Source organism: Bradyrhizobium sp. (genome assembly GCF_036735945.1).
Taxonomy (GTDB): Bacteria; Pseudomonadota; Alphaproteobacteria; order Rhizobiales; family Xanthobacteraceae; genus Bradyrhizobium.
This window is the reverse complement of the sequence record NZ_DAINNI010000007.1, coordinates 57,672-105,138: the sequence shown is the minus strand read 5'-3', so window position 1 is coordinate 105,138 and position 47,467 is coordinate 57,672. Positions and strand designations below refer to the sequence as shown.

The window sequence follows — 47,467 nt, the reverse complement described above, 5'->3', positions numbered from 1 at the left end:
GCGCAGAGCGCAAGCTGACCGGCAAGGAGGAGGCCCTGCTGGTGGCGACGGCATGCGCCAAGCCGCCCGCTGGCCGCAAACGCTGGACGCTGACGCTGCTGGCCGACACGATGGTCAAACTCACCGATCACGACAGCCTGTCGGGCGAAACCGTGCGCCGCCGGCTGGCCGAGAACGATCTCAAGCCGTGGCGCAGGGACATGTGGTGCATTCCCCATGTCGATGGCGAATACGTCGCCCGCATGGAGGACGTGCTCGATCTCTACGCCGAAACGCCGGATCCCGACCGGCCGCTGGTCTGCTTCGACGAGACCCCCGTCCAACTGATCGGCGAGGTGCGCCAGCCGATCCCGGCCCGACCGGGACAGCGCGAGCGCTACGATTACGAGTATCGCCGCAACGGCACCGTCAATCTCTTCGTCACCTTCGACCCGCATCGGGGCTGGCGCAACGTCAAGGTTACCGACCGTCGCGCCGCCGTGGACTACGCGCACTGCATGCGGGAACTCGTCGACGTCCATTATCCCGACGCCGCCTGCATCCGTGTCGTGCAGGACAATTTGTCGATCCACAAGCCTGGGGCGCTGTATGAGGCCTTCGCGCCCGCCGAGGCCCGGCGCATCCTGCGCCGCCTCGAATTCCACTTCACCCCGAAGCACGCCAGTTGGCTCAATATGGTCGAGTGCGAGATCAGCGTGCTGCAGCGCCAGTGTCTCGGCCGCCGCATCGACGATCCCAAATGGCTCCGCAACGAGATCGCAGCGTGGCAACGGCAGCGAAATCAAGCGCGAGACCGCATCAAATGGATGTTCACAACCGACAAAGCCCGCGCCAAACTCGGCCGCGCCTATCCAGTTGGCGCCAAAGAGTCAAAATCACGGTGATGAACCACTAGGTTACATTTCCAGGCAGGAAAAGTTCGACCTGCACATGCGTCACCGGAACCAACATCATGCTTGTATCGCGTGTTGCAGCCGAGCGCGAACTGCAACAATCACCGCGGGGCGGCGTCCAGGGTGTTATTGGCTAGCAAGTGACTTCCGGAACAACCTGATCCCGGATGGAATTCAGCTCTCCGCGCAGCCTCAATATTTATCCACGGCCACTCACTTGCTGAAGCCAGCCATATATATCCGGACCTTCGAGACCAGTAGCTCAGCCTGTTCGGCCATCGATGGCCGAGAGCCCTCTATCGTCCAATCCTCCCAAGCTTACTACGCATAAAGTTTGATGTTCTGGCACTGCACTCCATCGGATTATTTGCCCGTCCATACAGGTTTGCGCTTTTCGCCGAAAGCCTTGAGTCCTTCCTTGGCGTCTTCCGTCATCGCCAGCAATGCGATCTGGCTCTCGGTGTAGGCGATGCTTTCGTCGAACGACATCGAGGCGATCGCCCGCATCGCATATTTGCCGCGGCGGATAGCGGTCGGCGACTTGTCGACGATACGGCTGACCAGCCAGTCGACCTTGGCGTCGAGCTCGGCGGCCGGCACCACGTAATTCAGCAGGCCCGCCTCCTTGGCGGTCCTTGCGTCGAACGGCTCGCCGGTCAGCGACCATTCGCTGACGAGCCGCCTCGGCGCGATCGATTGCAGCAGGCTCAACACCTGCATCGGGAACACGCCGACCTTCACCTCGGGCAGGCCGAAGATGACGTGATCGGCGGCGACCGCCATGTCGGTCATGCACAGCAGGCCCATGCCACCCGCCATGCAGACGCCGCCTACTCGCGCGATCGCCGGTTTGGTGGCGTTCTGCGCCAGCCGCAACAGGTCGGCGTAGTCGACGTTCGGCCTGGAAAAATCCATCGCAAAGGCGGCGCCGCTGTTCTGCAGATCCGCGCCGGCGCAGAACGCCTTGTCGCCGGCGCCCGTCAGCACGATGACGCGGACATCCTTGTCGTCATGCGCCTCGCGATAGCCGCGCGCGATGCCGGCCACGACGTCGGCGTTGATGGCATTGCGCTTGTCGGGCCGGTTGATGGTGATCCAGAACGCCTGCCCGCGCTTTTCGCGTATCACGCTGCTCGTGTCGGTCATTGTTCCTCTCCTGCTCGCCCTTGATTTCCGAGCATTTGCGGCAGGACGGCCGAGAACTGCAAGCAGGAATTACGCGACGGCCTTCTTCGCCCAGACCTTGTTGTCATGGAACGCAGCGCCACCGCAGGGGGCAACCTGTTCGGCGCCTGTCAGCATGTTGATGCCGCGGCCGCCGATATGTGCCTTGTTGGGATGAATGGACTCGGCAATCAGGACGCCTCGCCGCACGCCGTCGAACAATTTTGCGGTCAGCGTGGTTTCGCCGCGCATATTGCCGAGCGTCACGGCATCGCCGTCGGAGATCGAAAGGGCTGCGGCGTCCTGCGGATGCATCATCACCGTTGGCGCGCCTTCGCGCGCCTGCGATCCCGGCGTTTCGTTGAAACTGGTGTTGAGGTAGCTGCGCGATGGCGACGTTGCGAGGCGGAACGGATGGGCCTCATCCGCCTCCTCGATAATGGTCCAGTGGTCCGGCAGCGACGGCATCTGGTCCCAGGCCCCCAGGCCGGGGGTACCGACGGGAGGGTGCGCCCAATCGGCCTTGAAGTGGAATTTCCTGTCGGCGTGCGCAAAGCCGTCGAGGTAATGCGAGGTGCGAAAATCCGGCTGGATGTCGCGCCAGAGGTCGGCTTCCAGCGTTTCGATATCGCCGTGGCCGCTCTTCTTCAATGTCGCGTCAATCAGTTCGCGCGGCGTCATCTCAAATGCGGGATGCACGGCATTGAGGCGTCGGCCGAGGCCCTGCAGGACTTCATGGTTGGAGCGGCATTCGCCCGGAGGGTCGATCAGCTTGGGCCCAACCGAAATATGCTGGTGGCCACCGCCATAGTAGACGTCATCGTGCTCCATGAACATGGTCGCCGGCAGCACGATATCGGCCATGACAGCCGTCTCGGTCATGAACTGCTCATGCACCACCATGAACAGGTCTTCGCGGGCAAAGCCCGTTCGCACCAGCGCCTGTTCGGGCGCGACCGTCATCGGGTTGGTATTCTGGATCAGCATCGCCTTGACGGGCGGTCCGCCCTTCAGGGCCTCAGCGTCGCCGGTCAGGATACGCCCGATCTGCGACTGATCGAGCCAGCGCGTCGTGCGATCGATGGCGTCGTGCCCCTCGATGATGGATTCGTCGAACTTCCAGATCGACATATTGTTGAAGAAGGCCCCACCACCTTCGTATTGCCAGGCTCCGGTCACCGCCGGGATGCACAGCGCCGCATGCATCTGCGCCGCGCCGTTTCGGCTGCGGGTAAAGCCGTAACCGAGGCGGAAGAACGAGCGTTTGGTCTGGCCGACCAGGCGCGCGAACGCCTCGATCTCCTCGACCGGTACGCCCGAAATCCTCGAGGCCCATTCCGGTGTACGGGTTGCCAGATGCGCCTCGAGTTCGTCGGGGCAATCGGTGTAGCGATCCATATAGGCGCGATCCGCGTATCCCTCGCGGAACAGCACATGCATGACGCCGCAAGCAAAGGCGCCATCGGTGCCAGGCCGGAGCAGTATCTTGATATCCGCCTGCTTCATCGTGTCGTTGTTGTAGATATCGATGACCGCGATTTTCGCGCCGCGCTCTTTGCGCGCGCGCGAGGCATGCGTCATCACGTTGACCTGGGTATTCACCGGATTGGTGCCCCAGATCACGACGAGATCGGAGACGCCCATCTCGCGAGGGTCGACGCCGGCGACCTTGCCGGTTCCGATGGCAAACCCGATGCGCGCGATCGTCGCGCAGATGGTGCCGTAATAGCGCGAATACTTCTTCACGTGCGACAGGCGATTGATGCCGTCGCGCATGACGAGCCCCATCGTACCGGCGTAGTAGTAGGGCCAGACGGATTGCGCGCCGAATTCGCGCTCGGCCTGATCGAAGCGCGCGGCGATTTCATCGAGCGCGTCGTCCCAGGATATCCGCGAAAACCGGCCGGATCCTTTCGGTCCGGTGCGGCGCATCGGATGGAGCAGCCGGTCGGGATGATGAATGCGCTCGGCGTAGCGCGCGACCTTGGCGCAGACGACGCCCGCCGTGTAGGTCTGCACCTTGGAACCACGGACGCGGCCGATCGAACGGCCGTCGATGACCTCGACATCGAGCGCGCAGGCCGACGGACAATCGTGCGGACAGGTGGAATGGCGGATATCGACCTTGGCGTGCTGGTTCATGGATATTAGGTACCATCAAATGCTGTAATCGCCGAGAGGCATTGTCCGGCCATGCACCTGCAAAAACGGCCGCTGGCCATGCATCAGGCGCCCAAATAGGCGCCGCCATTGGTGTGGATCGCCTGCCCGTTGATATAGCGCGCGCCCGGCCCACACAGAAAACGCACCGCTGCAGCAACGTCCTCCGGCAGGCCCCGGTTGCCGGTGATGGTATTATGGGTGAGATGGTGCGCGGGCTCCGGCTTGTCCTTTGGCCGCGGCGTGCCGATCAGGCCTGGAACCACGCAGTTGACGGTAATGCCGTCGTCAGCCAGATCGTGGGCCAGCGCGCGGGTGAAGCCGATGATACCGGCCTTGGCCGTCACCACATGGGCGCGGTTCTTGGCGCCGGTATGCGCGCTGAGGCCACCGATGTTGACGATGGTACCTGCGCCTGACTTTCGCAGCGCCGGCAGGCAGGCCTTCACGCAGTGGAACGTGCCATCGAGGGTCACGTCGAGGATTTCGCGCCACTCGGCATAGTCCATATCGGCGAATGATTTTTCGCGTCGCAATGCGGCGTTGTTGACGAGGATATCGATGCGGCTGAAACGCTTCACGGCGGCGTCGGCCATCGCCTGCACCCCGGCGACATCGGCGACGTCGCCGATATGAACGATCGCCCTGCCGCCTCCGGCCTCGATCTCACGGGCAACGGCTTCAGCCTCGGCACGATTGCTTCGCGCGTTCACCACCACAGAGGCTCCGCCTTCAGCCAGTGTCAGCGCAATCGCCCGGCCGATGTTGCGCCCCGCGCCGGTGACGACGGCTACCTTGCCGGAGAATTCCCTGGTCATGAGTTGCTATCCGCGCAATGAAGAGAGATCGATTCGTCCCTCATACAGTTTCGTCATCAGCTGCAGCGCAGCATCGCTTCGCGCCGCGCTCCAGCCGCCATGTTCGGCATTGAGCCTGAACTTGTCGATCACATCCTGTCGCGTCAACGGCTCTTGCGCGCCGCCGCGCAGATATGGCTGTCGCTCCTCGACAACGCTGCCATCGCGGAGGGTGGCGCGGACGTGGCCGGTGTAATTGTTCGGATAGGGATTATCCGGATCGATGACGTATTTCACCCTGGCCGCAAGCGCCAGCACGCGCTCGTCGCGAACGGCGCTTTCCGTGAATGCGCCGAGCCCGACGCCGCCATGCACGAAGCCTGTGGCCAGCAGATAGGGGACGGCGAATTTGGCGGCATAGCCGTTCGGCGGACGCCGCTTGTCGGCGAGCGGCTCCCACAGCCGGTGCACCGTTCCCTCCGCCACCTCACAGACGATCTCGACGACATCTTCTGCCTTGATGCCGCGCGCGGCGAGCCGGCGCGCGCAATCGATATAGGGCTGCGCCATGGTCCCGCACGGATAGGGCTTGAACGCCAGCGTGTCAGTTACCCAGCGCGTGCCGAAATCGCCGGTCAGAGCTTCAAAGTCGCCGTCGGCGGTGTGCGCGAAGCCATGGAACAGGCCGTGGACACCCTCGAACACCGTCCGGGGTCCGACGAACCCTCCCCGCGCCAACAGCGCCGCGCGAAGGCCCGACTGCGCCGCCCAGCCGGCATGGAGCCGCTTGGTCCAGGCACCCTCCGCGAGATATTCGATGATGCCGCCCGCCATGCTGCCGGCGACACCGAGCGCGTCAACGATCTGCTTCGCGTTCAGGCCGAGCGCTGCACCGACCCCGGCCGCCGCGCCCACCGCGCCGAAGATCGCGGTCGGATGAAAGCCGGCCTTGTGAACGGCCTTCGGCACCACGAGACTGAGACGGCACAGCACTTCGCTGCCGACTGCGATACCCGTCAGCGCCATGCGGCCATCGGGATTATGCCGCTCGCAGGCAGCTAGCACCGCCGGCACGATCACGGCACCGGCATGCACCGGGCCGCCCTCGAAGGTGTCGTCGAAATCCTCGCCATGGGCCGCGGTGCCGTTGACGAAGGCCGCGCCCGCCGCAGTCAGCGTGCGCTGGTGGCCGATCGCCGTGCACGGGCCATCATCGTCGCAGCCGGCCAGTGCGCTTGCGATGTAGTCCCCGTTGCGCGCGGTGACGCACAGGCCGACCACGTCGATCAGCAGATCCTCGCACTTGCGCGTCGTCACAGCCGGCAATGCGCCGGCCTTGAGTGCGACGATCTTTGCGGCAAGCGTTTCGGCGACCGAGGTCTCAGGAAGCCCAGAAGCCATAGCGGTCAAACGCGGAAGATTTTGGTGTAGCGCGCCTTGATGGCCTCGCTTTCCTTCTCGACCGCCGCGGCATCATCCTTCATCGTCTTGATGTCCTTGAGCGGCGTGCGGCCGGCCTTTTCGACCGCTTGCGAATGCACCGAGCGGAGGCCGCCGACGTCGATGATGAGTTGCTGCGCTTCCCGGCCGAGGCTGAACGACTGGAACAGCCGTGCTGCATTGGGGTTCGGTGCATCCTTGAAAATGCCATTCGGACCGATGATCAGCGGCGACCCCTCGGCGGCATAAACCGGCTCGACCGGCCGCCCGGCCTCCTTCATCTGGAAGATGTTGTATTCGTTGCCGTCGGCCATCACCGCGCGCTCGCCGAGATCGAGCTTCTTCGGCGGATCAGCCGATGACTGCACCTGCATGATGTTCTGCTTGGCGAGCTTTTCGAAATAGCCCCAGCCGAGGTCGCGCTGCATCTGATACGTCGCCGTCATGATGGTGCCGCTGTAGCCCGGGTGCGCCTTGACGATCTTGCCCTTCCATTTCGGATCGAGCAGATCGTTAAAACTCTTCGGAGCGTCATCCGCTTTCACGAGGTTGGTGTTGTAGGCGATGATGCTGAGCCAGACGCGAAAGCTGGCAAACTGGCCGTCTGGATCCTTGTGCTCGGCCGGATAATATTTCGCGACGTCCTCCGGCACGTACGGCGCCAGAATGCCGTCGCGCTTCCAGACGATGAAATGCGCGGCATCCGATGAGTTCACGACGTCGACGGCATGGATGTTGCTGGAATATTCCTGGCCGATGCGCTGGAACACGCGCTCCGCGCCGGTGCGCTCGACCCGCACCGCGATGCCCGGATATTTCGCCTCGAAAGCTTTGGCCAGTTTCTCCGCGACCGGCAGATCGGTCGAGGTGTAGTAGATGACCTTGCCTTCCTTCTTCGCCGCCTCGATCAAGGCCGGCGTCACCGCTTCCGGCGGCGGGGCAGCGGCGATGACTCGCGTGGAAAATGCTGCGCTTGCGAAAACGGCGCCGGCGCCCTGAAGTACGTTGCGTCGCGAGATCGAGTTCTTCATTGGCGCTCCCAATCGTCGTTTGTCGAGCCTTCTTCGGGCTCGCTCCTGCTCGGTCCGTTACACCCGAGATTATCTTTTATTCCAATATCGCGCAGCCAGTCTTTCGTCGACAGCGTGTTCTTATTGCAGCTAAACTTGCGGAAATAAATAAAACAAGCGTCGGGGATGGAAGAAATGACGGGCCCAAAGATCATAAGGATCATATTGGCTCTTGCTGCAGCGCTGCTCGCGACATCGCTGACTGGTGCGCAGGCGCAGGACTATCCCTCCCGGCCGGTGAAGGTGATCGTTCCGTTCGGCGCCGGCGGGCCCGCCGACGTCACCGCGCGCCAGATCGGCAGCATCCTGCAGGAAAGCTTCGGCCAGCCCTTCGTGATCGAAAACCGCACCGGCGCGGGCGGGGTGATCGGCACGCAGGAAGTCGCGAAGTCGCCGCCCGATGGCTATACGCTGCTGATGATGTCGAACACCCAGACCGCGAATGAATCGCTGGTCCCGCAACGCAAATATGAACTGATGCGCGACCTCGCGCCGATCGCGCCGATCAACTACTCCGACCTCGTGATCGTCGTTCACCCTTCCGTCCAGGCCAAGACCCTGCAGGAATTCATTGCGCTAGCCAAATCGCAGCCGGGCAAATTGAACTACGCCTCGTCGGGCCAGGGCACGCCGTATCACATGGCGGGCGAACTGTTCAAAGCCATGGCCGGCATCGATGTGTTGCATGTGCCCTATCGCAACAGCGGCGAGGCTCGCAGCGGCGTGATTGGTGGTCAGGTCCAGATGATGATCGACGCCCTTCCAGCGATGGCTCCCAACATCGCCGAAAATCAGGTGCGCGCGCTGGCGACGACCGGCAAGTCGCGTTCAACGGTACTGCCTAACGTACCGACGGTGAACGAGGCCGGCGTTCCCGGCTATGAGGCCACCATCTGGCTCGGCTTGATGGCGCCTGCGGGCACGCCAAAGCCGATCATCGACAAGATCAACGCCGCCGTGAACGATATCGTGAAGCGGTCGGACATCGTCAAACTGTGGTCCCAACAAGGCGTCGTTCCGATGTCGATGAACGCAGAAGAATTCGACAAATTCCTGCGCGGCGATATTGTGAAATGGGCGGAAGTGGTCAAGAAATTCGACAAGCAGCCGCAATAAGAAGCCACGAGAGAGGGTTCATCCTCGATGCCGAGCGTTCGATTTCGCCTCAACGGCGTCGAGCAGGACGTTGAGGCCGACCCCGACCGGTCATTGCTGGACATTCTGCGCGGGAAGTTCGGCATGACCGGGGCGCATTTCGGCTGCGGCGCCGGCGAGTGCGGCGCCTGCAATGTGATGGTCGGCGACCGCGCGGTCTCCGCCTGCGATACGCCGCTATGGTCGGTGGCCGACAAGGACGTCACCACCATCGAGGGGCTGGGAACGAGCGAGCAACCGCATCCGCTGCAGCGCGCCTTCATCACGGAGCAGGCGCTGCAATGCGGCTATTGCGTCCCCGGCATCCTGATGAGCGCGGCGGCATTGCTGAAACGCAATCCGTCGCCGACCAAACAGGAGGTGAAGGAAGCGCTCGACCGCAACCTCTGCCGCTGCGGTTCGCAGAACCGAATGGTGCGCGCGGTGCTCCGCGCCGCGGAAGAGGTGGCGGCAGGATGAGCCAGCAGGTGCCCGCCTCCTCCCCGCCCTCACTTCCGGTGAACCTTGCGGCGAACCCGAGACTGTCGGCCTGGATGAAATTCTCCAGCAATGGACAGGTGGCGATCTCGCCCGGAAAGGTCGAGATCGGGCAAGGCATCGTGACGGCGCTGGCGCAGATCGCCGCGGATGAACTCGATATCGACCTGTCTCGCGTGCAGATGGTCCGCGCATCGACGGCGCGAAGCCCCAACGAAGGCGTTACATCGGGCAGCCTTTCGATCCAGCAATCCGGCCGCGCGCTGCGCCATGCCTGCGCCGAGGTGCGCCAGATATTCCTCGAGCAAGCTGCCGAACGGCTGGGCGTCGATGTCGATGCGCTCGACATCGTGGACGGCACCATTTCAGGGCCCGGCAACGTAACGACGAGCTACTGGGAGTTGGCTGAGGAAATCTCGCTCGACCGCGATGCCACACCCGGCGTAGCGCCGAAGATCGCGACCCGTCGCGCACTGGCCGGCAATTCGGTTGCCCGCATTGATATCCCGGACAAGGTATTCGCGCGCCCGCGCTTCATCCACGACCACACGATAGCGGGAATGCTGCATGGCCGCGTGCTCCGTCCGGAGAACGCCCGCGCCAGGCTCGTCGGACTGAAGGAAGATGGCGCTCGTGCGGCCGCAAGTTTCGTCGCACTAGTACGGGACGGCAGTTTCGCAGGCGTCATCGCCGAAACCGAGCATGGCGCGGAGGCCGCCCTCGCTGCGTTGCGCAAGGGCGCAACATGGTCCGACGGCGAGCCGCTGCCGGATGAAAACGACCTCGCCAATTTCCTCAGGGCGCAGCCGTGCGAATCCACTGACATCAGCAAGAAGACCACCACATCATCGGGCACAGTCGCACGTACGATCCGGCGGCAATATACCCGGCCCTATATTGCGCATGCATCGATCGCGCCATCCTGTGCGATTGCGCAATGGGACGGCAATCGCGTTCATGTCTGGACCCACAGCCAGGGCGTCTATCTGCTGCGCGCCGATCTGGCGCTGGTTCTGAAGCAGCCGGTCGAAGACATTACGGTAGAGCATATGGAAGGCGCGGGCTGCTACGGGCACAATGCTGCCGACGACGTCGCGCTCGATGCCGTGCTGCTCGCCAGGGCCGCCGGCGGGCGGCCGGTTCGGGTCCAATGGTCGCGACAGGGCGAAATGTCCGATGGGCCGTTCGGCGCTGCGATGGCGATCGAGATCGAGGCCGAACTCGATGCGCAGGGTGAGATCATCGGCTGGCGCCACGCCATCTGGGGCAATGGCCATGTGGCACGGCCGGGCCGCGCCGCCCAACCGGCCTTGCTCGCAGGCTTTGAACTGGAGAACCCGTTTCCACGGATGGTCTCGACCAATCCGCCGCAGGCGACTGGCGGGGGCAGCGATCGCAATTCGGTGCCGCTCTATGATTTTCCGTCCTGGCACGTCCAATGCCATCGCCTGACGACGATGCCGATCCGCACCTCCGCGCTACGTACCCTTGGCGGGCAGGGCAACGTGTTTGCGATCGAATCGATGCTCGATGAAATCGCGGCGGAGCGCGGCGAGGACCCGGTCGCGTTCCGGCTGCGCCATTTGCGGGATGAGCGGGCAAAGGACGTCATCCGCACCGCCGCCGCCCGCGCCGGCTGGAAGCCTGAGAAGCGGCCCGGCATCGGCTACGGCATCGGCTTTGGCCGCTACAAGAACACCGGCGCCTATTGCGCCGCGGTCGCCGAGATCGAAAGCGCGGAGGATATTCGGGTCAGGAAACTGACGCTGGCCGTCGATGTCGGCGAAGCGATCAATCCGGACGGCGTCATCAATCAGGTCGAAGGCGGCGCCATCCAGGCCACGAGCTGGGTATTGAAGGAGCGCGTTCGCTTCGACCGGCAGCGGATCACCAGCACGGGCTGGACGGACTATCCGATCCTGCGCTTCAGCGAAGTGCCTGAGGTCGAGGTCGAGCTTATTCAGCGGCCCGAGATCGATCCGGTCGGCGCCGGCGAGGCCGCCCACGGCCCGGTCACGGCGGCGATAGCGAACGCGGTATTCGACATGCTCGGCGTGCGGGTACGTGACTTGCCGATTACGCGCGAGCGGATCATCGCTGCGATGGAAGCGACCTGATGAAGAGCCTGAACATCCTGAGCGGCGGCGCTGCTCATGGCCTGGTCGCCAGCCTGACGCCGGCCTTCAAGGACCTGACCGGCTTCGACATTGCAGGCGATTTCGGCGCGGTCGGCATCATGGCCGACAAACTGCGCAGGGGATCGCCGGCCGACATCGTCATCCTGACCGCGGCGCTCCTGGCCGAACTCGCAGAGGAAAAACTGGTCGTCGCTGCCACGATCGCGGACGTCGGCCTGGTCGAAACCGCCCTCGCCGTCCGTACCGCCGACCCGGAAGTGACAGCCAGGGATGCTGCGGGCCTGCGCGCAGCCTTGCTGGCTTCCGATGCGATCTTCGTGCCCGATACCAAGGCATCGACCGCCGGAATTCACGTTGCAAAAGTGCTTCAGCAGCTCGGCATCGCCGAGGAAGTCGCCGCCCGTCTCAGGATCTTCCCGAGCGGCGCGACAGCGATGAGCGAACTCGCGGCATCCGACGCGCGGCGCCCGCTCGGCTGCACGCAATCGACCGAAATCATCAGCACAAAGGGCGTAAAATTGTCCGGTGCCCTGCCGACCGGCTTTGAACTGGCGACGATGTACACGGCAGGCATCACGACCGCCGCCTCCCACCCGCAACAGGCTCGGGAACTGATCGACCTGCTGATCGGCGCCGGACAGCATGAGCAGCGCAAACGTGCCGGCTTCATGAGTGAGCCACAGCCAGGCCAGCGCGCGCCCACATAAAACAGGACTAGAGCTGGAGCGTGGCACGATTCCGATTGTCAAAGCTCTTCATATACTAATATATCAATCGAGGAAACAAATGCCCGCCCGCGCTCCGAAAAAGACGGAACCAACGGTTCGCCGAATTGCCGCCGGTGCACGCCGCAGCGGCAGGCCGCGTGCGGCAACAGCGGCGTCCAAAATCTATTCTGAACTGCGGGCGGAGTTGTTGTCGCTGCACCGTCGCCCGGGCGAAGCCGTCTCGGAGACGGAGATCGCACTCTCCTACGGGGTGAGCCGTACTCCGGTTCGCGAAGCCATCCTCAGACTATCGGATGAAGGGCTGCTGGAGATCTATCCGCAGTCCGGCATCTTCGTCTCGCGCATTCCGGTCGCGGCACTCCCCGAGGCCATCATCATCCGCAAGGCACTGGAGGAGACCACCGCACGGCTGGCTGCAGAGCGTGCGACATCGAGCCAGATATTGGCGCTACGGTCGATCCTGGAGCGTCAGCGCGAAGCCAGCGCGGCAGGAGACAGCGACACATTCCACCAGGCCGATGAAATGTTTCATGCCGCCGTCGCCGATGTCGCCGGCTATCCTGGCATCTGGAAGTATATCCAGCAGGTGAAGGTTCACGTCGATCGCTATCGCCTGCTGACCCTGCCCCAACGCGGACGCATCGCAAAGGTGATCATCGAGCACGAAGCCGTATTGACCGCGATCGAGGCGCATGACGCCGAGGCTGCGAGGCGGGCGATGGAAAACCACCTCGAAAGCCTTCTCGATAACATCTCGGCTACCCGACACATCAATCCGGAGTACTTCGACGAGCAACCGTAGAACTGGACGATCCACAACGATAAACAAACATCAGGAGGGAGAACACCATGAAACGTCGCGACTTCATCAAGCTGGGCGCTGGACTCGGCGCAGCCCTGACGGCCACGACGCCGTTGTCATCCGCATTTGCGCAAACCAAAATGGTGCTGAAAGCATCAGACGTGCATCCGCTCGGCTATCCGACGGTCGAAGCGGTCGTCCGGATGGGCAAGAAGCTGGAAGCCGCCACCAACGGCCGGCTGACGATCCAGATGTTCCCCTCGATGCAACTCGGTGGCGAAAAGGAAATGATCGAGCAGGCCCAGCTTGGCGCACTGCAGATCGCGCGCATTTCGGTGGGCGCCGTCGGCCCGGTGGTGGATGACGTCAACGTCTTCAACATGCCGTTCGTCTTCCGCAACTCGAAACATATGGAGAAGGTCATCGACGGCGAGATCGGCGACGAATTGCTGGCGAAGATCTCCGCGAATGAAAAGACCGGCCTGATCGCGCTGTGCTGGATGAATGCCGGCTCGCGCAATGTCTACAACAACAAGCGGCCGATCAAGTCGATGGCCGACCTCAAGGGCCTCAAAGTCCGCATGATGGGCAATCCGCTGTTCGTCGACACCATGAACGCGCTGGGCGGCAACGGCGTCGCGCTCGGCTTCGACCAGGTATTCAGCTCGATGCAGACCGGCGTCGTTGACGGCGCGGAGAATAATGCACCGTCCTTCGTGGCGCAGAACCATAACCAGGTGGCGAAGTATTTCACGATGACCGAACACCTGATCATTCCGGAGCTGCTGGTGTTTTCGCGCATCTCCTGGCAGAAGCTGTCGCCGGAAGATCAGGCACTGATCAAGAAACTCGCCAAGGAAGCGCAGCAGGAGCAGCGGGTGCTCTGGTATGAGGCGGAGAACGCCGCGATCGCAAAAATGAAGGCGTCCGGCACCGAGATCATCACCGACATCGACAAGAAGCCGTTCCAGGATGCCGTCAAGCCGGTGTGGGACAAGTACGGCGCGAAGTATGCCGCGATGGTCAAGCGCATCGAGGCGGTCCAGTAGGACGCGGCTCGCGAGTAAGGCGTGGCCGGGCTCTGCTCGCTCCGGCCACGCTTGTCGACACTTCCTGCGGGATCCTTCGAGGTCAAAATGTCCCATTCTGCGGCTGGAGTCTTCCGGCGTGTGAACGATGCGGTTTACTGGACCGGCGCCGGCGTCGCGTGCGTGGCGCTCGTGCTGGTCTCGGCGGTGATCCCGTGGGCCGTTTACACCCGATATGTTCTCAACAGCGCCTCGTCGTGGCCCGAGCCGATGGCCGTGCTGCTGACGGTCGGCATCACCTTCATCGGTTCGGCCAACTGCTATCGCCAGCGCATCCACATGAACATGACCGTAGGCACCGACCTGCTGCCTCCGTTACTGCGCCGCGCCGCGCTGTTGCTCAGTGAAATACTGATGGGCGTGATTGCGATCTTCATGGTCATTTGGGGAATGCGGCTGGTTCAGACCACCTGGGAAAACTCGGTGGATGAATTTCCGTGGCTTTCGGTCGGCGTCACCTACCTCCCCATCGTGGTCAGCGGCGCCATGATGCTCCTGTTCGTCATCGAGCGCCTGACGATTGGGCCGCCCCCGCGCGACGGCGCTGACGCCCACGTACCGGTCGAGTAACTGCCATGGATATCGCGGTCCTGCTTCTCAGCATGTGCTTGTTCTTCGCGATCGGAATGCCGATCGCCTATGCGCTGGCGCTTTCGGCGCTCGTCGGCGCGCTCTGGATCGACTTGCCGGTCGGCGCGGTCATGCAGCAATTTGCCAGTGGCGTGGGCAAAGTTTCGATGCTGACCATCCCCTTCTTTGTGCTGGCAGGCGCCATCATGGCCGAAGGCGGCATGGCCAAGAGGCTGGTCGACTTTGCGGCCGTGGTCGTCGGATTCACGCGCATCCGGGGCGGCCTCTCGCAGGTCAATATCCTCGCGACCACGATCATGAGCGGAATCTCCGGATCGTCGGTCGCCGACACCTCCGCGATCGGCTCGGTGATGATCCCGCAGATGGCTGAAAAGGGCTATCCGCGGGTGTTCGCAACCAATGTGACCATCAGCGCTTCGCTGCAAGCGATCATCGTCCCCCCGAGCCACAACTCGGTGATCTATTCCCTGGCGACCGGTGGCGTGGTGTCGATTACCAGCCTGTTCCTGGCGGGCGTGCTTCCCGGACTGCTGCTCGGCTTTTCGCTGATGGTGCTCTGCCTGTTCTATGCCTATCGCGACAAGCATCCGAAGGGGGAACCGGTGCCGATCCGGCAAGCGGTCAGGATGCTCGGCGATGCCGTCTGGGGCATCGTGACGCTGGTCATTGTTCTCGGCGGCATTCTCACCGGCGTCTTCACGCCGATCGAGGCCGGCGCGGTGGCCTGCGTGTGGGCTTTCTTCGTCACCATGTTCATCTATCGCGACTACAAATGGTCCGAGCTGCCGCTGCTGGTCTACAAGACGCTGCAGACCGTGGCGATGGTGCTGACGCTGGTGGCGACCGCATCGTGCTTCGGCTATGTCGCTGCGCTGATGCAGATGCCGGCGAAGATGACCGAATTCTTCGTCGCCATCTCCAGCAACAAATACGTGCTGCTGATGTGGCTGAACATCATGCTGCTGATCCTCGGCACGGCGCTCGACCTCGCGCCCCTGCTGCTGATCTGCACCCCGATCCTGCTTCCGGTCGTGAAGAGTTTTGGCATCGATCCCGTGCATTTCGGCATCGTCATGCTGCTCAATCTCGGTATCGGCCTCTTGACGCCGCCGGTCGGAACCACGCTGTTCGTCGGATGCGCCATCGGCAAGGTTTCAGTCGACGAGGTGATGCGCGGCATCTGGCCATTCTACTACGTGATGTTTACGGTACTGATGATCGTCACCTACGTGCCCTGGCTTTCATTGGCGCTGCCAAGGATGTTCGGATTCTAGTCATGCGCCGCAGGTTGCGGCGGGGAGATTTTGCTTGAAGATCGTCGACCTCAGCCGGGAGCTTTATCACCGCACGCCGAGCTATCCCGGTCATCCGCCGGTCATGCACGGCGTCTGGAAGACCCACGAGGAATCCTTTGTGGAGTCGGGCAATGTGCACGGGCTGGCCTCGATGTTCATCTCCATGGTGGACCACGCCGGTACCCATATCGACGCGCCCAGGCATTTCGGCAAGGACGGCATATCCATCGACCAGTACCCGCTGGAAAAATGCATCGTGCCGGGCATCTGCATCGATCTGCGCCACATCGCGCCGCGCGCCGAGATTACGCCTGCCGATCTCGAAGCCGCGGTGGCGAAGGCCGGGGTGCCGGTGCCGAAAGGCGGCACCGTCCTGCTCTGCACCGGTCATCATGAACGAACATTCCCCCACAAGGAATATTCGACCGACAATTCCGGCGTGAACGTCGCGGCCACCGAGTGGCTGGCGCAGCGGGGCATCGTGCATTTCGGCATCGATTCGATGCGGCCGGGCCCGGAGGGCAAGGTAAATGCCCTTGTTCACAAGGCCTGCCTCGAGCTTGACATCACCCATATCGAGAGCCTGTGCAATCTCGAGGCGCTGCTGGGGAACGGCCAGTTCACCTTCATTGGCCTGCCGATGAAGTGGCGCGGCGGAACGGCCTCGCCGATCCGCGCGGTGGCGGTGTTTGATATGTGACGGAAGCGGTGCCGACCTGCTGCGACATCTTCGCCGGGCCCGCCTGACCGCTCCTGCCCTCTGCGTGGCGTGTATGGACGCGTTGCGAAACCTTGCCTAAAGTCCCCCCAATGAGGCCGACGCCCTGCAAAATGGCGCGGGATAATCAGGCGGAAGCAGCCGCCTACATGAGGGAGGGAATTATGGACCGTTTTCGGCGGGCTAATCGTGCTGTGATCATTGCATCGGCGTTGGCCTTGGCCACGCCGGCGTCTGCCCAGGACACCTTCAAGCTCGGTATTGTGACGTTCCTGTCCGGGCCGGCGGCGGACAGTTTTGGCGTCCCTGCCCGCAACGGCGCGCAATTCGTCATCGATCAACTGAACAAGGGTGCAGCCCCCTCGCCTTACGAGAAGGTCGGGTTCGGCGGCATGAAGGTCGAGCCTGTCATCATCGACGAAAACGGCGGCGCCACCAAGCAGGTGCAGGAATTGCGCAATCTCTATCAGCGCGACAATGTCGACGTCGTGCTGGGCTATATCGGCTCCGGGGATTGCCTTGCAGTCGCGCCGATCGCCGAGGAATTGAAAAAGATGCTGGTGCTGATGGATTGCGGCACGCCGCGCATCTTCGAGGAATCAAAGTACAATTATGTGTTCCGCACCGCGGCCCACGCCACGATGGATAACGTCGGCCTCATCAGGTACATGAAGGCCAAAAATATCAAGATGGCCACGCTTTCGGCAATCAACCAGGACTATGCTTGGGGTCAGGATAGCCGGGCCGACTTCGTGGCGGCAGCCGAACAGCTCTATCCAGGCGTCAAGCTTCAGACCGATCTGCTACCGAAATTCGGCGCGGGCCAATATGGCACCGAAATCTCCGCGCTGGTGGGCGCCGGCTCCGATGTGGTCTATTCGAGCCTGTGGGGCGGCGATCTGCAGGCGTTCGTCCTGCAGTCGGCTCCTCGAGGCTTGCCGAAGCGCAGCCAACTCGTGTTCAGCGCCGCCGATCACGTGCTGCCGCCGCTCGGCGACAAGATGCCTGACGGCACAATCATCGGCGCGCGTGGCGCCTATGGCCTGATGTCGCAGAAGTCGCCGCTGAATGATTGGCTGTTCAAGGGCTACGAAGCCGCCAACGGCGTCTATCCGGTGCAGGCCTCCTATCGCATGACACAGGCGATTCTGGGATTGAAGGCCGCGGTCGAGAAGGCGATGGCCAAGAACGGCGGCAAGAAGCCCTCGACCGACGAGATGGTCGCGGCAATGACCGGCCTGGAGTGGCAATCGCCCGGCGGCCTCATTCAGATGAAGCTCGCCGATGGACATCAGGCGATCCAGCCGATCGCCTTCAGCCGCACCAAATATAATCCGGACCTGAAGCGGGTCGACCTGGTCGATATCCAGTATTTCGCTGCCGAATGCGTCAACCCGCCCCCGGGCGTGAAGGCGATCGACTGGATCAAGGGCGGCATGCAGGGCGCCAAGTGCAATTAGGCTGTGCTGGCATTCAATAAGCACTTACGGCGGCGCGTGCTCCGCGCCGCCGTTTCACGTCCACCGATGACCCGCGTGACCCCTCCGCCATGAATTTCGTTCTGACGATCATTCTCGATGGTCTGATTCAGGCCTCGTGGCTGTTCATCGTCGCCCTCGGCATGACGCTGGTATTCGGCGTATTGAAGATCCTCAACATCGCCCATGGCAGCTTCTATGCCCTCGGCGCCTACATTGCGGCGACCGCGGTAACCATGGTGGCGGCACGCGGCCTTTCCCCGGCTGTTGGTTTCGTCGCCATGCTGCTCTCGGTGGCGCTGATTGCCTCCGCCGTCGGGCTGCTGCTGGAACGCGGCCTTCTGAAAATGTTCTACGGCCGCGATGAGGTGGTGCTGCTGCTGGTGACCTACGCCGTGTTCCTGATCCTCGAGGACGTCACCAAGCTGATCTGGGGCGTCAACCCGATCTACGCCACCCAGCCATATGAACTGTTTGGCAATCTCGAATTCGCCGGATTGTATTACGTCGGCTACGATTTGGTGCTGATCCCGATTTCGGCCGTTATCGGTTTTGCGATCTGGTTCGGTCTCAATCGCACGGTGATCGGCAAGATCGTTCTGGCCGTGATCCACAACGAGGAAATGAGCGTAAGCATGGGCGTGCGCGTCAATCGCGTCTATGCGGTCGCCTTTGCGTTCGGCGTTCTGCTTGCGGCCCTCGCCGGCGCCCTCACCGCTCCGAAGATATCGATGCAGCCCGGTCTCAGTTCCGACGTCATCATCCTCAGCTTCGCAATCGTCGTGATTGGCGGGCTGGGCAGCATCGAGGGCGCGGCAATCGGCGCTGTCCTGGTTGGGCTGGCGCGCGCAGCTTCGGTGCATCTGATGCCGCAGGCGGAATTGTTCATGATCTATTTGATCATGGCCGCGGTGCTCATGGTTCGGCCCGAGGGCCTGTTCAAACGCGAGACGGCAAGGCGGATTTGATGAGGAAGGGCCTGCATCCCCTGGCCATGGTCGGCCTTGTCGTTGCGGTGACGCTGGCCGGCCGCGCGCTGCCGACCTGGACCTTGTCGCTCGCGACCGTTGCTGCCTCCAACGCGCTGATCGCCCTTGGCATCGTCGTGCTGGCGCGCACCGGCAATGTGTCGTTCGGCCAGGGCCTGTTCTTTGCCGCCGGCGGCTACGGGGTGGCGCTGATCGCCAATAGCTGGGGTCTCACCGACGCGGTGGCGCAGGTGATCATCGGCGCGGCTTGCGGCGGCCTGCTCGGCCTGGTCATCGGGCCGTTGATCGCGCGCTACAGCGGGATTTTCTTCGGCATGCTGACATTGGCACTATCGATGGTGTTTTACGGCGCACTGGTGAAAACGACCGCACTTGGCGGCTCCGACGGGTTCAACGTTGGACGGCCAAGCCTGTTCGGCATGAGCTTCGCCGATCCGCGCGAGGCCGACTTCATGCTGTACGCCGTCTCGGTCATCGTGACCGGATTTGCCGGCATCGCGGCGACCATCCTGTTCCGATCCGAATTTGGTCTCGCCAGTCTTGCGGTGCGTGAAAACAATCTGCGGGTCGAATATCTCGGCCTCTCGGCCAACCGGATCATATCGATCAACTTCCTGATCGCCGCGGTCTTCGCCGGCGCCAGCGGCGCCTTTGCCCTGATGGCGCAGCGGCATATCGATCCGCAATTCGCATACTGGACCACGTCGGGCGAATTCGTCTTTGTGGCGGTGCTTGCCGGCAACAAGAGCGTGGCTGCCGTCTTCGTCGCCTCGATGGCGCTGGAGCTGGTCCGTTCGTTCTCAAACCTCTATTTGCCCAATACCTGGCAGCTCGTGCTTGGCGTCTTCCTCCTCGGCGTCATTCTATTTCTGCCGCGCGGCATCGGCTCGCTCTGGATCAGAGATCGGCGCAAACGGAGCGTTCCGGCCCCGGCTCCCCTCGCCGCCGAGCGTGGAGCCGCGCCATGAATCCGGTTCTGTCGGTACGCGGGCTTGAGAAGCGCTTTGGCGCGGTGATTGCAGCCGATGCGCTCACCCTCGATATACCTGCCGGCCAGAAAATCAGCCTGATCGGCGCCAACGGCGCCGGCAAGACCACCTTCGTCAACATGGTCACCGGCTATCTCAAACCCGACAGTGGAACGATCCTGCTCGACGGGATGGACATCGGCAGCCGCACGCCGCGAAGCGTCGCCCGGCTTGGCATCTCCCGCTCCTTCCAGATTCCACAATTGTTCGTCGAGCTCACGGCCGCCGAAAATCTCACCGTGGCAATTTCCGGCATCGGCACGCGGATGTCACTCCGAGCGCCCGCCGAGGCCCAAGGCCGCCGTGACAAGGCGGTCGAATTGCTGCAACGCTTTGGCCTCGCCGACCTGGCCGATCGCCCGATCTCGGAGCTTGCGGGCGGCGTGCGCAAACTGATCGACATCGCCATGGCATTGGTGCGCCGTCCAAAACTGCTGCTGCTGGATGAACCGACCTCCGGCGTATCGGCGGAAGAAAAATTCAAGACCATGGACCGCGTCATCCACGCCGTTGCGCCCGACGCAGCGACCATCGTATTTGTCGAGCACGACATGGAAATCGTCAGCCGCTACGCCGATCGCGTGGTGGCGTTCTATCAAGGCCGGGTGCTGGCCGACGGCGTCCCCGCCGACGTGCTGAACAATCAGGAAGTCCGCCGCTATGTTACCGGAGGCGTGCGATGAACGCGGCGGCGCCACTGCTCGCAATCGACGATCTTGTCGTCGAGATTCAGTCGATGCCGGCGTTGCGCGGCTTTTCCATGCACGTCGCAAAGGGCGCCATGGTAAGTCTGGTGGGCCGCAACGGGGCCGGCAAGACGACACTGATGCGTTCAATCATGGGGCACCTCACGCCGGTCAGAGGCGCGATGCGGTTCGAAGGCGGCGACCTCTCGTCCCGTCCTCGCCATGCGCGCGCGGCGCTCGGGATCGGTTACATGCCGGAAGATCGCTGCCTGGTGCCTCAGTTGACGGTCGAGGAAAACATCATGTTGCCGTTGTGGGTCGCGGAGCACCTCGACCGCAAGACCCGGCTGGACTTCGTCTATGAAGTGATCGGCGAACTCACCGAGATGCGGCAGCGCAAGGCGCTACTGCTGAGCGGCGGACAGCAAAAGCTGGTAGCGCTCGGCCGCGCGCTTGCCATTGGCACCAAGTGCCTGCTGCTTGACGAACCGTTCGAAGGCATCGCGCCGGCGCTTTCGGAACGGCTGTCGGAGGTGCTTGCATCACTCAAGGGGAAAGATCTGACCTTGCTGATGTCGCAATCGGATCTGAACCACTCGCGTGGCCTGGTTGACATGGAATTCACGATCGAACGCGGCGCCAACCCCGTAGCTTAATCAGCTCCGGGCTGGCCCGCTTCGCGACCTGCATATCCGCTCAGTCGCCTTCGCCACCGGCTCCCGCTTCGGCGAGATCACGAAGCACCTCGGCATTCAGCACGACGATGGCACCGTGCTCGAGACGCACCCAGTCGCGGGTCGCCCACGCACGCAACTGCTTGTTGATGCTTTCGCGGGTCATGCCGACCATCTCGCTGATCTCCTGCTGGGTGATCGCGATGGTTCGACCGGGCTGCGCAGGCTTATGCTTTTCGGACAGGCGAAGCAGCGCACTCGCGAGCCGTCCGGGCAGATTCTGCAGGATGATCTGCTCGACCTGGTCGCTGGTCCACCGCAGCCGCTCACAAAGCAATTCGATGAACTTCATCGCCAGCGCCGGCTGCTCCTTCACGAATGGGATGAATTCGCGCCTGTCAATGACGAACAGCTCACAGTTGGAGTTTGCGATGGCGTCGGCCGAGCGAGCGCCGCCGTCGAGCAACGCGATTTCGCCGAAGATCTCCCCGGGCTCGATGATGTTCAGGATCGCGCTGCGGCCATCGGGCGATGAAATGCTCATCTTCACCGTGCCCGAAATCACCGCGTACAGGCTGTTGCCGGGGTCTCCCTTGGAGAACAGCGTGGCGCCTCGCTTCAATGTTGAGTGCTTGGCGTAGCGGCAGAGCTGATCGAAGGCCTCGGGCTCGAGGTCGGCAAAAAACGGGTGCTTGCGCAGCACCGACAGCTTGCCGTTCGGAAATCCGTGAGCTTCACCGGTCCTATGCTGAGGCACGACAGTCAAACTCCAGGGAATACGGAATTGAAGCTCTTCCGTAATCAAGGCAGGCCGCCTTTTCAACCCGAAAGCGCCCCGGCGCGGCGATTTGGCGGCGGAAAACAAGACCAATGCCCCCATAACGGCAGAACCAAGGCCGGTTCGTCCTACGTCCAGGCCAGAGGCCGGTTCTCAGCAGAAAGCCAGCAAGATCCAACGATCTTGCTGGCCAATCCAATCAAATCCGCAAGGAGGTTACTTGAGCGACGAATTCGGACAAAGCATGTGAAGCCCAATGTGCATCTGGCCGTTGTGGGCAAAGAGGCGAACCTTCAGGTCATGTGTACCGTCGACATTCTCGCCTACCTTCAGGACCAGCGGCATCGGTTTGGCAGACCTCAGATTGGTCGCGATAACTTCAGTAATCTTGTCGCGAATGGCCTTGGGAATCGCGCCCGAGTGCTTTTCCCACCGGTCGTGTCCTGCGGTCGAGCCTGATTCGTCGCTCCAGTTTTCTTTTTTCGGCACAAGGAATTTAGTGAACTTCCCGAATGCGTAGGGACCGTTCTCCTTCTCGTACTCTTTGAATTTCTTCGCGGTTTTGCTGATATTCTTTGGACTATACAATTCGTTGATGTGTTCTTCGAATTTTCCGCTGTAGGTCAATCCGGCCATTTCCTGCTCCCAAAAAAATGCGGTGACGACCTCCGTGGCCGCCGTAACGGTGCCATGTTATGTCAAATGTCGGGGAAATTGGAGCGTTCTGGCCTGGCACGCTCTAGCTGTACAGTCATTTTTGAGGGACGAAATGGCTGGGCCTTCATCTCTCCGGGCAGGAAGCCGCCAAGAGCCGGGCCAGCATCTCCTTGGCCGCTCCGAGCAAGGGAAGCGCCTCGATATTGGCTGTGAAGGCGATGGTGCGCTCCAGACAGGCCATGGCCTCCTCGCGCATGTGCCCGCCCTGTGACGCGAGAATATTGGCCTCCGCACCCGCCGCAAGTGCCTCGACCCCCGCATATCCTTTCTGCCGCGCGCTGGCCTGGCATGCACGCAGAACGGCCAACCCGTGCTGGACATCGCCGAGCTGAGCATAGGCGGCCCCGAGATAAGCCGACACCGCGACCTTGCTGGTTTCGTGGCCGAGGTTATCGGCTTCATGCTTGGCCTGCAGCAATATCTCCGTTGCGAGCCTTGGACGCTCTTGCTGCGAGTAGATATTGCCAAGCGCGGTCATGATAAGGGGCCCGAACAAGCGCGCTTCGCTTTCGCGCGAACAGCGTAACGCCTGATCGAGGGCGCTTTCCGCTTCTTCAAGATCGCCGCGCAGCAACAGCACGATGCCGCGCCCGTAGTCGGCCGCGATCACGTCGTAAGGGCGACCATTCGTCTCGGCCAGAATTGCCGCCCTTTCGGAGCACCGTTCGGCCTCATCGAATTCGCCCAACCATGCGTGAACGACGGCATCCATCATGTAACAAAGCACAAGCAGGCTGGATCCCGTCGTTCCGGGGGGGACGTTTTCCGGCGCCTTGATGAGCAACGCAGTCGCCTTCGCGAGATGTCGCTCGGCATCCCGATACCGCCCGGCCAGGAAATAGGATTGGCCAAGACCGTATTCAACAAAAGCGAGCCAGCGGCCGCTATTCATCTGATTGGCCAGAGCGACGGCTTCCTCAGCCACTGTGATCGCCTCATACGGCGTGCCGTAGAAATTCAGCGCCGCAGCCCTGATCGCGATGGAGGCGAGCCGGCGTCCTTCATCACCAATCTTTCTCGACCGCTCCTCCCCATCGCGCCCAAGATCGAACCACTCCTGGATGTTTCCAAACGACGCGAATGCGAGCCGCGCCTCGATGCGAAGGTCAATCGCCCGCTGCTCGCGCACGATCGATTCCTGCTGCTTGTCCACGGCGCCCATCGCGATCTTGAAATATTCTGTGGCATCCCGGAAGGCCGATCTGGCGAACGCCTTCCTCGCGGCCAGATGGCCGTATCGGTCGGCCTTGCTCCAGTCCTGCGCCTTAACCGCATGATGGCAGAGCGCCTCCGCAACGTCTTCCTCCCTGCCGGCCGACGTTTTTTCCAGGGCCGTCAAGATCCGGCGATGCAGCACTTCCCGCTGCGAGCGGAGGATAGACTCGTAGGCGACCTCGCGGATGAGATCGTGGGCGAACACATACTCGACCGACGGGACGGACCGCGCCTCCTCCAGGAAATCCAGGATTTCCAGCGACCAGAGCCGGCTTTGCAGTTGCGCCACCGGCATCTCGGTCACGGCGGCAAGCAGAGTTGACGATATGCGCGGCCCGACAACCGATGCGAGCTGCAGGAGCGCCTTGTCTTCCTTCGACAGGCGATCGATGCGCGAGGCGATCACGCCCTGGACGGTTGGAGGGATTTCGAGCGCATCCCAGGATAATTCGGCGCCACCGGTCGCGCGGCGGTTAATGAGTTGGCGGGCGACTTCCTCGATGAAGAGCGGGATCTGCCCGGTGTGCCGCAAGATGCGGGCCTTGAGCGCATCAAGGTCGGCGGCTTTGCCGAGCAAATTATCGAGCAGGACATTTGCCGACACCACGTCGAGCGAGCGTAGCCAGATCCGCAGGACATCCAGACCGTCGAGCCAGAGCGGCGCATATTCAGTCCGCCAGGTCAGCAACACCAGCAGCGGCCGGTTTGCCACAAGCGGCATCAAAGCCTCCAGGACGGACTCGCTTGGACCGTCAATCCAGTGCAGATCTTCCAATAGCAATACCGTCGGGCGCGACGCGGCTACGCGATCGAGTACGTTGTTGACGGCATCGATGATCACACGCCGCCTGAGCAAAGGTTCCAGACCATGCCAGCGCGGATCCCCGACTGGTTGGTCCAGCACGGAGCTGAGGGCCGCCGGCCAAAGCTCGGCATGAGCTGAAGCAGAATTTTGGCCCGGGCTTGCGCAATCGGCGAGATCGAGATTTCCTGCCTGCAGCGCGCTTTGAAGAAGCTTCTTCAGCAACGCATATGACACGGCTTGCTCGAGCGGGTTGCACTCCGCTTCGACGATCTGCCAATCGCGTCGCCGCAAGGTGGCCACGAATTCATGGACCACCCGGGATTTCCCTATTCCCGCCGTTCCCACCACCGTGGCGATTTTCCCGGAAGAACCGATTGCCTTCGCCGCGCGCTCCAGCTGCGCGACCTGTTCATTCCGGCCCACGAAGGATGAAAGACCGTTCGTCGAACGGGCTCCCCAGCGGCTCAAACCGCTGATTTCGACGACCTCGTAACAGGGCAACGGCGCGGGAAACCCTTCCATCCGCTTGGGAGGCAGGGCCTTGAAGGTCACGACGCCGGTCGCCAGGGTCTGGCAGGATTCAGATGCGAGAATTTGTCCAGCGTTCGCCGCGCTTTCGAACCGCTTCACCAGATGGACTGCCGGCCCGCCTGCCTCATAGATGGACGAGAAGTCGGCTTCGATGACGTGCGCAACGACATAGCCGGAATGAAGGCCAACCCGCACGTGAAGCTCGGGATCTTCCAGCATCTTGATCCGCCGGACGAGTTCGATGGCTGCGTGGCAGCCCATGACGGCATGATTGTCGTCGGCGTGCGGGGCGCCGAACAGGGCGATCAGGCCGTCGCCGCCCTCCTTGCTGACGATCCCGCGGTTGCGACGAACCGCCATGCGCATCGCGATCAAGGCCGGCTCGAGCCTGGATATCGCTTCTTCGGGATCGAGCTCCGAGATCAGATCGGTCGAACGCTGCAGGTCCGAGCAGAGCACGGTGAGGAATTTCCGCTCACCGGCGATACGACCTCGAGCTTCGGACAGGGGCGCCGTCGACTGGTTCGGGACAGCCGCGCCGCATGCGGAGCAAAACAGGTCGCCAGCTCTCAGCGTCGACGAACAGACCCGGCAGGACACCCTCAACTTCCTCCATCCACCTTGGTCAAACTAGCGAAAGATCCTGATGGAACAATCACTTATGCCGTTGGTCCAGATCGATCGAAGTTCTAACGGGCAAGCCATGATGCGCTGGATCTCGGGGCTCGGAAGGGCGGGAAGGCGGTTGATTCAACCACAATCGGGGTTTTCGTAGCAGATTACACGCCATGCAACTAGGGGATGCTCGAAAGCCGAGCTATGCCCAGCGCCGCGGCCCCATTGCCCGCCTGCCATTGATCGCGTGACGGCTCGCTGGCTGCCGGCAGCAATGACGCCGCCGGCCGCTTCTATTCCCTGGCGATTCCCGTTTCCCTGATCACGCGCTCATACTTCGCGAGTTGATCGCGCGTCATCGCGCGCAGCTCCTCCGCCGAGCTGCCGCGCACTGCGAAACCCAGCTCTTCAAGCTTGCGGCGAACCTCGGGATCGCCGACCGCCTTCAGTGCCTCTGCGTTCAGGCGCGCGAGAATTTCCTTCGGCGTACCGGCTGGAGCAAGGATCGCGAACCATGAATTGAAGAAGAAGCCTGGCAGACCGGATTCCGAGACAGTCGGCACGTCGGGGAATTGCGCCAGCCGCTTTTCGGTGGTCACGCCGATCAGCCTGAGCTGACCACCGCGCACGAGCGATGCGACCGTGCCGAGCCCCTGGAAGGCAACGGGAATTTGGCCGGCTGCGACGTCGGTTGCAGCCTGGGTTGCACCTTTGTAAGGCACATGCGTGAGCGATATGCCGGCGGCTGAAGCGAACATCGCCATCGCCAGATGCTGCGGGCTTCCCGGCCCTCCCGAGCCATAGTCGATCTTCCCGGGCGCCGCCTTTGCGGCCGCGATCAGATCTGCGGCGCTCTTGAAGCTGGCCTGATTGCTGGCAACGAGCCCCCACTCGACCGTTGCGACCAGTGACACCGGCTCGAAATCCTTGAGAATGTCCCAGCGCATTTTTGACTGCAGGTTCGGCACCATTGTCATGACGCTGTCGTTGAACCCGCCAATCGTGTAGCCGTCCGGTTCGGCACGTGCGACGGCCTCGGCTCCGATCAGCCCCGATGCACCGGGCTGGTTCAGGATCACGAATTGCTGGCCCATGTTGTCGGCCATTTTCTGCGTCACAATTCGCGCTGCAACATCGACCGCGCTTGCCGCAGCCAACGGCACGATCATCTTGATGGGCCGGTCCGGATAGGTCCCCTGGGCGATCGCAGGATGGCTTGAGAACAGCGCGAGCGCCGGAATTAGCGAGTAAAGCAGGCGCATTTGACGTTCTCCCAGTAGGTCTCGTTCTTCCAAGAATATTTGCCCTTCCAGGCTCAAATTGGCAATGTGTCGCAGCAAAAACGAGCCGACGCGTCAATGGCCGGCCTGGGGAAACGTGATCCAGAAATATTGAGGGAGGCAATCAATGACCACCCGACGAACCTTCCTGAAAGGCGCGGCCGCAAGCGGAATCGCCTTCTGCAGTTGCGGCCTGCTGGAGGCAGCCCACGCCCAACCGAAGGCCCCTCGCCTGCCGGTTAAAGTCAGTGGCAAGCGCGTCCTGACCGTGGATGTTCACGCGCACTGCTATTTCCGCGAAGCCCTCAACCTGATGGGCGACGGGGCCGACAAGGTTCTGCCCCCTGTGAAGGGCGTGCCCGAGCACTTTATCGCCATCGAGCAGCGCCTGAAGGAAATGGATGCGATGGCAATCGATATGGAGGTGCTGTCGATCAATCCGTTCTGGTACGGCAAGGATCGCGATATCGCAGCCCAGATCGTCAAAGTTCAGAACGAGAAGCTGGCGGAGCTCTGTGCAGCGCGACCGGAACGGTTTGGCGCGTTCGCTTCCCTGACACTCCAGTATCCCGATCTCGCGGTGCAACAGCTCGAGACGGCGGTCAAGAAGCAGGGCCTTCGCGGCGCTGCGATTGGCGGCAGCGTGCTGGGCGAGGATTTTTCCGATCCGAAATTCCATCCGGTCTGGGCCAAGGCGGAAGAACTCGGCGCGGTGCTGTTCATCCATCCGCAGAGCACGCCGGAACTCGCCAAACGTTTCAAGGGCAACGGCTGGCTGTCGAACACCATCGGCAATCCGCTCGACACCACGATCGCCCTGCAGCACCTGATCTTCGAGGGGACGCTCGATCGCTTCCCCGGGCTCAAGATCATTGCCGCGCATGGCGGCGGCTATCTCGGCTCTTACGCCGCGCGCGGCGACCATGCATGCTTCGTATCGCCTCAGAACTGCAATCCGAACATCACGCTGAAGAAGAAGCCATCCGAATATCTCAACCAGCTCTATTTCGACGCCATGGTGTTCACGCCGGAAGGCCTGCGCCATCTGGTGGCGCAGGTCGGCGCCAGCCAGGTGATGCTGGGCACCGATCACCCGATCCCCTGGGAAACGCGCCCTGTCGACCACGTCTTCGCGACCACGACGCTGTCGGACAAGCAAAAGATCGCGATTCTGGGTGGCAATGCGGCGAGATTGTTCGGGCTAAAAGTGGCTTGAGCCGAGCCTACAACAGCTTGCCGTCAGGCGCGAAGAACGGGTGGGGGCCGTCGAAGGCGCCGATCGGGACCTGATGGGTCACGACGGTGCCGACCCCCTCGCCCGGAAACCAACTGTGGAGATGAAAGGCAGGCGGCTCGACCTTGAAGGAAGGTTCGCGCAGCTCGGCCAAATCGAGATCAACCGCGTGATTTGGAGCCGGGCATATCGTGGTCGGTACGCCTGCAAACATCGTCAGCGTCGCACGATGAATATGCCCTGTCGCAATCAATTGCACCCGCGAATGACGGCGTACAATCGGCTCAAGCTGGCTTGCATTCAGGAGATTTTGGCGATCCATGTGCCAAATGCCTGCCTTGAATGGTGGATGATGCAGGAACAGCAGCGCCGGCCGGTCGGGTGACGAAGCGAGGGTCGCGTCAAGCCATTGCAATGTCGGCTCGTCGAGCTCGCCATGCGGCTTGCGATGCACGCTTGAGTCCAGCAACAGAAGATCGAGCCCGGCGACTTCGATACTCTGGTTGAGCGGCCCGGACGGGAAGACATACGCCGCGGAGGGAAATGCCGCGCGCATCAGCTCGCGCGAGTCATGATTGCCGGGAATGGCGGCGAACGGAAGCTTCAGGGGCGCCAGGAGCCGCTTGAGGTATTGGTACTCCTCGGCCGTCGGCGTATCAGCCAGATCGCCCGAGATCACCACGAAGTCCGGCTTCGGGTCGAATTCGTTCAGGGCGGCAACGCAGCGCTCAAGCGCCTTGGCGGTATCGACGCGGCCATAGGCGAGCGATCCCGGCGGCTTGATATGCAGGTCGGAAATCTGGGCAATATGGACCGGCTTTGGCGACATCGATCTTCTCAGCTCTCGGATGGCAGCAAGCGAACGGAATCCGGTGAAATCGACAAGCCGATCCTGTCACCCGGCCTTGCCTGAACCGTATTCGGTGCATCGACGGTAAGCAACCTGCTGGACGCTCCGCTGATGACGAGCCGCTGTCGGTCGCCGATGAAGCTGACGCTGTCGATCGTGCCGGAAACCGGGGCGGCTCCAGCTGCCGTGACGCGGATGGTTTCGGGGCGGATCATCGCCACTGCGGCCGACATGTCTGCATCGCAGGGAATCGGCTGCCGCCCACCGGGCAACACGAGACACCCTTTCTCAATCGACGCTTCGACAATGTTCGCGGCACCAATGAATTCGGCGACGAAGCGGCCTTGCGGGGCGAAGTAGATCTCCCGCGGCGTGCCGATCTGGGCAATTGATCCCTTCTGCATCACGACGATGCGATCGCCAAGCTCCATGGCCTCGGACTGGTCATGAGTCACATAGATCGTGGTTATGCCCAGCGCACGCAGCAGGCGGTTCAGTTCACCGCGCAGCCGGTCGCGTAGCGCAGCATCCAGCGCCGTCAATGGCTCGTCCAGCAACAGGATGCCCGGCCGGATCGCAACCGCGCGCGCCAGCGCCACGCGCTGGCGCTGCCCGCCGGAAAGCTGGTCGATGCGGCGGCTCTCAAGGCCGGAGATGTTGGTGAGCGCGACCAGTTCGGCGACGCGTTCGGCACGCTCCTTGTGCGGCACCCCGCGAATTTTCAGGCCGTAGCCGATATTCTCCGAGACGGTCATGTTGGGAAAGAGCGCGTAGGACTGAAACACCATCCCGACGTTGCGCCGCTCGATCGGCACGGCCGTCATATCCTTGCCGTCGAACAGCACCTTGCCGCCGGCATCGGGCTGCTCCAGGCCGGCGATGATGCGCAGCATGGTGGTCTTGCCGCAGCCGGAAGGGCCAAGCAGCACCAGCGTTTCACCTCGCGCGATGTCGAGCGTTGCAGCTTCGAGCGCGCGCGTCCCGTCGGCAAAGGTCTTGCCGCAAGCTTCGATATCCACGGCGGCGCCATGCCCGGTCTGCGCAGTCACCTCTTCGCGTCCTTCTCGGCAAACAATTGCATGGCGACCAATAGCGGAATGATCATCACAAAGAAGATCAACGTATAGGCCGAAGCCACCTCAAGCCTCATGGAGGCATAGCTGTCGGCGAGCCCGATCGGCAGCGTCTTGGTCAACGGTGTGTGCAGCATCCAGGTCAGGTTGAATTCGCCGAGCGATAGCGTCACCACCATCAGGCTTCCTGCCAGGATTCCCGGCAGTGCATTGGGCACGATCACATCGCGGAAGCGCCGCCATGGTGAAGCGCCGAGCGATGCCGCGCCCTCGTCCAGCGTCCGGATGTCGATGGTCGCGAATACGGCCATCACCGATCGCACCATGAACGGCATGGTGAAGATGACGTGGCCCACGAGAATGAACATCCAGGAACGGCGAAAATCGCCGAAGCTGCCGTAGGTCAGGAGCAGCGCCAGCGCGATGGCAAGGCCAGGGATCGCCAACGGCAGGGTGATGATTTCCTCGATGATGCGCGACATCCGCCCTCCCCTGATATGCAGCGCATAGGCGGCCGGCACGCCTACGACCAATGTCAATGCGAGGGTTGCGAACGCAATAACGAATGAGAGGAAGATGGTGCCGGCATAGAGCTCCCAAACCTGCGCGACCCATTGCAGCGTCACGCCGGACTGGATGCCGCGGAAATAGTTGACGGTCACCCCCGCTGAAATCGACAGGATCGCGGGCACCACCAGAAAGGAGGCAACCAGGAGGGTGAAGATAAGCTGGCCGGTAAAGATGAGGCGATCGCGCATGGGTTCAGCCGGCCGCCGCAACCGCGCTTCCACTGAAGGAACGGGCCAGCGCAAGAATCAGCCAAGTGATGACGCCGAGCCCGACCGACAGCGCCGCCGCGATCGAGAAATTCGCGGCCAGCGTGAATTCGGTATAGATCAGCATCGGCAGCACATCGATGTTGGTCGCCAGCGTGAATGCCGTCCCGAATGCTCCCATCGCGGTCGCGAAGGCAATGGCGCCGGAGGCAACGAAAGCCGGCGCCAGCGCCGGCAGGACAACATCGCGCTGCACCGCCCATGGGCTCGCGCCAAGCGAACGCGCGGCTTCTTCCAGGCCGACATCAAGCTTCTGCACCGCAGCCATGATGGTGAGGATGACGCGCGGAATGGAGAAATAGAGGTATCCGAGAAACAAGCCGTAGATCGAGTAGGCAACGACCAGTTTCTCACCAAACAGGCGGTTGGAAAAATCCCCGATCAAGCCCTGTCGCCCGGCGAGCAGGATGATCATGAAGCCGACCACGACTCCGGGAAACGCCAGCGGAAACGTCAGCATCGCAATCAGAACGGCACGTCCAGGGAAACGATGCCGTTGCAGGAACATCCCGGCAATCGTCGCCACGATCAGGGTGACAATTGTGGTCGCGGTGGCCAGCAGGACCGTGTTGAGCAGCGTCGCGCGGTACCGCGACTCGGCCAGGATCGCGAGATATCCCGCGATCCCCCGCGGTCCCTCTGCTCCGGTTACAACGAGCCGCGCCATCGGCAACAGGAAAAATGCCGCTGTCACCGCCGCAAGCGGCAGCAGGCATAACCAGACGAATGACCTATGTGACATTAAAAACTGGTGCCCCCGGCGAGAGGCGCCATATTGCCTCAGCGGACCTCGGCGAGATAGCGCTCGACAAAGCCTTTTTGCACGTTTTCCATCTGGCCCCAGTCGACATTCTTCGCGCGCGCATAGTCGCTGTCAGGCAGGAATTTCTTCTTGACCGCTTCGGGCAAATCGATCGGCCGCGCCGGGCGTAGGTAGGCGTTGGTCCAGATCGCCTGCCCCTTGTCTGACAGGAGATAATCCAGCACCTTCTTGGCGTTGTCCTTGTGGGGCGCGTTCTTGACGAGGCCGACGACATAGGGGAACACCACCGATCCCTCGCAGGGGATCACGAATTCAAAATTGCCCTTCTCCGAATATTTCGCGCGGTAGGCGTTGAAATCGTAGTCGAACAGGATCGGCATCTCGCCGGAGACGACGCGGGCATAGGATGTCTGCTTGGGAACGATCGGGTCGTTCTTGCGCAAATCCTTGAAGAAGTTGATCGCGGGGTCGAAGTTCGATTCGGAGCCGCCGAGTGCCAGGTTGATGGCGACCGCGCCGACATAGCCGACCGCCGCCGAAGACGGGTCGAGATACCCGACCATCCCCTTGTAGTCGGGCTTCAGGAGATCCTTCCAGCAGGCTGGCACCGGCTTGCCACCGAGCGCGTCCTTGTTCACGAATAGCCCCAGCGTGCCCGAATGAATCGTCGTCCAGTAGCCATCGGCGTCCTTGAGGCCGGCGGGGACCTGATCCGAGTTTGCAGGCCTGTAGGGCTCGAGCGCATCCTGCGCTTTGGCCTTCATGCCGAAGGTGACGCCGAAATAGCCGATATCGCCGACCGGATTGTTCTTCTCGGCAAGAATTTGCGCCAGCGCCTGGCCTGAATTCTTGTTGTCGTGCGGGATGTCGTAGCTGAGATCGGCCTTGATGGCCTTGAGCATCGAGGCCCAGTCCGCCCACTCCGGCGGGCAATTGTAGCAGATTACGTCAGCCGCTTTGGCGGATTGCCAGGGCGCAATCAAAGACAGCGCCAGCAGGGCAAGAACAAAGCGGATGGTCTTCATGGTCACTCCGGATCAGCGTCTTAATTCTAAGGATTTCAGCATCAGCCGGCGTGCAAGTATAGGTCGCACATGAAGGTTTTGCGACAAAGCGTGCTGCTGTGCAGCAAACCCCATGCTTTAGCGGCGCGACAATTTCGCGGATCGGTGATTTCCGCTAGCATCTCGCGCGAGAGGAGATGTTCATGTATCAACCTCCAGGCGTGACGACATCGTCCAAATTTCCGATTCCCGATCGGATGAGAGCCTGGGTGCTCGGTGATCCGAATCAGCTCTTGCTGCAAGAGAAGCCGACACCCGTTCCTTCGCGCGCCGAAGTGCTGGTCCGAATCGACGCCGTCGCGATCTGTGCAACGGATCTCGAAATCATTCACTCGGGCTCACCGGCCAGCATTGAAGGCGGCCTGCCCTTCAACAAGAACTTCACGCCTGGCCACGAATATATGGGCACGGTCGCAGCGCTCGGCCCTGATGTAAACGAATACGGAATCGGCGAGCGTGTCAGCGTGGAAATTCATGCGGGATGCGGTCAGTGCAAACGCTGCCGCCAGGGCATGTACACGTCATGTTTGAACTATGGCAAGCCGGAGAAGGGCCACCGCGCAAACGGCTTCACGACCGACGGCGGTTTTGCCGAATACGCGGTCAATCACATCAACACGCTGGCACGGGTGCCCGATACCATGGGGGATGCCGAGGCAACGCTGGTCGTTACCGCGGGCACCTCGATGTATGGGCTGACTGAACTGGGGGGATTGGTTGCCGGCGAGAGCGTCGTGGTGATCGGCCCCGGGCCGATCGGACTACTCGCAGTGGCCGTCGCAAAGGCATTGGGAGCCAACCCGGTCATCCTGACCGGTACGCGCAACAAGCGGCTCGCAATCGGCCGAGAGCTCGGCGCCGACCGCATCATCAACATCAGTGATGAAGACGCGGTTGCAGTTGTCAAACAACTCACCGGCGGCGCCGGCGCCGACTATGTGGTTGAATGTGCCGGCAACGAGGCGACAATCAACCAGGCCATTCACATGACCAATCGCGGCGGAAAAATCTGTCTCGCCGCGTTTCCGCACGATCCAATCGTGATGGATCTCGCGCATCTCGTGAAGAACAACATCTACGCCTATGGAATTCGCGGCGAGGGCCGCAGCGCCACCCGTCGCGCCATGGCACTGATGGCGGAGAAGCGCTTCGACGCCACCAGGATCCATACCCACACATTTCCGCTGGCGGACCTGCCGACCGCGCTGCGATATGCCCGCGAACGCATCGATGGTGCGATCAAGGTGGTCGTCACCAACCGACAAGCCGGCACGTTTGCGAACGCGGCGGCCGAATAGCCCGAACGGCGGCGATCAACGCCCTTCGAACTTCGGTTCGCGCTTCTCCATGAACGCCTTGATGCCTTCCTGCATGTCCTGCGTCTTGAACAGCGGCAGAAGCTGCAGGTAGACGTGATGGACATGATCCGGGAAGGTCTCATTCAGTCCCATCCGCATCATGCGCTTGGCTGCCTGTACCGCCAGCGGCGCATTGGCCGCGATTTCGCGTGCCACCGCGCGTGCCCGTCCCATCAGTTCAACGTCTGGCACAACCTCATTGGCAAGGCCCCAGTCCATGGCCTCCCGCGCCGAGAGCGTGCGACCGGTGAAGATCAGTTCCGAGGCCTTGGCCCAACCGATCATCCGCGGCAGAAACCACGTACCTCCGGACTCCGGCACCACGCCGCGTTTGACAAAGGCCGCAGCCAGCTTCGCCGATTCAGCCATGATACGGATGTCGCAGCCGAGCGCCGTATCCATGCCATAGCCGGCGGCTCCCCCGTTCACGGCGCAGATCGTCGGCTTGTCCATCGCCTGCAGAACGGTGGGCGGGGTGTTGCGCAAATCCAGCGAAGTGGATGAAGAGGCCGCGCTGAGGCCATCTCCGCTGCGCTCTTTGCGCAGATCGAGACCAGCGCAGAACGCGCGCCCGGTACCAGTGAGGATCACGCAACGAACATCCCGGTCCTCGTTGGCCCCGACGAGGATGCGTGTCAGGTCATTCAGCATGGGACCTGAAATCGTATTCATGCGCTCAGGCGCGTTGAGCGTGATGACTGCAATGTGACCGGCCACCTCATAAAGGACTTCTTGGGATTCGGTTTGCATGGTGCGGGCTGGGTCCATGGACGTCCTCTTCTTTCGATCGATCTTATCGATGTGGAGTTAGATTCGCCCCAACGCGCTTAAAATAAGCTGGGGCGTTAGAGGAATCTCCGTGACAACAGTTCCAAATGGCCGAAGCGCGTCATTGACTGCGTTGGCTACCGCCGCTGCTGCGCCCGCAGTGCCTGCCTCACCTGCGCCTTTCGCCCCCAGCTCTGATTCCATGGTCGGCGAGACCACGTGCCCGACGTCGATATCCGGCATCTCGCCGGCCATCGGAACCAGATAGTCCGCCATATTGGCATTGGTGAGCTGACCGCGCTCGTCATATTCGCATTTCTCGAACAAGGCGGCGCCGAGGCCCTGTACCACGCCACCCCTGATCTGCTCGTCGACCAGCTGCGGATTGATGATGGTGCCGCAATCCTCGACGACCCAATGCCTGAGCAGCTTGATGAAGCCGGTATCGATATCGACCTCCAGCCAGGCGGCCTGAACGCCATTGGTGAAGGCAAAGGGATACTCGCGCGGAACATAGTGCCTGGTGGCCATCAGTTCGGGCTGAACACCCGGCGGCAGCGTGTCCGGGCGGAAATAGACAATACGCCCGATCTCGCTCAATTCGATCCGCGGCGCGCCATCGGCTGCAGTCACCACCCTGTTATCGACAATATCGAGTTCGCCCGGGGTAGACTGGAGAATGGCGGCAGCAACATCGAGGATATTCTTGCGCAGCACCTTGGCGGCCTGCAGCGCGGCCTCGCCACCGATACCTGCGCCACGCGACGCCCAGGTGCCTCCGCCATACGGTGTATTGTCGGTATCTCCCAGAATCACCCGAACGCGATCCATCGAGACGCCAAGCACGCTTGCAACGATCTGGACCGTGAGCGCTTCCGAGCCCTGCCCCTGCTCCGTTATGCTGGTCTGGCAAATCACCGAGCCCTGGGGATCAAGCCGCACTGCGACGCCGTCCTGCGAGGAAATCCTGGCGCCGCCGACGCCATAAAAGGCTGCACTGGGATTGGTGACCTCGATGAAGCTGGCGATGCCGATACCCCGGTAAATCTTCTTTTTCCGCAGGTCCGCCTGTTCCGCGCGCAAGCCGTCGTAATCCATCATCTTGACGAGTTTGGCGAGCGCTGCGTGATGCGACAGCTGCTCGAAGCGCAAGCCCGATGGGGAGGCACAGGGATAGGCGTCATCAGCGATCAGATTGCGACGACGGATTTCGACCGGGTCCATGCCGATCCTGGCGGCCGCAAGGTCCACCAGCCCTTCCGTCACCGAGCAGGCGATCGGATGGCCGACCGCCCGGTACTGGCACATCACATTCTTGTTCTGAAAGACAACACGGGCGCGAGCCCGGTAATTCTTCGTCACGTAGGGACCGCCGACCAGATTGACGACCTGATTGGCCTCGATCGCGCTGGTGCGCGGGTACATCGAATAGGGCCCGATGCCCGTGAGATCGTCGATCTCGAACGCAGTGATGGTGCCGTCGCGCTTCACGCCGATCTTTCCCTTGCAGCGATGGTCGCGGGCATGAATGTCGGTGTTGAAGCTCTCGACCCGGTCGGCCACGAACTTGATCGGCCGGCGCAACCGCTTGGACAGCGCGTAAGTAGCCATCTCGTCGGCGTAGATGTGAACCTTGATACCGAAGGAGCCGCCGACGTCCTTGCAGACCACGCGGACCTGCGCTTCCCTCAAGCCGAGATGGAGCGCTGCAATATTTTGCACCATGTGCGGCGCCTGCGTGCCTTGATAGATCGTGAGCTTCGCTTCCGCCACGTTCCAATCCGCCACCACCGCGCGCGGCTCCAGCGTCACTCCGGTATGTCGTCCGAATATGAATTCGGTCTCCACGACCTCGTCGGACTCGGCAAATGCCCGATCGACGCCGCCCGCGTCATGAACACGCTCAAAGGCCAGGTTGTCGCCAAGCGAGCCGTGGATCACGGGTGTTGCAGAATCAAGCGCAGTGCGCATGTCGGTGACGGCATCGAGCTCCTCGTAGTCAACCAGGACATGCTCGGCGGCGTCCTCGGCCTGGGCTCGGCTGCTCGCCACCACGGCCGCCACCGCTTCGCCCTGCCAGCACACGCGGTCAATTGCGATAGCGCTTTGCGGCGCGGATTTGAGGCCTTTCAGATGCGAGAGTACGCCGACCCACGGCGTAATGACGGTCGCGAGTTCCGTGCCCGAAACGACCGCAATCACTCCCGGCATTTGCCTGGCCGCCGAGGCATCCATGCTGTTGATTCTTGCGTGCGCGTGGGGGGAACGGACGAATACGACATGCGCCATTCGCGGCAGCTCGATGTCGCTGACATAGTGCCCTCGCCCCTGCATCAACCGATCGAGATTCGGCCGCGGCACGGTCTTGCCGATATAGGAATTCGGACGGTCCACCGCGGAAAGTGTCTTGGGGGGCGCCTGTGCCGATGTCATGGCAGCCGTCCGGTGCGCGCCCGCGCCGTGGTCTCAATGGCGTCGACAATGGCCTGATAGCCGGTACAGCGACAATAATTGCCGGAAAGGTGCTCGCGGATCTGCTCCCGGTCCGGAGCCGGCGATTGCTTCAGCAGATCCTGCGCCGCCATCAACATGCCCGGCGTACAGAAGCCGCATTGCAATGCGTTACGGTCCCGGAACGCAGACTGCAGATCGGAGATCTCGCCGCTATCGGACAGCCCCTCGATTGTTTCGACCGTCGCGTTGTGCGCCTGCACCGCAAGCAGCAGGCAGGAACGGACAATATCGCCATTGACACGGACGGTGCAGGCTCCGCATACGCCGTGTTCACAGCCGACATGCGTGCCGGTCAGTTTGAGGTGCTCGCGAAGGAAATCCGCCAGGTTCAGACGCGGCAGCACATTCGCTTCGACGCGCTCACCATTGACACGCAGCGAAACCGCGATCGCGTTTGTCACGCTGACGCTCCAACGGCGAGGTCGGAACGGGCAAGCAAAGAGGATACGCACCGCGTCAGCAGGACTTTCGCCAGGTGCCGTCGCATGGCTGGCGTGGCCTGTTGATCCTCCATTGGGTCCAGTTCATCGCCCAATGCGCAAGCCGCCTCGGCCAACACGGCGGGTGTGATGGCGACATCAACCAGTTTGTCGGCCGACCGGGCCAGTAGTGGCCGATCGCCGACGGCAAAGAAGCCTAGACGAAGATCGGTGAACCGGCCGTCGCCTATAGCGGCCTGCGCTGCAAGGCCGACGAGCGCGTAGTCGCCATGTCGGCGAGCGAACTCCTGAAAGAAGTGCGTCGAGCCTTTCGGGACCAGCGGCAACTCGATGGCGACCAGCAGTTCATGCGGCGTCAATACGGTTTCGTAGATGCCGGCGAAGAACTCGTCTGCGGCAATCCGCCGCTCGCCGGCCGATCCGCGAGCAATAATGGTAGCGCCAAGCGTGAGCATGCAAGCCGGCAATTCAGATGCCGGGTCCGCCTGCGCAAGGCTCCCGCCGATCGTGCCGCGGTTGCGGATCGCGGGATGAGCGACGTGGGCGACGGCATCCTTCAGCAAGGGCGCGTGAGCGGCAATTTCGGGCGACCTCAGGAGATCGGCATGCCGCGTCAGGGCGCCGATAGCAAGGACGTCTCCCTTCACCACCACCCCGCGCAACTCAGCCAGGTCGCCGATATCGACGACGAGCTCAGGTGCGATCAGGCGTAGATTCATCGCTGCCAGCAGGCTCTGGCCGCCCGACAGCACCTTGGCCTTCTCGCCGTGCATGCCGAGCAATTCCAGCGCGTTTGCCACGCTGGTTGCGCGGGCATAGGCAAAGGCCGAGGCTTTCATTTCTGACGTGACCTCCCCGGCCAACTATCGACATTTTCATGGAATTAGAGGGCTGAGATCACCAAAGGTCAAGTTTGTTCTCCGGCGATTGTTTCGACTTTGAGCTTGTTTTCGTACGATGGACAACGCACGTTCTCTGCCCAACAAGAAGCCCGCCAAGGATGAACGCCCCATGAAGCTTGGGTTCTTTACGATGCCGATCCATCCGATCGACAAGGATTGGCGGCTTTCGCTCAAGGAGGATCGAGAGGCTTTCCTGCTGGCCGATGAGCTCGGGTTCACCGAGGGCTATGTCGGCGAGCACACCACCGACCGGGCCGAGAACATTACGTCCTGCGTCGCTTTCATCGCCTGGCTCGCCGCGGCAACCAGGCAGATCAAATTGGGCACCGGCACTGTCAACATGCCCAATGCTCATCCGGCGGCGGTCGCGGGCTCGATCGCCATGCTCGATCACATGCTCGATGGGCGGCTGATCTTCGGCATCAGCCCCGGGGGTCTGCTGTCGGACGCGGAAGTGTTCGGCAATCTGGAGGCCGATCGGAATGCCATGTTCCTGGAGGCAATCAACCAGGTGCTTCAAATTTGGACAAGCAAGCCGCCGTACAACCTTCAGGGCAAATACTGGAATATATCGGTCGAGAAAACCCTGATCGAGGATATTGGCCAGGGATTCATCCCTCGTCCCTTGCAGCAGCCGCATCCGCCGATCGTGGTGACTGCCGTGGCTCCGTTCTCCAGGGGAGTGACTGAAGCGGCAGCACGTGGCTGGGACCCGATCTCGGCAAACTTCCTGATGCCGGCCTGGGTAAAAAGCCATTGGCCGAAATATGTCGAGGGATGCGAACGCGCCGGTCGGCCTGCGGATTCAGCGAACTGGCGTGTGGCCAAGAGCGTGTTCGTCGCCAGGGACGCCGCCACCGCGAAGTCCTATGCCACCGATCCGAACGGGCCCTACGTCTACTACTATCGCTCCTTGTTCACCAAGCTGAAGCGCGGCGGGCGCATCGAATTGTTCAAGACGCGGAGGGACCAGGCTGACGACGAGGTGACGCTGGAGTCGATCTGCGACAAGCTGATCATTCATGGCACGCCTGACAGCGTGGCCGATCAGCTGCTGGCATTTCAGGAAGAGACCGGACCATTCGGCACACTGCTCTACGCCGGCAAGGATTGGAAGGACCGCGAGCTGGGGCGCCAATCCATGATCCTGATGGCCGAAAAGGTGATGCCCCGTATCAATGCTGGCGTATCCAGCGGCGCCAAAGCTGCCGAATAACCTGCGAGGAGCTTGCCGTGGCGCTGAGCGATCGTATCCCCTATCAAGCACAGATCGACCGCCCCAGGCTGACGCTTCCCGGCGGCAAGAAGCTGGCGGTTTGGGTCATCCTCAACGTGGAGGAATGGCAGATCGAAGGCTCGATGCCCCGCACGGTGCTGAGCCCGCCGATGGGCCAGCCGCTATTGCCTGACGTGCCGAACTGGTCCTGGCACGAATACGGCATGCGTGCCGGCTTCTGGCGTCAATTCAAGGCACTGACAGAGCGCAAGATACCGGTGACGTTGGCGATCAATGCCAATGTCTGCAACTCCTATCCGCGCGTTGCCTCTGCCGCGCTCGAAGCCGGGTTCGAGTTCATGGGCCACGGTTTCGTGCAAGGCCCGATGCACAAGGTCGAGAACCAGGCAGATGCAATCAAGCGCTCGGTGGAGACCATTGCAAAATTCACGGGGAAGCCGCCCCGGTCCTGGGAAAGCCCCGGCCTCACCGAGACCGAGGAAACACTCGACTTGCTGCGCCTCAACGGCATTGAATATGTCGCGGACTGGGTGATCGACGATCTGCCGCAGGATATCGCCACACCTCACGGCGCCATCACGACGATCCCCTATTCGGTCGAGACCAACGATATCGCCATTCACGCGCTGCAGCACCTGCCATCAGATCAATTCCTGACCCGTTGCACCGATCAGTTCGATCGCCTCTATCTCGAAGGCGCATCAAATGCGCGGGTCATGGCCATCTCAATACACCCCTATATCACGGGCGTGCCGCATCGCATCAAATATCTGGAAGCGTTGCTCGACTATGTCCTGCGTCATGACGGTGTGGCACTGATGACCGCCAGCCAGATCGGCGACTGGTATCGCGCAGAAATGGCGAACAGATAGACCGCGATCTAACCCGGAACTGGCGTGAAGCCGATAAAATACAGCGGCCTTCGTCACGAGGACTTGCCATCTCCCACAACAAATCGGCCGAAGCCGCCGCGCGCGAACAGCAAGGGCTCCTGTCGATTATAGGCGTAGGCCTCGACTGCTCCGAGAAAGATGATGTGATCGCCGCCATAGTAGCGATTGGCGGCACGGCATTGAAAATTGGCGACGCTGTCGGCCAGCACCGGAGCGTAGCCAAGCCCCGGCGTCCAGCTCACACCGGCAAATTTGTCGTCCGACGATTTTGCAAACTGCGATGCCAGTGCCTGCTGGGACGCGCCGAGAACGTTGACGGTGAAGTGGCTTGCATTCTGAAAGATCGAGAGTCCTTGCGAAAACATTCCAAGGCTCCACAACACCAACGGTGGATTGAGCGATACCGATGCGAAAGAATTGCAGGTTACGCCGTACGGCATTCCGTCCGCAGACATCGCCGTTACGATCGTGACCCCCGTCGCAAACGTACCGAGCGCGTTGCGAAAATCGCGCGGATCGATCGCCGAGTTGTCGCTGGCAAGTTCGTTGGCCGGATCGGCCGGATGTTTGGGTGAGTCAGACATCCGCCGAGCCTCAGAGCGTCAGATTTTCGGACGGCAAGCCTAGCGCCACGCGTCCATAATTGGTTCCCGCCGCATCGAAATTGAATGCGAGGTGCGAATTCACCGCGTGCGCGTCGCGGAACTGCCGCTGCAGTGCGCCCGAGGTGAACAGGCTGCGCGCGCCGCTTGCAGCGAACAATAACGAGACCGCTTCGGTGCAAAGGTTCACCGAAAAGGCGCCATCCCGCCGCAGCGTTGTTTTGCCCGCAAGGTCGGGAATGTGGCCGCGCCTCGCCTCAGCCATCGCTTTGATGCAGTTCGTGCGCATCACAAGACGGGCCGCGTCGATCTTGGCGGAGGCTTCCGCGATCTTGATCTGCGTCGTCTGAAGGTCGCTCAGCTTGGCCCGATTGTAGGTCGAGGCCCGATGCCGCGCGAGGTCGACGTAATCATTGAGGCACGCTTGCGCGTTGCCCAGGCCGACACCCGACAAGACGTAAGGAAACAGGGAGAACACCGGCAGGGCGTAAAGCGCGTTTGGATTGACGGCGCTTCCTGGCGTCGGCCCGCCGGTCAAATCGCTGACCGCGATCGTCATGTTCTCCGCGACAAATGTATCCTCGACCCATACGTCATTCGAACCGGTGCCGCATAGCCCCGTCGCATTCCAGGTATCGTTGATCCTGTAGTCGCGCCTGTTGATAAGAAATATTCGATACTCAATCCCGTCCGCCTCGTCATCCGTTGCCACTACGCCTGCAAGCATGTTCCAATCGCAGGACTCGACCCCCGACGAAAACGGCCAATGACCGTGCAGGATGTATCCTCCTTCCGCCCTCCTCGCCCGGCCGGCCGGAAAGATGAAGGACGACGCGATCAAGGCATCGACATTTACATTCCAAACTGCATCCTGCGCCTGCCTGTCAAACATGCCGAGCATCCAATGATGACTGGCGAGATTGGCAAAATTCCATGCGACGGAAGCGTCCGCTTGTCCGAGCGCATCCGCGCAATCGACCAAAGCGACGTAGTCGAGCTCGGCGCCACCGACCCGTTTGGGTTGCACAATTCGGAACAGGCTGGCGTCATGCAAATCGCGCTCGGTCTCCGGCGGAAGCCGCCGAAGCTCTTCCGTCCTTGAAGCACGATCGCGCAACTCCGGAATCAGGGATCTGGCGCGTGCGACCATACTGTCGTAGGTCGCCGTTCCTGGCCCCGCGGGTGATCCCATCTCTGGCTTGCCGCTCTCCCCGGCCATGTGTTTCCTCGCCTGCTCCGTTGCTTTCCGCTGCCCGAGCTTTGTCAGTCTACTGTCTGACCGGCAATGATCAAGGCGTAGAAAGCATGCCTACCACGCCGCGATAGGGACCCACGAACGCAAAAAAGCCCGGTGGCCGCACGGCCACCGGGCAAAAGCGATTTGAGATAGCGAATGGTCGCGGGCGCTATTTGATGGCCTTGTGCCAATAGAGCGTACTCGGCCAGGCCCAGGGATGGGACGGGATAAACAAACGGTAACCGGCGCGAATGAAGTTGTTGGCTGAGCGGACGTTGTTGGTCGTGTCGGAGACGATCGAGCACCACCCACTAAGCCGCGCCCGCGCCTCCATGGCTCGCATCAGGCGCAACTGAAGCTGACGCCCGCTATGCCTGCCAAGTACGCCAACACGACAAAGATATCCGGCATTGGAGACGTGGGTCGATGGGATCATGCCCGCGAAGCCGACCGGTTCACTACCGCGAAAGGCAAACCACCAGTGCCCCCGATCAAATTTGGGAACGGGAGCACTATCCAGGAAGGTCGACTCATGAAGTTCGGTGAGAGTATACGCCACGTCCTCGTCAGTTCCGTCAATCTCACGGATCCGGTACGTCTCTCGAGTGTTCGATTTCATCGTCGATGTCCGCCGGTCAATGGATTACTTGCCAAGGGTTGTCTTGATACCGAGCCAGATGGCTCCAACGAATCCGGTTGCAATGACCGTAATGACCGCCTTGAACGTATAACTCTGCGCCTGCTCCACGCTTCGGCGCCAGCGCCGCAGATGCTCAAAATCGGCGCGCGCCTCTTTTCGATCCTCGTCGAGACCGAAGGAAACCAACGTCGCTTCGATTGCCTTGAGGACCACGGCATCGATGTCTTCATGGCGTAGCCTCTGTTGCTCGGCCAGCGTCTCGATGACGATGGCTCTGATATCAGCAGCCTGTATCCCGGTCATCGCTTGATGATCCGCGCCACATTCTCGAAACCGCGCTTGGCGAAATAGAACGACACCACCAGATTTGAGGTCGTCGCCGCGAAGCCGGCGAGCGGATCGGTCGTGCCAAGGCCAAGGACCTTGTCAAAAACCAGAAGTTTTCCCGATCCACGACCGCCGTAAACACCCTTGTAGCGCGCGGGCGCCAGCAGCGGCTCAAAGACCTTCGCCGTTGGAATTTTCAGGATGGACAAGGGCACGTCCTGCTATTGATGAGGCGAAGCGCGCGAGCCAACTCTCAAAGACGGCCGGCCAACGCGCGAAGGAGCCAGGGCTGCGGCGGGCCGTTGGCAGAGATCCCATCCGCTTGCGGGGTCAGAGGATTCATGCTCGCGGGCACAACGCTCGTTAGAGCAGCGATCCGTGCCGCCACGCCGGCCGGCGTATCCGGTGAAACACCGTTGCTTGAACCACCAATCAGGCCTGGACGATCGACTGTACGAAATCCATCGGACGGTGCAGACGGTGTCGCGAGCAGGTTCGTGTCAGACAATGCTTCCGCCGACCTGCGATCTCTAGAAACGCCCGCAAGAGCAGACGGCCAGTCCGCGGCAACGCTGCCAAACGGGCCGGAAGGATTCGGAAAGCCGAAGACCGAGGGGGGAAAGGATCCATTGCAAGGCCGGCTTGTCGGTAGAGAGCCAAGCTGAGCTGCTGGCCTGCGAGTCCGGACCACGGCTGAGTGGAGCGCGCTCTAACCGCGGTGCTGCATTCCCGAATGCGTCAACAGGCACACTTTGCGGATAGGCAGCTTCCGGTGCGCTTGCTGTAAACGGGGATACCTGGTCAACGCTACGACGAGCAAGGTATCTTATTGGCTGGCTGCCGGAGCGACGAGAACGCGGATCGCAGTTCGGGTGTGGCTACGCGCCAGCGAGCGAATTTCAAGAAGAGCCCTGGCTTTGCCCATTTAGGTTTCCCGGTTGGCCGATCCGGTGCACTCGTCGCGTGCAACATCGACCGGATCGATCGCGGGTTCGCGCCGCGCTGACTGAAAGGCAATCGCCGGAAAATCCGTTTGTACGTCATCGCGTTTCGGACGCGAGATGATCTTGATGATGTCGGCGCTCACGAGAATTCCTCCGAAACGGCGATGACGACGAGACCGATGAGCGCAAGCGAGATCAGGTAGGCAGTCATCGGCCTCTCCCCTGCAAAATAGAAATGTGCGGCATGATCGCGGTGTGGGCGCTGATCATTTGGGGCGCGAACCTTGTCCCGTCGGGGGCCGCATGCGGCGCGTGACGATGCGCGCCGCGGCCGACATGTTCGCGCATGCCGGCCAATGGTAGTGAGGTCTCGGACGGCGGCTCGCTCGCGACGCCCAGGCGGGGCGTTGGGAGTTGCGGCGTCGATGTGCGGCCGCCGTCCGATTCGAGGATTTCCAAACAAAAAGCCCGCAACGGATTACTCCACGCGGGCCAAGTACGTTTCGCGATAGTGGCGTTATGCCAGTGATCGTTCTTCAGCCTTCACCGATCGCAGAAATCGAATCCAAAGGCGTCGACCGCGAACTCTGTAGCCGACAGTTTCGTGCAACTTAACCTTGACGTCGGCGCTCCAGAAGCGAGCCAGATTTTCGCGTACGGCAACGGCTCGAGGAGGCGCATAGGTTGGACGCGAAGCTGGAGCGCCGATCTGATGCGCCTTGAGCTATGGTTGCCTTCCGGATTTCCTGCCGGCGATCCGCCTGTCAAGCTGCCTACCCTTTTTCTTGATTTCCGCATCGAGGATTTTGCATAGATGCCAATGAAACTCGGGCCCATAGCAAAAAGGCACTTGCCTGGGAAAGACGACCCAATACGGAACAATATCTGAGCTGACGTCCTTGAGCCGATCCAGCGACCTGCGAATAAAGGAACTGGCGATCGTCAACGACAGCAATCCGTCATTACTGCGCGCCCAGCGAAGAAGATCGTCCTTCAAGCCATGAATCTGGAACGGGCAAATCCATTCACCGGGATTGCTTTCGTCGAGTCGCGGAAAGCCCAAACGGGCTACAGCTTCCCGTCGCTTGGCACCGTATCTAAACTGATATTGGACAAGAACGGGCTCACTCCATCGAGTGTCTGACGGCTTCTTTGCACCACCTGCTCTCGGCTTTTGTCGATGCACCACTGGGCGCCCCTTGATCCATTTTCATGTCACTAGAACGAAACAGGAACATCGTCAATAGTCCCTGCACCCCGCTCGCGGGCGCGCTCAGCGAAACGCAATCGTCGGAAGATCCGTCTGCACCTCATCGCGTTTTAGACGCGGTATTTTTTTGATGATGTCGGCGCTCACGAGAATTCCTCCGAAAACGGCGATGACGACGAGACCGATGAGCGCAAGCGAGATCAGGTAGGCAGTCATCGGCCTCTCCCCTGCAAAATAGAAATGTGCGGCATGATCGCGGTGTGGGCGCAGATCATTTGGGGCGCGAACCTTATCCCTCGGGGGCCGCGTGCGGCGCGTGACGATACGCGCCGCGGCCGACATGTTCGCGCATGCCGGCCAATGGTAATGAGGTTTCGGACGGCGGCTCGCTCGCGACGCCCAGGCGGGGGCGTTGGGAGTTGCGGCGTCGATGCGCGGCCGCCGTCCGATTCGAGGATTTCCGAACAAAAAGCCCGCGCGGGATTGCTCCGGGCGGGTTTCGCAAGTTTCCCTGTGATGGCGTTATGCCGCGAAGCCGGCGTATCTGATCATTCTCAAGCGGTCACTGAAAAGCGAACACCACAGCGTAGCCGACAGAGTCGGCTCGCGTGAGAAAATAAAGAAGCCCGCAACCGTTTCCGGCGCGGGCTCTACAATATTTGCGATGGTGCTAATATGCACCTGAGTTGCCCGACGCGTCAAGGACAAATCAAGGCAGATGCAAACCGTGGCAATCGGTGACATCGAAACGAAGTCGCAACGTCTTCTGATTTCGTTGCGGCCCGTCCGGTGATCGCTTCCGCCAGTTCGTCTTCGCGCGCTGACGCGCTCGATTGGCGCTCGTGAACTTCAGAACGATACCCTTATGTCGGTGATTTGCCCGACATGTCAAACACCGGTCTCTACCGTGGCTCAGGATTGGCCGGATGGACCGGCTGCGGGCATCGGCGGGTCGGGCTCGACCTCGAGCCTGCGCTCGGTCGGCATCACCTGCGCGCCGGCCGCGCGCGCCGCTTCGCCTGTCGTGCTGTAGTTCGCCACTACCGGGTGCTGCACTTTTGGCTTATTCCAATGCCCATGGTCGACGACCAGCATGCTGAGCACGCCGAGAATTGCGACGGCAATCGCAACCTTCAGCGGCGCGCCGCCGGATCGGCTCAAACTTTTCTCCGTCAGTTCCTTCGTCATCTGACCATCCGTATTGATTTCCTCCGATCTGAATTAAATCCCGGCAGCGGGTAGAGGTTCCTCGTCGACCCGTCC

The 47,467-nt window shown here is 61.7% G+C and carries 45 protein-coding genes; 19 read left to right on the top strand and 26 right to left on the bottom strand.

Annotation, left to right across the window (positions count from 1 at the left end):
• The coding region (locus tag V7E26_RS04545; RefSeq protein ID WP_324413910.1) for an IS630 family transposase at positions 1-884 on the top strand (884 nt) is incomplete at its 5' end.
• 372 nt (positions 885-1,256) lie between these two features.
• Here V7E26_RS04545 and V7E26_RS04540 read toward each other — a convergent pair.
• The 5 genes from V7E26_RS04540 to V7E26_RS04520 all read right to left on the bottom strand — a co-directional run bounded on the left by V7E26_RS04540 (position 1,257) and on the right by V7E26_RS04520 (position 7,485).
• A complete protein-coding gene (locus tag V7E26_RS04540; protein ID WP_324413909.1) occupies positions 1,257-2,039 on the bottom strand; it encodes an enoyl-CoA hydratase/isomerase family protein in 783 nt (260 codons plus the stop codon).
• A gap of 69 nt (positions 2,040-2,108) precedes the next feature.
• Positions 2,109-4,199: a molybdopterin oxidoreductase family protein gene (locus V7E26_RS04535; RefSeq protein WP_324413908.1), complete on the bottom strand. Its 2,091-nt coding sequence runs from the start codon at positions 4,197-4,199 to the stop codon at positions 2,109-2,111.
• A gap of 83 nt (positions 4,200-4,282) precedes the next feature.
• On the bottom strand, positions 4,283-5,035 hold the full coding sequence (locus V7E26_RS04530) for an SDR family NAD(P)-dependent oxidoreductase (protein ID WP_324413906.1): 753 nt from the start codon (positions 5,033-5,035) through the stop codon (positions 4,283-4,285).
• 6 nt (positions 5,036-5,041) lie between these two features.
• Positions 5,042-6,415, bottom strand: a complete 1,374-nt coding sequence (locus V7E26_RS04525; RefSeq protein ID WP_324413904.1) for an MmgE/PrpD family protein — start codon at positions 6,413-6,415, stop codon at positions 5,042-5,044.
• A gap of 5 nt (positions 6,416-6,420) precedes the next feature.
• The gene (locus tag V7E26_RS04520) at positions 6,421-7,485 is read right to left on the bottom strand and encodes an extracellular solute-binding protein (protein WP_324413902.1); all 1,065 of its coding nucleotides are present in this window, start codon (positions 7,483-7,485) and stop codon (positions 6,421-6,423) included.
• 174 nt (positions 7,486-7,659) lie between these two features.
• Here V7E26_RS04520 and V7E26_RS04515 point away from each other — a divergent pair, with 174 nt between their 5' ends.
• The 14 genes from V7E26_RS04515 to V7E26_RS04450 all read left to right on the top strand — a co-directional run bounded on the left by V7E26_RS04515 (position 7,660) and on the right by V7E26_RS04450 (position 21,353).
• Positions 7,660-8,640, top strand: a complete 981-nt coding sequence (locus V7E26_RS04515; protein ID WP_324413900.1) for a Bug family tripartite tricarboxylate transporter substrate binding protein — start codon at positions 7,660-7,662, stop codon at positions 8,638-8,640.
• Positions 8,641-8,667: 27 nt separating this feature from the next.
• Entirely contained in the window at positions 8,668-9,138 is a 471-nt protein-coding gene (locus V7E26_RS04510) for a (2Fe-2S)-binding protein (RefSeq protein WP_324413898.1), read from the top strand.
• Positions 9,135-11,273 (top strand): xanthine dehydrogenase family protein molybdopterin-binding subunit, encoded by a 2,139-nt coding sequence (locus tag V7E26_RS04505; RefSeq protein ID WP_324413896.1) that lies wholly within the window; start codon positions 9,135-9,137, stop codon positions 11,271-11,273. Before V7E26_RS04510 ends, V7E26_RS04505 begins: the two co-directional genes overlap by 4 nt.
• Complete coding sequence (locus V7E26_RS04500; RefSeq protein ID WP_324413894.1) at positions 11,273-12,001, top strand: molybdate ABC transporter substrate-binding protein; 729 nt, start codon at positions 11,273-11,275, stop codon at positions 11,999-12,001. The genes V7E26_RS04505 and V7E26_RS04500 overlap by 1 nt, the downstream gene beginning before the upstream one ends.
• A gap of 79 nt (positions 12,002-12,080) precedes the next feature.
• Positions 12,081-12,824, top strand: coding sequence for a GntR family transcriptional regulator (locus tag V7E26_RS04495; protein ID WP_324413892.1), 744 nt, complete (start codon positions 12,081-12,083; stop codon positions 12,822-12,824).
• 47 nt (positions 12,825-12,871) lie between these two features.
• The gene (locus V7E26_RS04490; protein ID WP_324413890.1) at positions 12,872-13,873 is read left to right on the top strand and encodes a TRAP transporter substrate-binding protein; all 1,002 of its coding nucleotides are present in this window, start codon (positions 12,872-12,874) and stop codon (positions 13,871-13,873) included.
• A 120-nt stretch (positions 13,874-13,993) separates the two neighbouring features.
• The gene (locus V7E26_RS04485) at positions 13,994-14,482 is read left to right on the top strand and encodes a TRAP transporter small permease (RefSeq protein ID WP_324413888.1); all 489 of its coding nucleotides are present in this window, start codon (positions 13,994-13,996) and stop codon (positions 14,480-14,482) included.
• 5 nt (positions 14,483-14,487) lie between these two features.
• Positions 14,488-15,777 (top strand): TRAP transporter large permease, encoded by a 1,290-nt coding sequence (locus V7E26_RS04480; protein ID WP_324413886.1) that lies wholly within the window; start codon positions 14,488-14,490, stop codon positions 15,775-15,777.
• A gap of 34 nt (positions 15,778-15,811) precedes the next feature.
• A complete protein-coding gene (locus V7E26_RS04475; RefSeq protein WP_324413884.1) occupies positions 15,812-16,498 on the top strand; it encodes a cyclase family protein in 687 nt (228 codons plus the stop codon).
• A 236-nt stretch (positions 16,499-16,734) separates the two neighbouring features.
• Positions 16,735-17,976 (top strand): ABC transporter substrate-binding protein, encoded by a 1,242-nt coding sequence (locus V7E26_RS04470; protein WP_442893353.1) that lies wholly within the window; start codon positions 16,735-16,737, stop codon positions 17,974-17,976.
• Between the two features lie 89 nt (positions 17,977-18,065).
• The gene (locus V7E26_RS04465) at positions 18,066-18,962 is read left to right on the top strand and encodes a branched-chain amino acid ABC transporter permease (protein WP_324413880.1); all 897 of its coding nucleotides are present in this window, start codon (positions 18,066-18,068) and stop codon (positions 18,960-18,962) included.
• Entirely contained in the window at positions 18,962-19,951 is a 990-nt protein-coding gene (locus V7E26_RS04460; protein ID WP_324413878.1) for a branched-chain amino acid ABC transporter permease, read from the top strand. Before V7E26_RS04465 ends, V7E26_RS04460 begins: the two co-directional genes overlap by 1 nt.
• Positions 19,948-20,694, top strand: a complete 747-nt coding sequence (locus tag V7E26_RS04455) for an ABC transporter ATP-binding protein (protein WP_324413876.1) — start codon at positions 19,948-19,950, stop codon at positions 20,692-20,694. Before V7E26_RS04460 ends, V7E26_RS04455 begins: the two co-directional genes overlap by 4 nt.
• On the top strand, positions 20,691-21,353 hold the full coding sequence (locus tag V7E26_RS04450) for an ATP-binding cassette domain-containing protein (protein ID WP_324413874.1): 663 nt from the start codon (positions 20,691-20,693) through the stop codon (positions 21,351-21,353). Before V7E26_RS04455 ends, V7E26_RS04450 begins: the two co-directional genes overlap by 4 nt.
• A 40-nt stretch (positions 21,354-21,393) precedes the next feature.
• Here the strand turns inward: V7E26_RS04450 and V7E26_RS04445 are convergent, their stop codons facing one another.
• From V7E26_RS04445 to V7E26_RS04430, 4 genes are all read right to left on the bottom strand, one after another.
• Positions 21,394-22,128 carry a Crp/Fnr family transcriptional regulator gene (locus tag V7E26_RS04445; protein ID WP_324413930.1) on the bottom strand — a complete coding sequence of 245 codons (735 nt, stop codon included), beginning with the start codon at positions 22,126-22,128 and terminating at the stop codon, positions 21,394-21,396.
• A 237-nt stretch (positions 22,129-22,365) separates the two neighbouring features.
• A complete protein-coding gene (locus V7E26_RS04440; protein WP_324413873.1) occupies positions 22,366-22,785 on the bottom strand; it encodes a hypothetical protein in 420 nt (139 codons plus the stop codon).
• 145 nt (positions 22,786-22,930) lie between these two features.
• Positions 22,931-25,876, bottom strand: coding sequence for an ATP-binding protein (locus V7E26_RS04435; protein WP_324413871.1), 2,946 nt, complete (start codon positions 25,874-25,876; stop codon positions 22,931-22,933).
• A 449-nt stretch (positions 25,877-26,325) separates the two neighbouring features.
• Positions 26,326-27,351: a Bug family tripartite tricarboxylate transporter substrate binding protein gene (locus V7E26_RS04430; RefSeq protein WP_324413870.1), complete on the bottom strand. Its 1,026-nt coding sequence runs from the start codon at positions 27,349-27,351 to the stop codon at positions 26,326-26,328.
• A gap of 88 nt (positions 27,352-27,439) precedes the next feature.
• Between V7E26_RS04430 and V7E26_RS04425 the strand changes: the two genes are divergently transcribed.
• Positions 27,440-28,528, top strand: a complete 1,089-nt coding sequence (locus V7E26_RS04425; protein WP_324413868.1) for an amidohydrolase family protein — start codon at positions 27,440-27,442, stop codon at positions 28,526-28,528.
• A 7-nt stretch (positions 28,529-28,535) separates the two neighbouring features.
• Here the strand turns inward: V7E26_RS04425 and V7E26_RS04420 are convergent, their stop codons facing one another.
• The 5 genes from V7E26_RS04420 to V7E26_RS04400 are packed head-to-tail and all read right to left on the bottom strand — an operon-like array spanning position 28,536 to position 33,093.
• The gene (locus V7E26_RS04420; protein ID WP_324413866.1) at positions 28,536-29,375 is read right to left on the bottom strand and encodes a phosphodiesterase; all 840 of its coding nucleotides are present in this window, start codon (positions 29,373-29,375) and stop codon (positions 28,536-28,538) included.
• Positions 29,376-29,383: 8 nt separating this feature from the next.
• Positions 29,384-30,445 (bottom strand): ABC transporter ATP-binding protein, encoded by a 1,062-nt coding sequence (locus tag V7E26_RS04415; RefSeq protein WP_324413865.1) that lies wholly within the window; start codon positions 30,443-30,445, stop codon positions 29,384-29,386.
• Positions 30,442-31,227 (bottom strand): ABC transporter permease, encoded by a 786-nt coding sequence (locus V7E26_RS04410; RefSeq protein ID WP_324413863.1) that lies wholly within the window; start codon positions 31,225-31,227, stop codon positions 30,442-30,444. Before V7E26_RS04410 ends, V7E26_RS04415 begins: the two co-directional genes overlap by 4 nt.
• A gap of 4 nt (positions 31,228-31,231) precedes the next feature.
• Complete coding sequence (locus V7E26_RS04405; RefSeq protein ID WP_324413861.1) at positions 31,232-32,047, bottom strand: ABC transporter permease; 816 nt, start codon at positions 32,045-32,047, stop codon at positions 31,232-31,234.
• A 38-nt stretch (positions 32,048-32,085) separates the two neighbouring features.
• Positions 32,086-33,093 carry an ABC transporter substrate-binding protein gene (locus tag V7E26_RS04400; protein ID WP_324413859.1) on the bottom strand — a complete coding sequence of 336 codons (1,008 nt, stop codon included), beginning with the start codon at positions 33,091-33,093 and terminating at the stop codon, positions 32,086-32,088.
• A 182-nt stretch (positions 33,094-33,275) separates the two neighbouring features.
• Between V7E26_RS04400 and V7E26_RS04395 the strand changes: the two genes are divergently transcribed.
• On the top strand, positions 33,276-34,430 hold the full coding sequence (locus V7E26_RS04395; protein ID WP_324413856.1) for a zinc-dependent alcohol dehydrogenase: 1,155 nt from the start codon (positions 33,276-33,278) through the stop codon (positions 34,428-34,430).
• Between the two features lie 15 nt (positions 34,431-34,445).
• Here the strand turns inward: V7E26_RS04395 and V7E26_RS04390 are convergent, their stop codons facing one another.
• The 4 genes from V7E26_RS04390 to V7E26_RS04375 are packed head-to-tail and all read right to left on the bottom strand — an operon-like array spanning position 34,446 to position 39,051.
• Entirely contained in the window at positions 34,446-35,258 is an 813-nt protein-coding gene (locus tag V7E26_RS04390) for an enoyl-CoA hydratase/isomerase family protein (protein ID WP_442893352.1), read from the bottom strand.
• 39 nt (positions 35,259-35,297) lie between these two features.
• Positions 35,298-37,691 carry a xanthine dehydrogenase family protein molybdopterin-binding subunit gene (locus V7E26_RS04385; RefSeq protein WP_324413854.1) on the bottom strand — a complete coding sequence of 798 codons (2,394 nt, stop codon included), beginning with the start codon at positions 37,689-37,691 and terminating at the stop codon, positions 35,298-35,300.
• Positions 37,688-38,173, bottom strand: coding sequence for a (2Fe-2S)-binding protein (locus V7E26_RS04380; protein WP_324413852.1), 486 nt, complete (start codon positions 38,171-38,173; stop codon positions 37,688-37,690). Before V7E26_RS04380 ends, V7E26_RS04385 begins: the two co-directional genes overlap by 4 nt.
• A complete protein-coding gene (locus V7E26_RS04375; protein ID WP_324413850.1) occupies positions 38,170-39,051 on the bottom strand; it encodes an FAD binding domain-containing protein in 882 nt (293 codons plus the stop codon). Before V7E26_RS04375 ends, V7E26_RS04380 begins: the two co-directional genes overlap by 4 nt.
• A 172-nt stretch (positions 39,052-39,223) precedes the next feature.
• Between V7E26_RS04375 and V7E26_RS04370 the strand changes: the two genes are divergently transcribed.
• Both V7E26_RS04370 and V7E26_RS04365 read left to right on the top strand, forming a co-directional pair.
• Entirely contained in the window at positions 39,224-40,330 is a 1,107-nt protein-coding gene (locus V7E26_RS04370; protein WP_324413926.1) for an LLM class flavin-dependent oxidoreductase, read from the top strand.
• Positions 40,331-40,347: 17 nt separating this feature from the next.
• A complete protein-coding gene (locus V7E26_RS04365) occupies positions 40,348-41,223 on the top strand; it encodes a polysaccharide deacetylase family protein (RefSeq protein ID WP_324413848.1) in 876 nt (291 codons plus the stop codon).
• A gap of 53 nt (positions 41,224-41,276) precedes the next feature.
• Here the strand turns inward: V7E26_RS04365 and V7E26_RS04360 are convergent, their stop codons facing one another.
• The 8 genes from V7E26_RS04360 to V7E26_RS04325 form a co-directional block, all read right to left on the bottom strand.
• Complete coding sequence (locus tag V7E26_RS04360; protein ID WP_324413846.1) at positions 41,277-41,828, bottom strand: flavin reductase family protein; 552 nt, start codon at positions 41,826-41,828, stop codon at positions 41,277-41,279.
• 10 nt (positions 41,829-41,838) lie between these two features.
• Positions 41,839-43,038, bottom strand: coding sequence for an acyl-CoA dehydrogenase family protein (locus tag V7E26_RS04355; RefSeq protein ID WP_324413924.1), 1,200 nt, complete (start codon positions 43,036-43,038; stop codon positions 41,839-41,841).
• A gap of 214 nt (positions 43,039-43,252) precedes the next feature.
• Positions 43,253-43,702 (bottom strand): GNAT family N-acetyltransferase, encoded by a 450-nt coding sequence (locus V7E26_RS04350; RefSeq protein ID WP_324413844.1) that lies wholly within the window; start codon positions 43,700-43,702, stop codon positions 43,253-43,255.
• 24 nt (positions 43,703-43,726) lie between these two features.
• Positions 43,727-44,026 (bottom strand): hypothetical protein, encoded by a 300-nt coding sequence (locus V7E26_RS04345; RefSeq protein ID WP_324413842.1) that lies wholly within the window; start codon positions 44,024-44,026, stop codon positions 43,727-43,729.
• Positions 44,023-44,265 carry a hypothetical protein gene (locus V7E26_RS04340; protein WP_324413841.1) on the bottom strand — a complete coding sequence of 81 codons (243 nt, stop codon included), beginning with the start codon at positions 44,263-44,265 and terminating at the stop codon, positions 44,023-44,025. Before V7E26_RS04340 ends, V7E26_RS04345 begins: the two co-directional genes overlap by 4 nt.
• A gap of 710 nt (positions 44,266-44,975) precedes the next feature.
• On the bottom strand, positions 44,976-45,137 hold the full coding sequence (locus V7E26_RS04335) for a hypothetical protein (protein ID WP_324413839.1): 162 nt from the start codon (positions 45,135-45,137) through the stop codon (positions 44,976-44,978).
• Positions 45,138-46,267: 1,130 nt separating this feature from the next.
• On the bottom strand, positions 46,268-46,420 hold the full coding sequence (locus V7E26_RS04330) for a hypothetical protein (RefSeq protein ID WP_324413837.1): 153 nt from the start codon (positions 46,418-46,420) through the stop codon (positions 46,268-46,270).
• A 696-nt stretch (positions 46,421-47,116) separates the two neighbouring features.
• The gene (locus V7E26_RS04325) at positions 47,117-47,392 is read right to left on the bottom strand and encodes a hypothetical protein (protein WP_324413835.1); all 276 of its coding nucleotides are present in this window, start codon (positions 47,390-47,392) and stop codon (positions 47,117-47,119) included.
• Positions 47,393-47,467 lie beyond the last annotated feature (75 nt).

What these genes read in the sequence shown, in the direction of transcription:
- V7E26_RS04540 (WP_324413909.1), bottom strand. Translation starts at nt 2,039, where the DNA reads ATGACCGACACGAGCAGCGTGATACGCGAAAAGCGCGGGCAGGCGTTC.
- V7E26_RS04535 (WP_324413908.1), bottom strand. Translation starts at nt 4,199, where the DNA reads ATGAACCAGCACGCCAAGGTCGATATCCGCCATTCCACCTGTCCGCAC.
- V7E26_RS04530 (WP_324413906.1), bottom strand. Translation starts at nt 5,035, where the DNA reads ATGACCAGGGAATTCTCCGGCAAGGTAGCCGTCGTCACCGGCGCGGGG.
- V7E26_RS04525 (WP_324413904.1), bottom strand. Translation starts at nt 6,415, where the DNA reads ATGGCTTCTGGGCTTCCTGAGACCTCGGTCGCCGAAACGCTTGCCGCA.
- V7E26_RS04520 (WP_324413902.1), bottom strand. Translation starts at nt 7,485, where the DNA reads ATGAAGAACTCGATCTCGCGACGCAACGTACTTCAGGGCGCCGGCGCC.
- V7E26_RS04515 (WP_324413900.1), top strand. Translation starts at nt 7,660, where the DNA reads ATGACGGGCCCAAAGATCATAAGGATCATATTGGCTCTTGCTGCAGCG.
- V7E26_RS04510 (WP_324413898.1), top strand. Translation starts at nt 8,668, where the DNA reads ATGCCGAGCGTTCGATTTCGCCTCAACGGCGTCGAGCAGGACGTTGAG.
- V7E26_RS04505 (WP_324413896.1), top strand. Translation starts at nt 9,135, where the DNA reads ATGAGCCAGCAGGTGCCCGCCTCCTCCCCGCCCTCACTTCCGGTGAAC.
- V7E26_RS04500 (WP_324413894.1), top strand. Translation starts at nt 11,273, where the DNA reads ATGAAGAGCCTGAACATCCTGAGCGGCGGCGCTGCTCATGGCCTGGTC.
- V7E26_RS04495 (WP_324413892.1), top strand. Translation starts at nt 12,081, where the DNA reads ATGCCCGCCCGCGCTCCGAAAAAGACGGAACCAACGGTTCGCCGAATT.
- V7E26_RS04490 (WP_324413890.1), top strand. Translation starts at nt 12,872, where the DNA reads ATGAAACGTCGCGACTTCATCAAGCTGGGCGCTGGACTCGGCGCAGCC.
- V7E26_RS04480 (WP_324413886.1), top strand. Translation starts at nt 14,488, where the DNA reads ATGGATATCGCGGTCCTGCTTCTCAGCATGTGCTTGTTCTTCGCGATC.
- V7E26_RS04465 (WP_324413880.1), top strand. Translation starts at nt 18,066, where the DNA reads ATGAATTTCGTTCTGACGATCATTCTCGATGGTCTGATTCAGGCCTCG.
- V7E26_RS04460 (WP_324413878.1), top strand. Translation starts at nt 18,962, where the DNA reads ATGAGGAAGGGCCTGCATCCCCTGGCCATGGTCGGCCTTGTCGTTGCG.
- V7E26_RS04455 (WP_324413876.1), top strand. Translation starts at nt 19,948, where the DNA reads ATGAATCCGGTTCTGTCGGTACGCGGGCTTGAGAAGCGCTTTGGCGCG.
- V7E26_RS04450 (WP_324413874.1), top strand. Translation starts at nt 20,691, where the DNA reads ATGAACGCGGCGGCGCCACTGCTCGCAATCGACGATCTTGTCGTCGAG.
- V7E26_RS04440 (WP_324413873.1), bottom strand. Translation starts at nt 22,785, where the DNA reads ATGGCCGGATTGACCTACAGCGGAAAATTCGAAGAACACATCAACGAA.
- V7E26_RS04425 (WP_324413868.1), top strand. Translation starts at nt 27,440, where the DNA reads ATGACCACCCGACGAACCTTCCTGAAAGGCGCGGCCGCAAGCGGAATC.
- V7E26_RS04420 (WP_324413866.1), bottom strand. Translation starts at nt 29,375, where the DNA reads ATGTCGCCAAAGCCGGTCCATATTGCCCAGATTTCCGACCTGCATATC.
- V7E26_RS04410 (WP_324413863.1), bottom strand. Translation starts at nt 31,227, where the DNA reads ATGCGCGATCGCCTCATCTTTACCGGCCAGCTTATCTTCACCCTCCTG.
- V7E26_RS04405 (WP_324413861.1), bottom strand. Translation starts at nt 32,047, where the DNA reads ATGTCACATAGGTCATTCGTCTGGTTATGCCTGCTGCCGCTTGCGGCG.
- V7E26_RS04400 (WP_324413859.1), bottom strand. Translation starts at nt 33,093, where the DNA reads ATGAAGACCATCCGCTTTGTTCTTGCCCTGCTGGCGCTGTCTTTGATT.
- V7E26_RS04395 (WP_324413856.1), top strand. Translation starts at nt 33,276, where the DNA reads ATGTATCAACCTCCAGGCGTGACGACATCGTCCAAATTTCCGATTCCC.
- V7E26_RS04390 (WP_442893352.1), bottom strand. Translation starts at nt 35,258, where the DNA reads ATGGACCCAGCCCGCACCATGCAAACCGAATCCCAAGAAGTCCTTTAT.
- V7E26_RS04385 (WP_324413854.1), bottom strand. Translation starts at nt 37,691, where the DNA reads ATGACATCGGCACAGGCGCCCCCCAAGACACTTTCCGCGGTGGACCGT.
- V7E26_RS04375 (WP_324413850.1), bottom strand. Translation starts at nt 39,051, where the DNA reads ATGAAAGCCTCGGCCTTTGCCTATGCCCGCGCAACCAGCGTGGCAAAC.
- V7E26_RS04370 (WP_324413926.1), top strand. Translation starts at nt 39,224, where the DNA reads ATGAAGCTTGGGTTCTTTACGATGCCGATCCATCCGATCGACAAGGAT.
- V7E26_RS04360 (WP_324413846.1), bottom strand. Translation starts at nt 41,828, where the DNA reads ATGTCTGACTCACCCAAACATCCGGCCGATCCGGCCAACGAACTTGCC.
- V7E26_RS04355 (WP_324413924.1), bottom strand. Translation starts at nt 43,038, where the DNA reads ATGGGATCACCCGCGGGGCCAGGAACGGCGACCTACGACAGTATGGTC.
- V7E26_RS04350 (WP_324413844.1), bottom strand. Translation starts at nt 43,702, where the DNA reads ATGAAATCGAACACTCGAGAGACGTACCGGATCCGTGAGATTGACGGA.
- V7E26_RS04345 (WP_324413842.1), bottom strand. Translation starts at nt 44,026, where the DNA reads ATGACCGGGATACAGGCTGCTGATATCAGAGCCATCGTCATCGAGACG.
- V7E26_RS04330 (WP_324413837.1), bottom strand. Translation starts at nt 46,420, where the DNA reads ATGACTGCCTACCTGATCTCGCTTGCGCTCATCGGTCTCGTCGTCATC.
- V7E26_RS04325 (WP_324413835.1), bottom strand. Translation starts at nt 47,392, where the DNA reads ATGACGAAGGAACTGACGGAGAAAAGTTTGAGCCGATCCGGCGGCGCG.